This window comes from Caldisalinibacter kiritimatiensis, from assembly GCF_000387765.1.
Classification (GTDB): Bacteria; Bacillota; Clostridia; order Tissierellales; family Caldisalinibacteraceae; genus Caldisalinibacter; species Caldisalinibacter kiritimatiensis.
Map to the genome: position 1 here is coordinate 1 of NZ_ARZA01000130.1, position 52,805 is coordinate 52,805.

At 29.6% G+C, this 52,805-nt stretch carries 60 protein-coding genes, 1 riboswitch and 1 other annotated feature; of the genes, 8 read left to right on the plus strand and 52 right to left on the minus strand.

Annotation, left to right across the window (positions count from 1 at the left end):
- The coding region (locus L21TH_RS06225; protein ID WP_034429490.1) for a threonine/serine exporter family protein at positions 1-626 on the plus strand (626 nt) is incomplete at its 5' end.
- A 12-nt stretch (positions 627-638) separates the two neighbouring features.
- Positions 639-1,097: a threonine/serine exporter family protein gene (locus L21TH_RS06230; RefSeq protein WP_006312008.1), complete on the plus strand. Its 459-nt coding sequence runs from the start codon at positions 639-641 to the stop codon at positions 1,095-1,097.
- Here the strand turns inward: L21TH_RS06230 and L21TH_RS06235 are convergent.
- The 41 genes from L21TH_RS06235 to L21TH_RS06430 all read right to left on the minus strand — a co-directional run bounded on the left by L21TH_RS06235 (position 1,094) and on the right by L21TH_RS06430 (position 38,901).
- Positions 1,094-1,432 (minus strand): thioredoxin family protein, encoded by a 339-nt coding sequence (locus L21TH_RS06235; RefSeq protein ID WP_006312009.1) that lies wholly within the window; start codon positions 1,430-1,432, stop codon positions 1,094-1,096. The two genes, L21TH_RS06230 and L21TH_RS06235, sit on opposite strands and share 4 nt — an antisense overlap.
- 78 nt (positions 1,433-1,510) lie before the next feature.
- Positions 1,511-1,780 carry a metal-sensitive transcriptional regulator gene (locus tag L21TH_RS06240; protein ID WP_006312010.1) on the minus strand — a complete coding sequence of 90 codons (270 nt, stop codon included), beginning with the start codon at positions 1,778-1,780 and terminating at the stop codon, positions 1,511-1,513.
- 38 nt (positions 1,781-1,818) lie between these two features.
- A complete protein-coding gene (locus L21TH_RS06245) occupies positions 1,819-2,244 on the minus strand; it encodes a SoxR reducing system RseC family protein (RefSeq protein WP_006312011.1) in 426 nt (141 codons plus the stop codon).
- A gap of 37 nt (positions 2,245-2,281) precedes the next feature.
- Complete coding sequence (locus tag L21TH_RS06250; RefSeq protein ID WP_006312012.1) at positions 2,282-2,998, minus strand: tRNA threonylcarbamoyladenosine dehydratase; 717 nt, start codon at positions 2,996-2,998, stop codon at positions 2,282-2,284.
- A gap of 151 nt (positions 2,999-3,149) precedes the next feature.
- Positions 3,150-4,937: an aspartate--tRNA ligase gene (gene aspS / locus L21TH_RS06255; protein WP_006312013.1), complete on the minus strand. Its 1,788-nt coding sequence runs from the start codon at positions 4,935-4,937 to the stop codon at positions 3,150-3,152.
- A 5-nt stretch (positions 4,938-4,942) separates the two neighbouring features.
- Positions 4,943-6,208 carry a histidine--tRNA ligase gene (gene hisS, locus L21TH_RS06260; RefSeq protein ID WP_006312016.1) on the minus strand — a complete coding sequence of 422 codons (1,266 nt, stop codon included), beginning with the start codon at positions 6,206-6,208 and terminating at the stop codon, positions 4,943-4,945.
- Between the two features lie 58 nt (positions 6,209-6,266).
- Positions 6,267-6,476: a binding site (T-box leader), on the minus strand.
- 34 nt (positions 6,477-6,510) lie between these two features.
- Entirely contained in the window at positions 6,511-7,998 is a 1,488-nt protein-coding gene (hemZ, locus tag L21TH_RS06265) for a coproporphyrinogen dehydrogenase HemZ (RefSeq protein WP_006312018.1), read from the minus strand.
- Between the two features lie 12 nt (positions 7,999-8,010).
- Positions 8,011-8,190, minus strand: coding sequence for a hypothetical protein (locus tag L21TH_RS06270; RefSeq protein WP_006312021.1), 180 nt, complete (start codon positions 8,188-8,190; stop codon positions 8,011-8,013).
- Between the two features lie 70 nt (positions 8,191-8,260).
- A complete protein-coding gene (locus tag L21TH_RS06275) occupies positions 8,261-8,878 on the minus strand; it encodes an MBL fold metallo-hydrolase (protein ID WP_006312024.1) in 618 nt (205 codons plus the stop codon).
- A gap of 12 nt (positions 8,879-8,890) precedes the next feature.
- Positions 8,891-9,340, minus strand: coding sequence for a D-aminoacyl-tRNA deacylase (gene dtd, locus L21TH_RS06280; RefSeq protein WP_006312026.1), 450 nt, complete (start codon positions 9,338-9,340; stop codon positions 8,891-8,893).
- 14 nt (positions 9,341-9,354) lie between these two features.
- Complete coding sequence (locus L21TH_RS06285) at positions 9,355-11,514, minus strand: RelA/SpoT family protein (protein WP_006312028.1); 2,160 nt, start codon at positions 11,512-11,514, stop codon at positions 9,355-9,357.
- Between the two features lie 128 nt (positions 11,515-11,642).
- On the minus strand, positions 11,643-12,155 hold the full coding sequence (locus L21TH_RS06290; protein ID WP_006312029.1) for an adenine phosphoribosyltransferase: 513 nt from the start codon (positions 12,153-12,155) through the stop codon (positions 11,643-11,645).
- A gap of 18 nt (positions 12,156-12,173) precedes the next feature.
- Positions 12,174-14,675, minus strand: a complete 2,502-nt coding sequence (recJ, locus tag L21TH_RS06295; protein ID WP_006312030.1) for a single-stranded-DNA-specific exonuclease RecJ — start codon at positions 14,673-14,675, stop codon at positions 12,174-12,176.
- An 88-nt stretch (positions 14,676-14,763) separates the two neighbouring features.
- Positions 14,764-15,162 carry a LapA family protein gene (locus tag L21TH_RS06300; RefSeq protein WP_006312032.1) on the minus strand — a complete coding sequence of 133 codons (399 nt, stop codon included), beginning with the start codon at positions 15,160-15,162 and terminating at the stop codon, positions 14,764-14,766.
- Positions 15,163-15,180: 18 nt separating this feature from the next.
- A complete protein-coding gene (locus L21TH_RS06305) occupies positions 15,181-16,866 on the minus strand; it encodes an ABC1 kinase family protein (protein WP_006312034.1) in 1,686 nt (561 codons plus the stop codon).
- A 166-nt stretch (positions 16,867-17,032) separates the two neighbouring features.
- Positions 17,033-17,920: a protein translocase subunit SecF gene (gene secF, locus L21TH_RS14935; RefSeq protein ID WP_006312035.1), complete on the minus strand. Its 888-nt coding sequence runs from the start codon at positions 17,918-17,920 to the stop codon at positions 17,033-17,035.
- A gap of 14 nt (positions 17,921-17,934) precedes the next feature.
- The gene (gene secD, locus L21TH_RS14940) at positions 17,935-19,209 is read right to left on the minus strand and encodes a protein translocase subunit SecD (protein WP_006312036.1); all 1,275 of its coding nucleotides are present in this window, start codon (positions 19,207-19,209) and stop codon (positions 17,935-17,937) included.
- Between the two features lie 76 nt (positions 19,210-19,285).
- On the minus strand, positions 19,286-19,792 hold the full coding sequence (locus tag L21TH_RS06320; protein WP_006312037.1) for a gamma carbonic anhydrase family protein: 507 nt from the start codon (positions 19,790-19,792) through the stop codon (positions 19,286-19,288).
- 2 nt (positions 19,793-19,794) lie between these two features.
- Entirely contained in the window at positions 19,795-21,156 is a 1,362-nt protein-coding gene (scfB, locus tag L21TH_RS06325; RefSeq protein ID WP_006312039.1) for a thioether cross-link-forming SCIFF peptide maturase, read from the minus strand.
- Between the two features lie 117 nt (positions 21,157-21,273).
- The gene (scfA, locus tag L21TH_RS14035; protein WP_006312043.1) at positions 21,274-21,414 is read right to left on the minus strand and encodes a six-cysteine ranthipeptide SCIFF; all 141 of its coding nucleotides are present in this window, start codon (positions 21,412-21,414) and stop codon (positions 21,274-21,276) included.
- A 63-nt stretch (positions 21,415-21,477) separates the two neighbouring features.
- Entirely contained in the window at positions 21,478-21,864 is a 387-nt protein-coding gene (locus tag L21TH_RS06330; RefSeq protein WP_006312045.1) for a TIGR04086 family membrane protein, read from the minus strand.
- 117 nt (positions 21,865-21,981) lie between these two features.
- The gene (yajC, locus tag L21TH_RS06335; RefSeq protein ID WP_006312047.1) at positions 21,982-22,260 is read right to left on the minus strand and encodes a preprotein translocase subunit YajC; all 279 of its coding nucleotides are present in this window, start codon (positions 22,258-22,260) and stop codon (positions 21,982-21,984) included.
- A gap of 55 nt (positions 22,261-22,315) precedes the next feature.
- Positions 22,316-23,431 carry a tRNA guanosine(34) transglycosylase Tgt gene (gene tgt, locus L21TH_RS06340; protein ID WP_006312049.1) on the minus strand — a complete coding sequence of 372 codons (1,116 nt, stop codon included), beginning with the start codon at positions 23,429-23,431 and terminating at the stop codon, positions 22,316-22,318.
- A gap of 35 nt (positions 23,432-23,466) precedes the next feature.
- The gene (gene queA / locus L21TH_RS06345) at positions 23,467-24,492 is read right to left on the minus strand and encodes a tRNA preQ1(34) S-adenosylmethionine ribosyltransferase-isomerase QueA (RefSeq protein WP_006312051.1); all 1,026 of its coding nucleotides are present in this window, start codon (positions 24,490-24,492) and stop codon (positions 23,467-23,469) included.
- A 12-nt stretch (positions 24,493-24,504) separates the two neighbouring features.
- Positions 24,505-26,145, minus strand: a complete 1,641-nt coding sequence (locus L21TH_RS14945) for a SpoIID/LytB domain-containing protein (RefSeq protein ID WP_006312053.1) — start codon at positions 26,143-26,145, stop codon at positions 24,505-24,507.
- Between the two features lie 30 nt (positions 26,146-26,175).
- Positions 26,176-26,388 carry a DUF2905 domain-containing protein gene (locus L21TH_RS06355; RefSeq protein WP_006312054.1) on the minus strand — a complete coding sequence of 71 codons (213 nt, stop codon included), beginning with the start codon at positions 26,386-26,388 and terminating at the stop codon, positions 26,176-26,178.
- 10 nt (positions 26,389-26,398) lie between these two features.
- On the minus strand, positions 26,399-27,409 hold the full coding sequence (gene ruvB / locus L21TH_RS06360) for a Holliday junction branch migration DNA helicase RuvB (protein ID WP_006312055.1): 1,011 nt from the start codon (positions 27,407-27,409) through the stop codon (positions 26,399-26,401).
- An 18-nt stretch (positions 27,410-27,427) separates the two neighbouring features.
- On the minus strand, positions 27,428-28,015 hold the full coding sequence (gene ruvA, locus L21TH_RS06365; protein WP_006312056.1) for a Holliday junction branch migration protein RuvA: 588 nt from the start codon (positions 28,013-28,015) through the stop codon (positions 27,428-27,430).
- 11 nt (positions 28,016-28,026) lie between these two features.
- The gene (gene ruvC, locus L21TH_RS06370) at positions 28,027-28,521 is read right to left on the minus strand and encodes a crossover junction endodeoxyribonuclease RuvC (protein ID WP_006312058.1); all 495 of its coding nucleotides are present in this window, start codon (positions 28,519-28,521) and stop codon (positions 28,027-28,029) included.
- A 167-nt stretch (positions 28,522-28,688) separates the two neighbouring features.
- A complete protein-coding gene (locus L21TH_RS06375) occupies positions 28,689-29,273 on the minus strand; it encodes a BofC C-terminal domain-containing protein (RefSeq protein WP_006312059.1) in 585 nt (194 codons plus the stop codon).
- A gap of 53 nt (positions 29,274-29,326) precedes the next feature.
- Positions 29,327-30,061, minus strand: coding sequence for a hypothetical protein (locus L21TH_RS06380; RefSeq protein ID WP_006312060.1), 735 nt, complete (start codon positions 30,059-30,061; stop codon positions 29,327-29,329).
- A 270-nt stretch (positions 30,062-30,331) separates the two neighbouring features.
- Positions 30,332-30,595, minus strand: coding sequence for a YkoF family thiamine/hydroxymethylpyrimidine-binding protein (locus L21TH_RS06385; protein ID WP_006312061.1), 264 nt, complete (start codon positions 30,593-30,595; stop codon positions 30,332-30,334).
- Positions 30,574-31,245, minus strand: coding sequence for a class I SAM-dependent methyltransferase (locus tag L21TH_RS06390; RefSeq protein WP_006312062.1), 672 nt, complete (start codon positions 31,243-31,245; stop codon positions 30,574-30,576). Before L21TH_RS06390 ends, L21TH_RS06385 begins: the two co-directional genes overlap by 22 nt.
- A gap of 20 nt (positions 31,246-31,265) precedes the next feature.
- Positions 31,266-32,018: an ABC transporter ATP-binding protein gene (locus L21TH_RS06395; RefSeq protein WP_034429496.1), complete on the minus strand. Its 753-nt coding sequence runs from the start codon at positions 32,016-32,018 to the stop codon at positions 31,266-31,268.
- The gene (locus tag L21TH_RS06400; protein WP_006312064.1) at positions 31,999-32,979 is read right to left on the minus strand and encodes an ABC transporter substrate-binding protein; all 981 of its coding nucleotides are present in this window, start codon (positions 32,977-32,979) and stop codon (positions 31,999-32,001) included. The genes L21TH_RS06395 and L21TH_RS06400 overlap by 20 nt, the downstream gene beginning before the upstream one ends.
- Before the next feature lie 13 nt (positions 32,980-32,992).
- Positions 32,993-33,766 carry an ABC transporter permease gene (locus L21TH_RS06405; protein WP_034429498.1) on the minus strand — a complete coding sequence of 258 codons (774 nt, stop codon included), beginning with the start codon at positions 33,764-33,766 and terminating at the stop codon, positions 32,993-32,995.
- Positions 33,738-34,028, minus strand: coding sequence for a thiamine-binding protein (locus L21TH_RS06410; protein ID WP_006312066.1), 291 nt, complete (start codon positions 34,026-34,028; stop codon positions 33,738-33,740). The genes L21TH_RS06405 and L21TH_RS06410 overlap by 29 nt, the downstream gene beginning before the upstream one ends.
- Before the next feature lie 102 nt (positions 34,029-34,130).
- Positions 34,131-34,241: riboswitch (TPP riboswitch) on the minus strand.
- A 109-nt stretch (positions 34,242-34,350) separates the two neighbouring features.
- A complete protein-coding gene (locus L21TH_RS06415; RefSeq protein ID WP_006312068.1) occupies positions 34,351-35,835 on the minus strand; it encodes a methyl-accepting chemotaxis protein in 1,485 nt (494 codons plus the stop codon).
- Positions 35,836-35,945: 110 nt separating this feature from the next.
- A complete protein-coding gene (locus L21TH_RS06420; RefSeq protein ID WP_006312070.1) occupies positions 35,946-36,860 on the minus strand; it encodes a pseudouridine-5'-phosphate glycosidase in 915 nt (304 codons plus the stop codon).
- Positions 36,854-37,948: a PfkB family carbohydrate kinase gene (locus tag L21TH_RS06425; RefSeq protein ID WP_006312072.1), complete on the minus strand. Its 1,095-nt coding sequence runs from the start codon at positions 37,946-37,948 to the stop codon at positions 36,854-36,856. The genes L21TH_RS06420 and L21TH_RS06425 overlap by 7 nt, the downstream gene beginning before the upstream one ends.
- Before the next feature lie 311 nt (positions 37,949-38,259).
- Positions 38,260-38,901: a DUF4158 domain-containing protein gene (locus L21TH_RS06430; RefSeq protein ID WP_162138484.1), complete on the minus strand. Its 642-nt coding sequence runs from the start codon at positions 38,899-38,901 to the stop codon at positions 38,260-38,262.
- A gap of 326 nt (positions 38,902-39,227) precedes the next feature.
- Between L21TH_RS06430 and L21TH_RS06435 the strand changes: the two genes are divergently transcribed.
- Together L21TH_RS06435 and L21TH_RS06440 are read left to right on the plus strand one after the other, a co-directional pair.
- A complete protein-coding gene (locus L21TH_RS06435; protein WP_006312076.1) occupies positions 39,228-41,330 on the plus strand; it encodes an ATP-dependent helicase in 2,103 nt (700 codons plus the stop codon).
- Between the two features lie 146 nt (positions 41,331-41,476).
- On the plus strand, positions 41,477-41,980 hold the full coding sequence (locus L21TH_RS06440; protein ID WP_006312078.1) for an HPP family protein: 504 nt from the start codon (positions 41,477-41,479) through the stop codon (positions 41,978-41,980).
- A 291-nt stretch (positions 41,981-42,271) separates the two neighbouring features.
- Here L21TH_RS06440 and L21TH_RS06445 read toward each other — a convergent pair whose 3' ends face one another.
- From L21TH_RS06445 to cysK, 4 genes are all read right to left on the minus strand, one after another.
- Positions 42,272-42,493 (minus strand): alpha/beta-type small acid-soluble spore protein, encoded by a 222-nt coding sequence (locus tag L21TH_RS06445; protein ID WP_006312080.1) that lies wholly within the window; start codon positions 42,491-42,493, stop codon positions 42,272-42,274.
- Between the two features lie 118 nt (positions 42,494-42,611).
- Positions 42,612-43,352 (minus strand): YebC/PmpR family DNA-binding transcriptional regulator, encoded by a 741-nt coding sequence (locus L21TH_RS06450; protein ID WP_006312082.1) that lies wholly within the window; start codon positions 43,350-43,352, stop codon positions 42,612-42,614.
- Positions 43,353-43,520: 168 nt separating this feature from the next.
- Positions 43,521-44,246, minus strand: a complete 726-nt coding sequence (nadE, locus tag L21TH_RS06455) for an NAD(+) synthase (RefSeq protein WP_006312086.1) — start codon at positions 44,244-44,246, stop codon at positions 43,521-43,523.
- A gap of 78 nt (positions 44,247-44,324) precedes the next feature.
- Complete coding sequence (gene cysK, locus L21TH_RS06460; RefSeq protein WP_006312087.1) at positions 44,325-45,242, minus strand: cysteine synthase A; 918 nt, start codon at positions 45,240-45,242, stop codon at positions 44,325-44,327.
- 31 nt (positions 45,243-45,273) lie between these two features.
- Between cysK and L21TH_RS06465 the strand changes: the two genes are divergently transcribed.
- Both L21TH_RS06465 and L21TH_RS06470 read left to right on the plus strand, forming a co-directional pair.
- Positions 45,274-45,735 (plus strand): sulfite exporter TauE/SafE family protein, encoded by a 462-nt coding sequence (locus L21TH_RS06465; RefSeq protein WP_081627924.1) that lies wholly within the window; start codon positions 45,274-45,276, stop codon positions 45,733-45,735.
- Positions 45,732-46,085 (plus strand): sulfite exporter TauE/SafE family protein, encoded by a 354-nt coding sequence (locus L21TH_RS06470; RefSeq protein WP_006312089.1) that lies wholly within the window; start codon positions 45,732-45,734, stop codon positions 46,083-46,085. Before L21TH_RS06465 ends, L21TH_RS06470 begins: the two co-directional genes overlap by 4 nt.
- Before the next feature lie 63 nt (positions 46,086-46,148).
- Here the strand turns inward: L21TH_RS06470 and L21TH_RS06475 are convergent, their stop codons facing one another.
- The 3 genes from L21TH_RS06475 to L21TH_RS06485 all read right to left on the minus strand — a co-directional run bounded on the left by L21TH_RS06475 (position 46,149) and on the right by L21TH_RS06485 (position 47,816).
- Positions 46,149-46,544 carry a CoA-binding protein gene (locus L21TH_RS06475; RefSeq protein ID WP_006312090.1) on the minus strand — a complete coding sequence of 132 codons (396 nt, stop codon included), beginning with the start codon at positions 46,542-46,544 and terminating at the stop codon, positions 46,149-46,151.
- Between the two features lie 83 nt (positions 46,545-46,627).
- Positions 46,628-47,275: a YigZ family protein gene (locus L21TH_RS06480; protein ID WP_006312091.1), complete on the minus strand. Its 648-nt coding sequence runs from the start codon at positions 47,273-47,275 to the stop codon at positions 46,628-46,630.
- 115 nt (positions 47,276-47,390) lie between these two features.
- A complete protein-coding gene (locus L21TH_RS06485; RefSeq protein WP_006312093.1) occupies positions 47,391-47,816 on the minus strand; it encodes an NUDIX hydrolase in 426 nt (141 codons plus the stop codon).
- 199 nt (positions 47,817-48,015) lie between these two features.
- On the opposite strand from L21TH_RS06485, the gene L21TH_RS06490 reads away from it, so the two are divergent.
- A complete protein-coding gene (locus L21TH_RS06490) occupies positions 48,016-48,474 on the plus strand; it encodes a DUF3189 family protein (protein WP_006312095.1) in 459 nt (152 codons plus the stop codon).
- Here the strand turns inward: L21TH_RS06490 and L21TH_RS06495 are convergent.
- Both L21TH_RS06495 and hflX read right to left on the minus strand, forming a co-directional pair.
- Positions 48,463-49,119 carry a HEAT repeat domain-containing protein gene (locus L21TH_RS06495; RefSeq protein ID WP_034429499.1) on the minus strand — a complete coding sequence of 219 codons (657 nt, stop codon included), beginning with the start codon at positions 49,117-49,119 and terminating at the stop codon, positions 48,463-48,465. The genes L21TH_RS06490 and L21TH_RS06495 overlap by 12 nt on opposite strands.
- A 12-nt stretch (positions 49,120-49,131) precedes the next feature.
- On the minus strand, positions 49,132-50,418 hold the full coding sequence (gene hflX, locus L21TH_RS06500; protein WP_006312101.1) for a GTPase HflX: 1,287 nt from the start codon (positions 50,416-50,418) through the stop codon (positions 49,132-49,134).
- 288 nt (positions 50,419-50,706) lie between these two features.
- Here hflX and L21TH_RS15210 point away from each other — a divergent pair, with 288 nt between their 5' ends.
- On the plus strand, positions 50,707-51,030 hold the full coding sequence (locus tag L21TH_RS15210) for a CrcB family protein (RefSeq protein WP_423219133.1): 324 nt from the start codon (positions 50,707-50,709) through the stop codon (positions 51,028-51,030).
- A gap of 41 nt (positions 51,031-51,071) precedes the next feature.
- On the opposite strand, the gene yunB is transcribed toward L21TH_RS15210, so the two are convergent.
- A complete protein-coding gene (gene yunB / locus L21TH_RS06510) occupies positions 51,072-51,725 on the minus strand; it encodes a sporulation protein YunB (RefSeq protein WP_006312107.1) in 654 nt (217 codons plus the stop codon).
- 293 nt (positions 51,726-52,018) lie between these two features.
- Positions 52,019-52,462 (minus strand): hypothetical protein, encoded by a 444-nt coding sequence (locus tag L21TH_RS06515; protein WP_162138485.1) that lies wholly within the window; start codon positions 52,460-52,462, stop codon positions 52,019-52,021.
- Positions 52,463-52,805 lie beyond the last annotated feature (343 nt).

The window sequence follows — 52,805 nt, forward strand, 5'->3', positions numbered from 1 at the left end:
CAGAATCTTTCGTAACACCTACAGGCATATTTCTTTCAGTAGAATACCAAAATGAAGTTTTAACTTATATTAAAAGAATAAAAAGTATAAAAATAGACTTAAATAAAATTGCTTTAGTCAATGACTTTTCTAGAAAATTTGTTGAAGGAAAAATTTCTATGAATGAAGCTTTAAATCTATTAGAAGAAATTGATAATGCAGGAGATTATAAAAGCATTTTAAAATTATTTTTTGGAGGTATAGCGGGAGCTTTCTTTTGCTTAATGTTCGGTGGGTCTATGCTTGATTTTATAGCTACTTTTTTCATTAGTTCTATAGTAGTTTTAATATCAGCGCATCTTGGAAAAAGAAATGTAACTTTCTTTTTAAGTAATGTTATTGGTTCTATAGCAGCAACCATTTTAGCTATAATTTTTTCTATGACTTCTTTAAGTTTTAGTATTGATAAGATAATTATAGGTTCAATTATGCCTTTAGTTCCAGGTGTAGCAATAACAAACGCAATTAGAGATTCAATTTCAGGTGACTTTCTATCAGGTCTATCTAGGTCTCTTGAAGCTATAATTATAGCTTTAGCAATAGCATTTGGAGTTGGAGTAACTTTAAAGTTTCAATTAATTTTTTAGGAGGATGTAATAATGTATATATTAAATCAGTTAATCTACGCATTCTTATCAGCAATAGGATTTTCTATAATTTTTCATATACCAAAAGATTCAGTTATTAAATCTGGATTAGCTGGAGCTTTAGGTTGGGTTGTTTTTTTGATAACTAAAACTAATTTATCATCTCCTGTTGCAGGAGCATTTTGGGGAGCTATAACTGTAGGAATTCTAGGTGAATTATTTGCACGATTTTTCAAAAAACCAGCAACAGTGTTTATAATTCCAGGCATTGTACCATTAGTCCCAGGTGCAGGAATGTACTACACAATGTCTGCAATTACAGAAAGTAGATTTATTGATGCTGCTAATATAGGTAGTGAAACTTTATTTGTAGCTGCATCAATTGCAAGTGGTATTTTAGTTTCTTCATCTATTAGTAGAATGATTAAAAGAAATTTTAAAATAAAAAAAAATATAGAAAAAACTGCTTAACAGCAGTTTTTTATTATTATCATAATATTTAGTTTAAGCAGTTCTTTATCCATAGAACCAGTAAATCTTTTTACTTCATTTCCCTTATAAAAAAACACCATAGTTGGTAAGCTAATTATTTCAAAATTCTTAGCTAATTTCTTATTTTTATTATAATCTACCTTATAAACATCTACATTTGCTTTATAAGTGTGCTTTATATTTATTAGCGTTTTCTCTAAATCAAAGCAAGGATTCCAATTTTCAGAACAAAATAGTAATATAACTATTTTGTCAGAATCGAAAACTTGTTTTTCTATTGATTCAATTGAAATTTCAGATAACCTTTCACTCATAAAGGTCCTCCTTACAAATTACTTTTATAATTTTATATCTTTAGTAATTTATATTAATAAAAATGGACCTTTATTACTTTATTTTGTGTATTTTAACATTACATCTATTAATTCTTCAAGTACTTCGTCCTTTTCTTTATCCTCCATATAATCTTTTATGCAGTCTTTCATATGATATTCTAATATCAATCCACCTACTTTATTAAGTGCAGCCCTTGCTGCTGCTATTTGTATTAGTATATCTCCACAATATTTCTGTTCTTCTACCATTCTCTGTATTCCTTTTACCTGCCCTTCAATTCTTCTCAATCTTTTTAATATCGAATCCGTATCTTTTATTGGTTCCATAGTATGCCTCCTATCTAAAATATACTAAATACAATACATCAGTCTAAAATTCTTACCATTTCAAAGTCAATGCTATTATTTCTTTTTATTTTATTATCTACTATTCGTAAAATTACGTATGATATCCCTAATGCTACTAGTCCTGTTAATAACCCTATAGATTCATAATTATCAAATCCCAATCCTTTAAATACATATATTCCTAATGCTATTCCAACTACCATTAAAACTAAAGGTATAATATATACTAAAAAAGCTGATTTTAATATCGTCTTTGTTCTAGTTCTTACCTCTACATAATCTCCTTTTTTAGCTCCTATTGTATTATCTATATCAACTGTTAATCCAGGTACGCTACAGCTTCCACTACATGTTGAGCAACTATCTCCACATGATGTTACTCTTCTAACAATTACCGTTGCCTTATTTCCTTCTACTTTACTTACAAAACCTACTTGTTCCATTTTTATTCCTCCTCTCTTTTATAATGAACCTTATATCTTAATTTTTTTGCTTTATTAAATCCTTTATTACTTCAGACGCTATTATTAAACCCGCTACTGAAGGTACAAAAGAAATGCTACCTGGTGTCTGATTTCTTCTATCCTCTTGTTCGTCTTGTTTTTGGGGTTTGATTGGTTTTTCTTCTGAATATACAACCTTTAATTCTTTTATTCCTCTTCTTCGCAACTCTTTTCTCATAACCTTTGCTAAAGGACATACTTTAGTTTCATATATATCTGCAACCTTAAACATGGTTGGATTAAGCTTATTTCCCGTTCCCATACTACTTATTATTGGTGTATCCATTTTCTTGCATTTCTCAATTAAATCTAATTTAGACGAAACCATATCTATAGCATCTACTACATAATCATACTCACTCGAAAGTAAATCATTTGCCGTTTCGCTATTGTATAATTTATTATATGCAATTACATTTGCTTCAGGATTAATATCTAGTATCCTTTTCTTCATTACTTCGACCTTTACTTTTCCAACTGTATTCATACTTGCATGTAATTGTCTGTTTATATTTGTAATATCTACTGTATCAAAATCTATTAATATCAAAGTACCTACACCACATCTTACAAGCCCTTCAACAACATATGAGCCTACTCCACCTATACCAAAAACTGCTACTTTACTTTCTTTTAACTTTTTTAAATTATATTTTCCTATTATCATTTCTGTTCTATGGAATGGATTAAACATTATCTGCACCTCTTGCTGAATTTTTATTATTAGTATTACCCCTAGGAGGTAATACTACCCTATAGTAAATGATAGCATATATTTAACACATAATCAATATAAGGTTTTGCTAAGTTTTGGAAAAAGCAAAGGCTAAGATTAAATCTTAGCCCTACTCTTTATCTTCACTTTCAAGTTGAATGTGTAGCTCTTCTAGTTGCTTTTCAAATACATTAGTTGGCGCATCAGTTAATAGACAAGTTGCACTTTGTGTTTTAGGGAACGCAATAACGTCTCTTATATTATCACTATCTGTTAGAAGCATAATCAGTCTGTCAAAACCATAAGCTATACCACCATGTGGTGGAGTACCATATTTAAATGCTTCAAGTAAAAATCCAAATTTATCCCATGCTTCTTCCATTGTAAAACCTAATGCTTTAAACATTTTTTCTTGTAATTCAGAGTTATTAATCCTTATACTTCCTCCGCCAATCTCATCACCGTTTATAACTATATCGTAAGCCTTGGCTCTTACCTTTTCTGGTTCAGTTTCCAATAAATCTATATCTTCATCCATTGGATGAGTGAACGGATGGTGCTTAGCAACATATCTACCTTCTTCTTCATCATATTCAAATAATGGGAACTCTGTTATCCAAACCAATTTAAACTCATCTTTATTTATTACATCTAAACGCTTAGCAACTTCAATTCTTAATGCTCCAAGAGAATCAAATACTACAGAAGGTTTGTCAGCAACAATTAATAATAAATCACCTGGTTTACCTTCCATTCTTTCAATAATAGCATCTAGTTCTTCTTCCTTTAAAAACTTCGCAATAGGTGATGTAATCCCTTCTTCTGTTACTTTAATCCAAGCTAAACCCTTAGCTCCATATGTCTTAACAAACTTTTCTAATTTCTTAATATCCTTTTTAGAAATATCATCAGCATACCCATCTACATTAATTCCTCTAACTTCTCCTCCATTTTCGATAGTACCACTAAATACTTTAAACTCTGAATCTTTTACTATATCACTTATATTTCTAAGCTCAAATCCAAATCTTAAATCTGGTTTATCTGAACCGAATCTTTCCATTGCTTCTTTATATGTCATTCTTTGAATAGGCAATTCTATCTCTATTCCTTTTACTTCTTTGAATATATTATATATAAGCTTTTCGTTAATGCTTATAACATCCTCAATATCAACAAATGACATTTCTATATCTATTTGAGTAAATTCTGGCTGTCTATTAGCTCTTAAATCTTCATCTCTAAAACACTTAACTATTTGATAGTATCTATCCATTCCTGATACCATTAATAATTGTTTCATTATCTGTGGTGACTGTGGTAATGCATAGAATTTTCCTGGATTAACTCTACTCGGTACTAAATAGTCCCTAGCTCCTTCTGGAGTTGGTTTTGACAGCATAGGTGTTTCTATCTCAACAAAATTATTACTATCTAAGAAATCTCTAACTACTTTTGCTGTTTTGTGTCTAATTTTTAAGTTTTCTTGCATTCTAGGTTTTCTTAAATCTAAGTATCTATATTTTAATCTCATTGCTTCTGATACGTCATCATCGTCTTTTATATAAATAGGAGGAGTTTCTGCTTCATCTAATATTTTTAGTTCTTCAGCAAATACTTCTATCTCACCTGTTGGAAGTTCTTCATTTACTGACTGTCTTTTTTGAACTTTTCCTCTTACTGCTATTACATATTCACTTCTAATACTATCTGCTTTGTTAAATGCATCTTCAGAAACATCTTTATCAAATACAATTTGTACAATTCCTGAAGTATCTCTTAAATCGGTAAATATAAGACCACCTAAATTTCTTCTTTTTTGTACCCATCCCATAAGTATTACTTCTTCATTTTCATTTTCAATTCTAAGAGTTCCGCACATATGAGTGCGTCTTAAATTTCCCATTGATTCTGCCATTTTTACTACCTCCCCAGTTTATTTTTCAATATTTCTACTATATTGCTTAATTTAATTTCCTCTTGTTCTCCCGTCTTCATATTTTTTAAAGTTACAACATCTTTTTCTATTTCATCGTCACCTATAACAATTGTATAAGTAGCATTTATTTTGTTAGAATACTTAAACTGAGCTTTAATACTTCTATCTAAATAATCCTTATCAGCTGAAATATTATTATTTCTTAGTTTATATAGTAGTTTAAACGCTTCTTTCTCTGCTCTTTCTCCTATTGTCACAACAAATACATCCGGACCTGTCGGTTCTTCTATTTCTATACCATTATTTTCTAGGGTTAACAATAATCTTTCTATTCCCATTCCAAATCCTACAGCTGGTGTTTTAGGTCCACCTATTTCTTCAATTAAACCGTCGTATCTTCCACCACCACAAACTGTTGACTTTGCTCCTATTTCTTTAGATATAAACTCAAATGCTGTCTTAGTATAATAATCTAGTCCTCTAACAATTTTAGGGTCAACGACAAAGTCAATACCAAGTTCATTTAGATATTCTTTTACACTTTCAAAATGTACTTTACAATCATCACATAAATAATCAACCATTAATGGAGCATCTTCTAATTCTGCTTGGCAACTTTCATTTTTACAATCAAGAATTCTCATTGGATTCTTTTCATATCTACTATTACATGTTTTACATAACTTATCTAATTTATCGCTTAAATATTCTTTTAATATTTTATTATACTCTTTTCTACATTGTGGACATCCAATACTGTTTATATGAAGTTCTATATCCTTAACACCTAATTTATTATAAATAGTAGAAACTATACTTATAACTTCTGCATCTATTGCTGGACTTTCACTACCGTATACTTCTATACCAAATTGATGATGTTCTCTAAGTCTTCCTTTTTGAGGTCTTTCATATCTATACACTGGAGTTATATAAAAAATCTTTGTTGGTTGTGCTTCAGCATATAACTTATTTTCTATAAACAATCTAGCTGCAGGTGCAGTCCCTTCAGCCTTTAATGTAATGCTTCTTCCACCTCTGTCTTCAAATGTATACATTTCTTTTTGCACTACATCTGTAGTTTCTCCTACTCCTCTTTCAAATAATTCTGTGTGCTCAAATCCTGGAGTCCTTATTTCTTTATATCCAAATTTTTCACAGACTTCTCTAAATAATTCTTCTACATGCTGCCATTTATACGAATCTGATGGTACTACGTCTTTAGTCCCTCTTGGTGCTTTTGTTAACATATACTCACTCCTTTCTATAAATTAAAAACCTCTCATCTCTGTCAATATTTATACTATTGACAGGGACGAGAGGCAATATTCCCGCGGTGCCACCCTATTTGGATATAAAAATCCCACTTAGGTGTCATTAACGCTGACTAACGAGTAGACTTTCTAGTTCATCTACCTACTCCGAGGTGTCTTCGTTAAATGTTAGCACCGGATTTCCACCATCACCGGCTCTCTATAGCTAAGGGATTTAACTACTCTTCCTCATCATAGTATTAAATATTCGATTACTTTTTTACATTATAATTTAACATCTATACCCTGTCAACAGGTTTTAGAAATTTTTTCTTCCTTTCTATCATTTCCTTTACTCTTTTATTGTACTCTACAACATTTTTAACATTTGGTACCCTCTCTAATCTGTTTTCACTAGGATAATATATTTTTGATATTCCTCCAGCACCAACTGCTATTATTGTTTGTCTTTCTTCCATTATAAGTATATTATAAATACATTCTTTATTTTTTTTAGTATAACCTACATTCTCAAAGTTACCTAGTATTTGTTTTTGTCTGTAAAGATAATATGGATACATGTCCATTTTCTCAGCATATTTTTTTGTTAACTCTAACATTTCTTCAATCTTATTTTGAGCAGTTAAACTATATTTAACTAACTTACTCCTTAATTTAGAAGCCCTTTTAATTGCCATTGTATGAACAGTTAAGTTTTCAGGATTGAGTCTTAAAACTTCTTCCATTGTATGTTTAAAATTGTTTATATCTTCGTTAGGTAAACCCACTATCAAGTCCATATTTATTGTATGAAAGCCTACTTCTTTAGCAAGTCTAAACGCCTCTATAATTTCTTGAGGGCTATGATGTCTACCTATCAGTGATAATGTATCAGTACACATGGTTTGAGGGTTTATACTAATCCTGTCTATTTCATTATTTTTCAGCATAACTAGCTTATCTTTGTCTATTGTGTCTGGACGTCCTGCTTCTACGGTAAATTCTTTTATATCAGTACCAAAGCAACTATATACTTCTTTAATTATCTTATCCAAGTTCTCTTTAGGAATAGATGTAGGTGTTCCTCCACCTATATAAACAGTTTGAATCTTTTTATCTGCTAACAACTCTGCTGTTTGTTTTATTTCCATTAATAGATTCTCTGTGTATTCATCTACTAGATGTCCCCATTTTTCAAGACTATGTGATGGAAATGAGCAATATAAACATCTTGTTGGGCAGAATGGTATACTTATATATAAACTAAATTTATCTTCATCTAAAGGATATAAAAATTTTCTTTCATTTGATGCTATATCAATTATTAATTTAGACTTTTCTAAAGAAACTTTATATTGTTTAGTTAGTACATCTTTTATCTCCTCGATTTTGCAACTCTTATCTAAAAGGTCATGTACTATCTTGGTTGGTCTTATGCCTGTTAAAATACCCCATGGTGCATTTACGCTTGTTATCTGAGATAAAGCCTCATATAAACTTTGCTTAATTCCAAGCTTTATTTTTTTATTTAGATTATCTTCTTTTATATCTATATCAGATACTTTCTTGATTTCACTTTTACTAATACACTCATTATTCTTATAAACTATAGTTTCAATAAAATAATCATCGTTCTCTTGATAAAGTATATTCTCTATAAGAAGGCTTTGGTCATTTACCAAAGCCTCTTTTTTAATGAATTCAATTTTCTCATTAAAGTAAAATACTTTTATAATATTTTGTACCTCATATTTATAATCATGCCCTTTTAAGTAAACATTTATCATATCTATTTCTCCTTATCGATTTGTTTCTATGTCTTCAATAAGTTTTCTGACTTCTCTCTCAGATACTCCAAGTTCCTTCGCTATTTCAGATTTTTTTAAACCTCTTTCTTTTAGCTCCATAAAATCGTGAAAATCAACGTCCCTAAGTTCCCTACTTTTTCTTTTTCCTATAAATTCATAAATTTTATTCATTAAAACCCCTCCCAAAGATAGTTTACATTTATTTTTCCACATATCTTTAGGAGTATTCTTTCGTCTCATTTTATATAAACGGATTATTATTTTTCTCATATTCAACAGTAGTTGCTGGCCCATGACCAGGTAATATTTTTACTTTATCATCATAAACTAAAATTTTATTTTTTATTGAACTTATTATCTCTTCGAATGAACCACCTGGAAAGTCTGTTCTTCCTATAGAACCTGCAAATAGTGTATCTCCACTTAATATAATATCATCTAGTTTAATACATATACTTCCCTTCGTATGTCCTGGAGTATGTATGATTTGAGCCTTATGTTCTCCAATATTTATTATATCTCCATCCTTTAAAGTCTTATCTGGTACAATTTCAATATTTTCTATACTCATCATGCTAGACAAATTTTTATCTGCATCCTTTAGCATTTCTTCGTCTTCTTTATGTATTAAAACAGGTATACTTAGTTCTTTTTTTAGTTTAGGTAATCCACCTATATGGTCACCATGTCCATGAGTCAAAATTATATATTTAGGTTTTATTTTAAACTCTTCTAACGTTTTAACTATATTTTCTGCGTCTCCACCTGGGTCTACTATTATACCTTCTCTTGTGCTTTCACATCCTATAATATAGCAATTAGCTGCATATACGCCTAGTGGTAATCGTTCAATTATCACATGAAGCCCTCCTTAAAATACTTTTTTGCTGTCAAGTAATATAGTTACTGGACCATCGTTAACTAACTCAACATCCATATGCTCACCAAAAGCACCAGTTTCAACTTTTAGTCCATACTCCTTACACTTATCTACAAAATTTAAATATAATTTTTCAGCTATTTCAGGAGGAGCAGATTCCATAAAATTCGGTCTTCTACCTTTTCTTACATCTCCATAAAGAGTAAATTGAGATACTATTAGAAGCTCACCTTCTATATCTGCTACTGATAAATTAAGCTTGTCATTTTCATCTTCAAAAATTCTTAGATTGATAATTTTTTTTACTAAATAATCAATATCCTTATCATTATCGTCTTTTCCAACTCCAAGTAAAACTAATAGTCCTTTTTTTATTTCTCCAACTATTTCTCCATTAACTGTAACTTTAGCCTTTGAAACTCTTTGAACAACAGAACGCATACAAATCACCCCTTCTAAGTTAATACTCTGTATACATCTATTACACCCTCTATTTTTCTCATTTTTTTCATAAGATTAGTTAATTGTTCTATATCTTTGATTTCTAACGCTATACTAATTAATGCTATTTTTTCTTTGTTTGTTCTAGCATTTAAAGACGTTACAATAAGCTTAGATTCGGTTAAAACATGTGTTATTTCTGATAGTAATTTGGGTCTATCGCTAGCCTTTATTTCAATTTCAGCCAGATATGAACTTTTCTTATCTGTATTCCACTCTACTTCAATAAATCTTCCTTTACTTCCCAAATCATTTAAGTTCGGACAATCTTTACGGTGTACCGATACTCCTCTTCCCCTTGTTATATACCCTATAATTTCATCTCCAGGTACTGGATTGCAGCATTTAGCAAACCTTACTTTTATATTGTCAATCCCTTTTATATTAACGCCTTGATTAACTTTATAATCTCTTTTATTTTTATATTGAATTTGATTGACATTAACTTCTTCTTCCTTTTCTTCTTTATGACTTTCTTTATAAAGTTCCTTTAACTTTACTATAACTTGAGATAATGTTACACTACCATACCCTACTGAAGCATATAAGTCATCAATCGAATTATAGTTTAATTTCTCAGTTATTATTTTTAACCATTCATCTTTCAGTAATTCAGTTAACTTAAACCCTTGTCTCTTTACTTCTTTTTCTATTAACTCTTTACCTCTATTTATGTTTTGGTCTCTCTCTTCTTTTTTAAACCACTGTTTTATTTTGCTCTTAGCTTGACTGCTTTTCACAATTTTTAGCCAATCTCTACTTGGACCATTACTGTTTGATGACGTTAATATTTCTACTATATTTCCCGTTTTCAGTTTATAGTCTAAAGGTACTAATCTACCGTCTACTTTTGCACCAACACAATTATTCCCTACTGCAGTATGAACTCTGTATGCAAAATCTATTGGTGTTGAACCGGCAGGTAAATTGATAACATCTCCTTTAGGTGTAAACACAAAAACTTCATCGGTAAATAAATCAATTTTTAAAGACTCCATAAATTCTTTTGGGTCTTTTAATTCTTTTTGCCATTCTAACATTTGTCTAAGCCAAGCTAATTTGTTCTCAAACTCATCACTTTTATTTATTCCCTCTTTATATTTCCAATGGGCTGCTATACCATATTCAGCTGTTCTATGCATCTCCCATGTTCTGATTTGAATTTCTACAGGATCACCATTAGGTCCTATAACAGTTGTATGTAGCGATTGATACATATTAGGTTTAGGCATAGCTATATAATCCTTAAATCTTCCTGGTATTGGTTTCCACATAGTATGAACTATCCCTAAAACCCCATAGCAATCCTTGACTGTATCAACAATTACCCTAATAGCAGTTAAATCGTATATTTGTTCAAATATCTTATTTTGGTATACCATTTTTCTGTATATACTATAGAAGCTTTTTGGTCGTCCACTAATTTCATTTTCTATATCAGTTTCATTAAGTCTATTTTTCAATTTATTAATAACAAACTGAATATAAGCTTCTCTTTCTTTTCTTTTTTTATTAACTTTTTCTACTAATTCATAATACCCTTCAGGGTCTATATAACGTAATGACAAATCTTCTAACTCCCATTTTATCGCAGATATACCTAATCTGTGAGCAATTGGTGCATAAATCTCTAAAGTTTCTAACGCCTTTTCTTTCTTTTTAGATTCGGACATATACTCAAGGGTTCTAATATTATGAAGTCTATCTGCTAGTTTTATAATTATAACTCTGATATCTTTGGACATTGCTATGACCATTTTTCTTAAATTTTCTGCTTGTCTTTCTTGTTTAGATCTATATTTAAGTTTCTTTAATTTTGTTACTCCTTCTACCATGTTTGCGATTTCTAAACCAAATTCTTCCAAAAGCTTTTCAAATGTCAACTCTGTATCTTCTAATACATCATGAAGTAATCCTGCTGCAATAGTTGCTATATCCATGTTTAAATCAGCTAGAATCATAGCAACATTATAAGGATGTACGAAAAACCTCTCTCCTGAATTTCTAACCTGACCTTCATGTGCTCTTTCAGCAAAATTATATGCTTTAATAATCATCTGTAAATTTCCACTAGGATTATATTGTTCAATTCTTGTTATAAGGTTCTCTAACAATTTTATCACCTGCTCACACTTAAAAATTGTGTCTAAAAATATATAATTATAGTATATCACAATCCAATTTAATAAAAAACACTTAATAAGCATAATGGTTGGTTTTTCAACCAACCATTGATACTTAATTAGTATTTAACTAATGACTTAACATTATAATCCTCAAGTAGTTTTCTACCATTTAAGAATTCTAATTCGATAAAAAAGCCTATTCCTACTACTTCTCCACCTAATTCTTCTATCATTTTTACAGTAGAATGTACTGTTCCTCCAGTAGCTAACAAGTCATCTATAACTAATACCTTTTGCCCTGGTTTAATTGCATCTTTATGTATTTCTAATGTATCAGTTCCATACTCTAATTCATACTCAAAGCTAATAGTCTCTGCAGGTAGCTTCCCTGGTTTTCTTACAGGCACAAATCCAACACCTAGCTCATAAGCAAGTGGGGCTCCGATTAAAAATCCTCTTGCTTCTGGACCTACTACCATATCTACTTCTTCATTTCTAAAGGCCTCTGCTAGCTGATATATACACTCACGAAATGCATCTTTATCTTGAAGTACTGTTGTAATATCTTTAAAACTAATTCCTTCTTTTGGGAAACCTTCAATTACTCTAATTTTGCTTTTTAAGTCCATAATAATCCTCCTTTAATTCTATAAGTTTGCATATTGGTCCTTTATTGTAACCATTAATTTTTTTATTTCGTTAATAGACTTGTAAACATAAACATTATTAATATCTATTTTCTCATTAGGCTTTTCATTTAATTTTATGTAATAAAAGCCTGACTTTAGCTTATAATCAATTAAGTTACTTTCTTTTAATATATCTAGTGAAAATCTTAATATAAACTTATTTATACTTATACTATATTTATCCTTTACAAACTCAATGTATTTATCAATTTCTATCTTGAATACTTTTTGTTTTGCATTAATAATTGTTTTATATATAATTCTTAAAATATCGACTGATGGTATGATTTTTTCTAAAGCTTCTATATTATACTCTAAATCTGTATTATCAAACAAGTAAATCATACCGTCATTGTTATTTTCTTCAATATATCTATAATAAGAAGATGTAAATCCTAAATCATAAAATATAATTCTTTCATATTTATCTAAGTTAATCTCATTTAAGATTGGATTTATGACTATATTATTTGTTTTATCTGTATTGTCTAAATTAAAGGAAACAGATGTCTTTTTTATTAATTCTCGACCTGTAGTTTGCAATATCTTAAGTAACTTTAATACATTTAAATGATTATTTACTATTATTAAAGTTTTATAATCATTTTCTAGTTGCTTAACAATATCCTTAGAAGTCGTCTTATTAGATAAAAATGTAGATATATTGTCAACATTTATCTCGTTATCACATTCATTGTATAATATTCTTTTTAGAGAACAGTAATATTTATCAATAAAATTGACATTGTCATTATCAAGCTCTACTATTGAATTAATAGCTATTTGTACATTATTTTCATTGAAATAATCATTAATTTCTAATGCTCCAACTATATCTATAGAGTCATTTACATCAATTTCATCATAATAGTGTCCCATATTAAAACCTATACAATCTATTTCTACTCCATCAACCTCTATTTTTAGTTTTAAATGCTTATTATCATTTCCAACTTTTCTTATATTTTTTACTTTAGCTTCTTTTAGTAAAAATTGAGGTTTAGGATTGTCTATGCCAAATGGCTCTAATATTTCTAGCTCTTTTATTGTTTGCACAGATAAATGCTCGACATTCACTATACTATCAGTCACTATTTCAGGTATCAAATCCTCTTCATCTAATAATTCATTTGCTATTTCATTAATTTTAGCTCTAAAGTCTTCTATCTTTTCACGCTCTAGTGTCAATCCCGCTGCTTGTTTATGTCCTCCAAAATTAATAAATAATTCTTTACATCCACACAATGCATCATATATATTAAAGGTTGATATACTTCTTGCTGAACCTTTACCTTTGCCATCTTCAATAGTTATAACTACTGAAGGTCTGTGATACTTCTCAGTTATCCTAGAACTAACAATGCCTATAACACCGGGATGCCATCCTTCAGATGCTATCACTAAAACTCTTTCTTTATCTAAGTCTATATTGTTCTCTATATATTCTTCTGCTTCCTTTAAAATTTCCCTTTCAATATCTTGTCTCTTTTTATTTTCCTCATCAAGCATTTTTGCTAGTTTAGTAGCTTCTTGTTTGTCATGGGTAGTTAAAAGCTCTACTGCATATTTAGCTAATCCTATTCTTCCCATTGCATTTATTCTTGGACCTATTACAAAGCCTATATGTCCACTTGAAATTTCCTTTTCCTTTAATCCTGTGATTTCTATTAATGACTGTATACCACAGTTATTACATTTTTTTATAAATTTCAATCCATTCTTAACGATAATTCTATTCTCATCTGTTAATGACACAACATCAGCTACAGTGCCAATAGCAACTATAGGTAATAATTCTTGGTAATCAATTTCTACAGATAACTTATTTGCCAACGCTTGAACAAACTTAAACGCTACTCCTACCCCAGCCAACTTATCAAATGGGTATTCACAATTTATTCTATTTGGATTTACCACAGCAGTTGCCTTTGGTAGCTCACTTCCACATTGATGGTGGTCTGTAATAATAATTTCCATACCTAATTGATTACAGTATTCTACTTCAGCAATAGAAGTTATACCACAATCTACAGTAATAATCAAATGTCCTTTATTACTATGTATAAAGTCAAATGCATTCTTATTTAAACCATATCCCTCAGTTAATCTATCAGGAATATAGTAATCTACAGAAACTCCAATAGACTCAAAAAAATTTTTCAACAATGAAGTACTAGTAACACCGTCTACATCATAATCTCCATAAATCCATATGTTTTCTTTTTCCTCAATAGCTCTTATAACTCTTTTAACAGCTATATCCATGTCTTTTAATAAAAAAGGATTATAAAGCTTACTTATATCAGGATATAAAAACCTTTCGATAGCTTCAACACTGTCTATACCCCTATTAATTAATATTTTAGCTGTTAATTCTGAAATGCCAATTTTTTCAATTAACTCTTTAGTTTTATTATAATCATTATTGTAGACAGTAATTATTTTATCAAAGTCTAGCATTAAATCCACCTACTACCTTAAAAAGTGCATATATATATTATAGCGAATAGATTTTAAGTGTTCAACAAATAAATTTGTACATTTACTTTTACTCAACTGATTCGCTTTTTGCCTTTTCTTTATTACCATTTATTCTATTTTCTATATCTTCTTTACCACTTTTTATCATTTTTTCTTCAATACTTTTGTTTACTTCTAATTCTTTATTTAGCTCTAATATTCTAGTTTCTAATTCTTCATTTGTTTTACTCATCTCTTTAATTTTCTTATCTTGGTCTTTTAATTTTAGTTTTAATTTTACTTGTCTTACCACTCCCATAATAGAAACGATAAATGCTCCTAGAGCTGCTGATACAAAGATAACAATAGCTTGAGAAACTTCTACACTAGCAAATAAAAAATCTACTGAAACTACTTCACCATTCTGTAAAGCAAAAACAGCTATTATTATAGCAAAAACTAAAGAAAATATAAATCCTATTTGCATTTTTAATCACTCCTTTTTTTACTTTTTATCCTTTAACCAGTTCATTAAAATCGATATTACTAAGATTACTCCTAGTATACCAGCTGCAGAAAAGCCAATAAGGCCAACAGCTGAAATTCCAACTATAGTTGGGCCCACATCTGCTTGAATAATTAAAGATGAGCCTATAACTATTGAAGCAACTAATAAACTCAAAGATAATTTATTAGTCATTATATTTATTTGATTTTTAATTTTATCTAATTCTTCTATGTCTATTAAAATCTTCAATTGATTTTTTTCTACTTTTTGTAAAATATGATTAGTTCTTTTAGGAATACTTTTAAACTCTTTAAAACTTTGTGCTGAATAATTTTTTATTTCCTTTACTAAGCCTTTAGGATTAAGTTTTTCCTTTGATAATTCAACAAATATATCCTTTGATATCATTGACATATTAAACTTAGGATTTAATTTCCTACCAGTTCCTTCAATAGTCACAATTGCTCTTATTAAAAGTATTAATTGAGTAGGTAATCTCAGACTATGTCTATAAGCTACAGATAATATTTCTGTAAAAGCATCCCCAAAGTTAATCTTATTTATTGGAACATTAAAGTAATAATTTATAATATAATAAAGGTCCCTTTTTAATTTAACTAAATCTGTCTCACTAGTGACAGCATCCATTTCACAAAGACTTTCTACTATGCTATCGATATTTCTTTTATGTCCAGACTCTAATAATGTCACAATAAAGTCTAACGTTACTTTATCTATATACCCAACTATACCAAAATCTATAAAGCTAATTTTATTTTCATTAATTATCATAATATTCCCTGGATGGGGGTCTGCATGAAATAAACCGTGCTTAATAATTTGTTTCATAAACGCCTTTGCTCCTATTTGAGCTAACTTTTCCATATCGTAACCAGCTTGACGAATCTTATTTGTATCACTAACTTTAATACCATTTATTTTTTCCATAACTAAAACTTTTTTTGTAGTATATTCCCAATATATTTTAGGAACTAAAACGTTTGTATCATTCTTAAAATTTTCTCTAAATGCATCACAATTTTGCGCTTCATATGTATAATCTAATTCTTTTTTTATCGTATATGAAAATTCATTAACTATATCAACAGCTTTAAATGGACTATTATATGCAAAGTGTTCGTCTATTAACTTACCTATATTAAATAATATATCAATATCAGACTCAATGTTTTTTCTTATATTTGGTCTTTGTATCTTAACTACAACTTCTTCTCCATTTTTAAGAACCCCACTGTAAACCTGACCAATTGATGCCGCTGCTAAAGGTGTTTCTTCGAATTCTTTAAATACTTCATCTATCTTTAAACCTAATTGCTCATAAAAGATTTTCTTTGCTAAATCTAAATCGTATTCTTTAACTTTATCTTGTAGTAATGAAAGCTCGTTTACAATATCAGCTGGCAATAAGTCATATCTAGTACTCATTATTTGCCCAAATTTTATAAAAGTAGGTCCAAGTTCTTCTATAGCCATTCTTATACGTTCTGCTCTAGTGTATTTTTTCTTTAAGGTTATTGATTCTCTTAAAAAAAATCTACGGAAGTACCCTACTACATCCATTTTTTCTGATAAAGCATTAAAACCGTATTTCGCAAAGATAACTGCTATTTGCCTATACCTTTGAATATTTTTATATCTCTTCCCCAACCCCTTAACCTTCATTTTACCACTCCTTAATAGCAGCAATGTTATTTAATCTGTCGCTTTAAGTATACTACAACATCAATTATTTTGGTAATATTTTTACAATTCAGTTTTAATATTCTTTGTTATAATATTGCACAAATACCATAATATAATGCAAAAGCGACCCCTATGGTCGCTTAGTTTATACTCTATTTGGGTTATAATAATTTCTTTCTGAGGTTCTAGATACTAATAAGTACCAAACAGGACTTGCAATAAAAATAGAAGAATATGTTCCCGCTAATACTCCTACTATTAAAGGTAATGCAAAGTCTTTTATTGCTTCAACACCTAAAACATATAGAGTAACAATAGCTAACAATGTTGTAAAAGATGTGTTTATAGACCTAACGATTGTTTGAGATATACTTTTGTTAATAATATCTTCGTATTTTTCTTTTCTCATTTTCTTTATATTTTCTCTTATTCTATCAAATACAACAATTGTATCGTTAATAGAATATCCTACTATCGTTAACATCGCTGCAACAAAAGAACTATTTACAGGGATTCTTAATATAGCATATACTGCTAAAGCTATAAGTACATCGTGAACTAAAGCTATTATAGCTGAAATTCCAAATTTAAACTCAAATCTGAAAGTAATATATGCTAGTATTAATATAGTTGCAATAGTAACAGATATTAATGCTTTACGCTTAATTTCATTACCAATCTTAGGACTAAATTGGTTCTGATTTCTCAAATCCTCATCTTCAAGATTATATTTATCTTTAAATTGTTTGAAAATCTCCATTCTAGTTGCATTATTAAGGTCTTTAGTTGTTCTTATAATTATTTCTTTATTGTCTTCACCTGCGTGTAGTATACTAGCATTTTCATCATATTTATCTATAATATCTCTTGCTTCATTTACATCTATTTCCTTGCCTATATTTATCTGAATTAAAGTACCTCCAGTAAAATCTATACCTAAATTAAGACCTTTAACCATTGTCATCCCTAGACCTATAATTATTATAGCAAGTGAAATCATAAAGAATATATTTCTTCTTTTAATTATGCTCATCTATAATCCCCCTTCTAAGCACCGTACAGTTTCGTGTTTTTTGTTATATTCATCCCTATTACTAGCTTCAACATATATCGTGTTATAAATATTGCTGTTACCATTGAAGCTACTAAACCAATCAATAGAGTTACAGCAAATCCTCTTATCGGACCAGTACCTGCTACAAATAATACAATACCTGCGATTAAAGTAGTAATGTTAGCATCTAAAACAGTCACAAGTGCTTTTTTAAATCCTGAGTCAACAGATGCCCTTAAAGTTTTGCCTACTCTGATTTCTTCTTTTATTCTTTCAAAAATAACAACATTAGCATCAACAGCCATACCTATCGAAAGAATAAGACCCGCAATACCTGGTAGTGTAAGTCTTGCATCTAAATATATCATTGTTCCTAACACAATTAATATATAAACCGTAAGAGCGATATCAGCTATAACCCCTGGTATTCTATAATAAATTATCATAAATAGGAAAATTAATGCTAATCCTATCCCAGCTGCATATACACTTTTATTTAAAGATTCAAGTCCTAAGGTCGGTCCTACTACTGATGTTTCTACTTCTTTCATTTCAACTGGCAATGCACCTGCTCTTATTAGATTAGCAAGGTTACTAGCCTCTTCTAATGTAAATTCACCCACAATTACCGCCTTACCATTAGTTATTGGCCCATCATTTGGATTTACTGCTGGACTTGATATAACCTGCTCATCAAGAACTATATAAATTATTCTTTCCATTGCATCTTGCTTCGTTATTAACCTTTTTGTAGTATCAGCAAACTTTTTTGTACCCTCTTTATCGAATTCTAATGATACAACAGGTACTTGCTTTCCTAATGAATTTTGTTGAAAAGCAACTTCAGATTTTCTTACATTCTTACCTGTTACGACAACATTCCCTTCTGGGTCTATAAACTGTAATTGTGCTGTTTTACCTATCATTTCAATAGCTTGTTGAGGATTTTCTAATCCAGCTAACTCTATTCTTATTCTCTTTTTACCTTCAATTGTAATATTAGGCTCAGTAACTCCTAATCCATTAACTCTTTGTTCTATAATAGCTCTTGTTTGCTCCATTAGTTTTTCTAGTTCAGCTCCTGTAGCATCAGTCTGTGCCTCAAGAACAACGTATACTCCCCCTGCTAAGTCCAGTCCAAGCTTTAACTCTTCTTTAACAGGTACAACTTCATATTTTCCTAAATCAATTCCATAAATTGCTGAATAAGAGAATACTCCAACTACTAGAAGTATCGCAAGAAATATAATTGTATGTTTTGCTTTCATTTGTCATTCCCCCTTCGAATGTTCATAAAATAATTATATACTTCTGTAATTTATAAGTCAATTTCCCAATCTTTTGTTATTTTCTTTTATGCTTTTCTGAATATTTTACATAATTAATTGCTGATTCTTTTAGTTGCTTAATTTCTTCTTCAGTTAACTTTCGCACAACTTTAGCCGGAGAACCTAATACTAAAGTACCAGATGGTATTCTTTTACCAGGTGTCACAATACTCCCTGCTCCTATAAGTACATTGTCTTCTATTATAGCTCCATCTAATACTATTGCTCCCATCCCTACTAATACATTATTACCAATTTTGCATGCATGTATAATAGCTTTATGACCTACTGTTACATAATCTCCTATATCTGTTGTATATTCTTTTGATATATGGACCACACTACTGTCTTGAATGTTTGTGTACTTTCCTACGTTTATGGTGTTTCCATCACCCCTTAGTACACAATTGTACCAAACACTTGATTTTTCTCCTATATTAACTCTGCCAATAATCTCAGCACTATCAGCAATAAAGCAGCTTTCATGAATATTAGGCTTTATACCTTCATATTCTATTATCATCTTTATCCCTCCTGGTTAAGGTTTGCTGCTATTGACAATGCACATTCTATTCTTTTTTTCTCCATCTCACAACCTATTTTATCAGGTTTCTTAATATCCCCATTATTGTGATATGCATTAGCATGGCAACCTCCACTGCAATAAAATCTTGCCCAACAGTCCTTACAACCCTCTTTTGTAAATATATTGGCACTTTTAAATTTATCTCTTAATTCAGTATTTTGAATTCCGTTCCAGATATCACCCATTTTAAACTCTTCTTCACCAACAAATTGATGGCATGGATATAAATCTCCTTCTGGTGTTACCGCTACATACTCTGAACCAGCACCACAACCGGCAACCCTCTTAATAATACATGGACCTTGATTTAAGTCTGTCATAAAATGGAAAAACTGAAACCCTTTACCTTCTTTATGATATCTAATATACTCTTTGGATAGTTTTTCATATTCTTCTAAAATTATACCTAAATGTTCTTCTCTTATAGCATAATCAAACTTAGGGTCAGTAACTACAGGCTCTACTGATACAATATCAAATCCTAAATCCCTTATATAAAGAACATCTTTACTAAAGTCTAGATTTTTACTTGTAAATGTACCTCTTACGTAATATAGTTTGTCCCCTCTTTCATCAACTAATTTTTTGAATTTAGGTACAATTATATCATGACTACCTCCACCGTTTATTGTTTTTCTCATGTTATCATTAACTTCTTTTCTACCGTCTAAACTTAATACAACATTGTCCATATGTTCGTTTATAAACTTAATATTTTCATCATTTAATAGTACACCATTAGTAGTTATAGTAAATCTAAAATTTTTATTGTGTTTCTTTTCCAATTCTCTACCGTAGTATACTAATTCTTTTACAACATCAAAATTCATTAATGGTTCTCCACCAAAGAAATCGACTTCTAAATTTCTTCTATTGCCTGAGTTTTCAACTAAAAACTCTAAAGCCTTCTTCCCAACTTCAAGAGGCATAAGTAATCTTTCACCTTGAAAATCACCTTGTGAAGCAAAACAATATTCACATTTCAAGTTACAATCATGTGCAACATGTAAGCACATTGCTTTAATTACATTCTGACTATTATATTCAAAATCTTTCGGATATTTATCTTCACTAAATAATAGTTCATTTTCTTCTAAAATTTTAATTTCAGAATATGCTTCTTTAATATCATCTTCGTTGTACTTATCTTTTAATTTATCAATTACACTTTCTATATCATTGTCTTCATATAGTGAAACTATATCCCATACTAAATCGTCAACTACATGTACAGAACCACTGTTTATATCAAGTACTATCTTTTTGTTGTTCATCTCAAATCTATGTATTTTACTACTCATATTCCCGACCTCCTAAAATTATACTAAATTATTCTATTTATAATTTAATTAATAAAAATTCTATTTGTCTTATGCATTAAAAAAAAGTAGTGGTTTCCCACTACCTTCTATGTACTTTTAGTTGTTTTCACAAACTTGGTTTCCTACTGTACAAGAAGTTTTACAAGCTGACTGGCAAGATGTTTGGCATTCTCCACATCCACCTGTAGCTATAGTTTTCATTAAACTGCGTCCACTAATAGTTTTTATATGTTTCATACTATACCTCCTTGATATTTTTTCTGATTAAATTATAACACAAACTTACTCTTTAATAAAGATTTATTTTATGTTTATGCCTATCATACCTCCAACTACACCTGTTATAATAGATATTGCAACTTTCACCAAAAGATAAACATTATATTGCACATTACCTGATATCAACCTTCTAATTGCTATTAAAATTGCAATGTAAGCAAGTCCTACTATGGCTCCATTTAACCATCCTTTTTTATAAACTTTAAAGGCTACATATATAGAACCTATTGCAATACTCAATATCATTATTATTGAATCTACTGTTGGTATTACGCTTTCTGTTATATTTGTATAGGTTAATATTAAAGCAAATACAATAAATGATACTAGTGTAATTATAAAACTTAAAATTACTCCTTTAATTAAGGTCAAAGCATAATTATCTTTCTTACTATTTTTATATCTCAAAAACTCCACCCCCATGCATCCTTAGTAAAATTTATGCATTTATAATTTTTTTATTACATAAAAAAAGCTCCTGAACTTAATATTCAGAAGCTTTTTATGTACCTTATCATTTTTATGTTATTTTTCTTCACTTTCATTCTTTAGATTTCCTACTGCCCACTTACTTATAGTGAATTTTGTTTTATCAGCACCTACTTCAATTGTAATAATATCGTCTTTTATTTTGGTGATTTTACCATGTATTCCACCAATAGTAACAATTTCATCTCCTACTTTTAAGTTATTTCTCATTTCCCTAATCTTCTTATCCTTCTTTTGCTGTGGTCTAATTACTATAAAGTAAAAGATTACCAAAAATAAAATAGGTATTAATAATCCTGCATAACCTTGTTGCACCTTTATATCCCCCCCTTCATAAATTTATAATTCAACATATATTCAAAAACTCCTTTTAAATATAGCCGTATTTTCTATAAAATTCATTTTTATATTCTAGTAATCTATCTTCTTTAATAGCTTCTCTAATGTTTTCCATTAATTTTAATAAGAAATATAAATTGTGTATTGTTGCTAGTCTTGCACCTAAAATTTCATTAGCTTTAAATAAATGTCTTAAATAAGCTCTAGAATAGTTTTGGCAAGTATAGCAATCACATTCAGGATCTAATTTATTAAAATCCTTTTTATATTTAGCATTTTTTATTACTACTCTACCTTGACTAGTTAGGAATGTTCCATTTCTAGCCATTCTTGTTGGTAAAACACAATCTGCCATATCTATACCCCTTACTACAGCCTCAAATAAGTAATCAGGGCTTCCTACTCCCATTAAATATCTTGGTTTATTTTTAGGTAATAAAGGTACTGTGTAATCAAGAACTTCATACATTAATTCTGCAGGTTCACCGACACTTAGACCCCCTACTGCATAACCAGGGAAGTCTAGTTCTAGGAGGTCCTTAGCACTCTGTTCCCTTAAATCTTTATACATACCTCCCTGTACAATCCCGAACAAAGCCTGCTTTTCTGGGTTCTTATGAGCCTTTATACATCTTTTAGCCCATCTTGTAGTTCTTTCTAATGAATTTTTAACATATTCTCTATCACTAGGATATGGTGCGCATTCATCAAATGCCATTATAATATCTGAACCTAGTGAATTTTGTATTTCAATAGATTTTTCTGGACTAATGAAATGTTTAGAACCATCAATGTGGGATCTAAATTCTACTCCTTCTTCTGTTATATTTCTCAAATGTCCTAAACTAAATACTTGAAAACCTCCGCTATCTGTAAGAATTGGTCCATCCCAATTCATAAATTTATGTAATCCACCTGCTTCTTTAATCAACTCATGTCCTGGTCTTAAATAAAGATGATAAGTATTACTTAATATAATCTGTGCACCAATATCCTTCAATTCTTCTGGAGTCATGGTTTTTACAGTCGCTTTAGTACCTACAGGCATAAATATTGGAGTTTCTATTACACCATGAGGTGTATGCAATTTACCTAGTCTAGCATTACATTCTTTTGATTCTTTTATTAGTTCATATTTTATAGCCATTTCATACCTCCTTGTCATTAGTACATGTGTTTTCTTTATTTTATAAACATAGCATCTCCAAAGCTGAAAAATCTATATCTTTCTTCTATCGCTTCATTATAAGCATTGAGTACATTTTCCTTACCTGCCAATGCACTCACTAACATTACCAAAGTTGACTCAGGTAAATGAAAATTAGTTATAAGTTTATCAACAATTTTGAATTTATAACCAGGATATATAAATATATCAGTCCATCCTTTCTTAGCCGAAACCTTGCCATCGCCAGCTGCCACAGACTCCAATGTTCTAGTAGACGTTGTGCCTACTGCTATGACACTACCTCCATTTTCTCTTGTTTCATTTATTAATTTAGCAGCCTCTTCGCTAATTTCATAATATTCTGAGTGCATATCATGTTCTTCTATATTTTCTACCTTCACAGGTCTAAATGTGCCTAATCCTACGTGTAAGGTAATATATGCAATGTTGACTCCCTTTTTCTTTATTTTATCTAGTAGTTCATTAGTAAAATGTAGTCCCGCAGTAGGTGCAGCTGCTGAACCTTCTTTTTTTGAATATACTGTTTGATATCTTTCTTTATCTTCTAATTTTTCTTTTATATATGGAGGAAGTGGCATTTCCCCTAATCTATCTAGTACCTCTTCAAAAATTCCATCATACTCAAATTTAACAATTCTAGCACCACCCTCAACTATATCTATCACTTTTGCTTTCAATAATCCATCACCAAAAACTATTTTTGTACCTATTTTAGCTTTTCTTCCTGGTTTAACTAAAGTTTCCCACTTATCGCCTTCTAATCTATTTAGTAATAAAAACTCTACTTTTCCACCTGTTTTTTCTCTTTTTCCAAATAATCTAGCTGGTATTACTCTTGTATCATTTAATACTAAACAATCTCCCTCATTAAGATAATCAATAATATCTGCAAAAACTTTATGCTCAATTGCACCAGTATTTTTATCTAATACCATTAACCTTGAAGATTCTCGGTTTTTTAGTGGATGTTGTGCTATAAGTTCTTCTGGTAGGTCAAAATAAAAATCTCTAGTTTTCATTTGCATCATCCTTTACTCAACTTTTGTTCCTGTGTAATAGTATTCTAATATTTGTTTATAATTATAGCCTAGTTCAGCCATTCTTTTAGCTCCCCATTGACTCATACCCAAGCCATGGCCCCATCCTTTACCTTTTAATACATAAGTTTTTGGAATAACAGGGATTTTTCGTTCATTTATTCCATTAGTAATAACAAACTCTTTATCAAAATTTTTACTTAAAATAGTAGTTCCATCACCTGTAATTACTGAAGTTTTTCTAAGTGCAGTTTTAACAGTGTTAGAATCATATCCATCCATTATATAAACATCTGAATCTGTGCTTACATTAAACTGTGTACTCTTTACTTTACTTGTACCAAATATGTATCTTACTTTTTCTTTTTCTAATATCTCTATATCATCTGTGCCTTCTATTTTAAGCTCTAGTACTCTGCCGTGCTCTGAATAATTTATTGGTTCAAAGGCTACTACTTCACCAACATTAATTTCACTTTCCTTTAATTCATTTTGTATTTCATCTTTCTTTAATACAAGTTCCCATTCAGCATTTGGCGAATTTAATGAAAACTCATCTTTTACTCCTCTTAAATACGGTACATGCGAAGTCCATATATTTTCACTATTTTCAGTATGTCCTCCACTTGATGAATGATAATATGCATAGATAGGTTTACCCATATATTTTATAAGTTTATTTCTTGTTTCTTTTACAGCCTTATTAGTTTTACTGTGCTCCCAATCATATCCTCCATAAACTTGACAATCTTGAGTATCACATAAATCATATCCTAGGTCACTATGTTTATTTAAGTTAACAATAGTGTAGTTTCTAGCAGCTACAGCTTGAGCTTTAAGTGCCTCTAAAGGCCAATCATATGACATCTCTCTAGGCACTACACCATAAAGATAATGATTCAATTTTACATAGTTTATAACAATTAATTTATTTTCATGTACATTAAAAGTTAAATAGTCCCTATAGTTGTTATCTTCCACACCAATTATTGCTTCTTTATTTAACTCTTTAGCCTTCAAATATATATTTTCCTTAACATTAAACATTAAAATGATATTTTCTTTTTCATCCTGTATGACTACTCTTTTATCATTATTACTAACCAAAGTAATACCTTCATCAATATCCTTTAACCTTTTTATATCCTTTTCTGCTAATTCTTCTGATGGATATTGACCAATCCATATTTTAAAGCCATTTTTATAGACTGGATATGCTTGTACACTTAAATTTTTTATTTTTTCTATCTCCTTTATGGTTTCGCTATATGTATCAAATGTTTTTGAAAGCTCAATATGATATGGCCCTATTTCAGGTTTAATCTCATTTTCGTTATCTTTGTTTATAAATATGTATTCTTCATTCTGAATATCATAATAACCATCAAGTCTTACTGTGTAACATTTATCGTTTAAAGTAAATAAGTTTTTAAACTCATTATCAAATTGACCTATCTCTATACCATTAACACTTGTTATTTTGACTTGATTGTCAGATTTTAATGGTCTTTTAAGTCCTATCCTAATGTATTTATCATTATTATCGCTACTAAATACTAAACTATATAAATTAATCAGTAATAAAATTATAATTGAAACAGAAGTAAGTTTTTTTATAACATTTCTCTTTTTCAATACTACACTCCCTTTCGTGTAGATATAGTATTATCTTCTAAAAAATAAATTAAGAATTAATGTAAATAAAATACTTAAAATTATGGAACTCACAATGGGAAAGAAAAAGGTTACATTTCCCTTTTGTATCAATAAATCTCCTGGTAACTTTCCAAATCCCAACTTTTGTGCTAAAAGTATAGCACCACCAATAAGTAATAAAACAATGCCTATTGATACTAAAATTCTACCTATTTGTTCCATATACACCACCTTATTTATTTTCTTTTATTATTCCAAAATGGTCGTATGCAGCTTTTGTCACAGTTCTACCTCTAGGTGTTCTATTGAGAAAACCTATTTGCAATAAGTAAGGCTCATAGACATCTTCTAGAGTATTTCTTTCTTCCCCAATTGATGCAGCTAACGTATCTAGTCCTACAGGGCCGCCATCAAATTTATTAATAATTGTGAGTATTAATTTTTTATCCACTGAATCTAATCCTTTATCATCAACTTCTAATAAATCTAATGCCTTTTTAGCTACGTCTTGATCAATATTTCCATTCTCTACTACTTGTGCATAGTCCCTAACTCGTTTTAACAATCTATTTGCAATACGAGGTGTACCTCTAGACCTCTTAGCTATCTCTAAAGCACCATTTTCGTCTATTTTCACATTTAATATGTTTGCAGACCTCATTACTATACTCTTTAAACTAATCACGTCATAAAAATCTAGTTTACAAAGCACACCAAATCTATCTCTTAATGGAGAGGTAAGCAATCCCGCTCTAGTTGTAGCCCCTATCAAGGTGAATCTTGGCAAATCAAGTCTTATAGATCTAGCATTTGGACCTTTACCTATAATTATATCCAGTGCATAGTCCTCCATAGCAGGATATAATATTTCCTCTACACTCCTATTTAATCTATGTATTTCATCTATAAACAATACGTCATTTTCACCTAAATTAGTTAATATAGCTGCCAAATCTCCTGGTCTATCTATAGCTGGACCTGAGGTTATTCTTATACTAACCCCCATCTCATTTGCTATAATATTAGCCATAGTCGTCTTTCCAAGTCCAGGAGGACCATATAAAAGTACATGGTCTAATGATTCCTTTCTACCTTTAGCTGCTTGAATAAATATTTTTAGCTTTTCTTTTACTTTATCTTGCCCTATATAATCTTCTATCGATTTTGGTCTTAAACTATTTTCTATTTCATTGTCCTCTTCACGTAGCTGTCCTGTTACTATTCTATTCTCCATTTCTTCCATAGTTTTCATTCCCTTTCTCTATTTTTTAGAAAGTTCTTTTAATGCAATTTTAATTATTTCTTCTGTTTTCAGATTTTCTTTATTAATTTTAGCTAATACATTATTACATTCATTTCTAGTATAACCTAATGAAAGTAATGCTCCAATAACTTCATCAATATTGTTTGTATTTTCAATAACTCTATTTTCTTCGATAACTATATTATTATCAATTTTATCCTTCAATTCAAGAATAATTCTTTTAGCAGTTTTTTTACCTATTCCTGGAGCTTTAGACAGTGCTTTAATATCATCGTTTATTATTGCTAACTTAATATTATTTGTGCTTAACGTAGATAATATTGCTAATGCTACCTTAGGTCCTATACCTGAAACAGACATAAGTAATCTAAACATATCAACTTCATCTTTGGATATAAATCCATATAAAGTTATAGCATCTTCTCTAACATTCAAATAAGTATATATTGTCGATTCTTCAACATTGTCTTCCATACTCATTATAGAGTTTTTTGAAGTATATATCAAATAACCTATTCCATTATTCTCAATAACTATATAATCTACACCCTTTTCAGTCACTCTTCCCTTTATATACTTGTACACTTTATCACCTCTTATCTAATTTTAAACATATCTTTAAAACCGCCTGAATGAGCATGACATATAGCAACTGCTAACCCATCTGCTACATCATCTGGCTTAGGTATTTCTTTTAAATTAAGTAAAATCTTTACCATTTCTTGAACTTGTTTTTTTTCAGCTCTACCATATCCAACAACACCTTGCTTTACTTGAAGTGGAGTATATTCAAATACATCAACTCCATAATTAACAGCAGCTAGTAGATGGACACCTCTTGCCTGTCCAACATCTATGGCAGTTTTTACGTTTTTGTTGAAAAATAATTCTTCTATTGCCACTGCATCTGGTTTATGTAAGGTAAATAATTCCATATATTCATCATATAATATTTTTAATCTTTTAGGAAAAGGCGTTTTAGGGCTTGTAGTAACAGCTCCATATTCTATTACTTTAAATTTATTACCTGTATATTCAATAACCCCATATCCTGAAATTGCAACCCCCGGGTCAATTCCAATTATCTTCATTTAATCAGCTCCTCTATACAAACATATATTCGCTATTTTATCACTAAACTCCTTTTAAGACAACTTTTTTGATTCTCCATAAGCTCTTTATACCATAAAATAAAGCTAGGCTATTTTAATTTTAGCAGCCTAGCTTTATTTTACCAATAAGTCAAACATCTCATTTATTAACTTATAAAATTTTCTAGCACATCAGTTATTTTATCTTCACTATCAACTATAATCCCTTTCTTTAATTTCTCTTGGTCTATTTTCTTCAACGTAGTAATTGACACATTAATAATTTTGTACGGTTTTCTCTCTCCATTTTTATTTATTTTAAAAATCGCTATTTTTTCATCTTTAACTCCTATAATATAGTGATTCGGACATAAATGTTCTTTTTCAATTTTTATTACAACTCTATCGTGAGAAAACAAAGCTACTTTCCATTCTTGGTTTATACTATGAATATAATTTTTAAATTCTTCTTCGTCCATGTTAATCATTTTTATATCTGGATTTTTTACTTCTGATTTATAGTGATTGCATTTTAAGTAATGTGTTATATACTCTATGTCAGTATTTGGTCCTATATAAACATCATCTTTTGCATTAATTTCAATTTCATTATCTTTTTCTTCACTACCTATTATTTCATTAGGTGGTTTTTCATTTTTCTGAACATCTATTACAAAGTAACCAATCATAAAGCTAAAAAACGCAACTATCAAACAAGTTATTGCTAATGATAATATTGATACTTTTTTCATAAATATCCCTCCCGGACTATCTAGAGGGATATTTTTTCCAATATTATATTAAATTATACATATCTCTTTAATACTTTATCATTTATAGCATACCAGCATGCTTCTTTATATATCTTCTTTAAGTTCTTTATTAACACTGACACTACAGATTTATACACTTTATCTAGTTCATCTTTTTTAAGCTTATAGCATTCTTCTTTTATACTAAAATCATAAGGATTAAAATCCATTTTCAGCTGTTTATCAATGTATTTATCTATATTTTTCAACTTATTCTTTATTACTTTGTCAGAAAATGTATACACTAAATCCTCTAAATATTTATTATTTCTCTCTAACGCATCTATCTCTCTACCTACTTTTAATTGTATATCTCGCACTTCTTTATCAGTACAATTAAAATGAAATAAATATTCACTTTTATATATAAACTCTAATCCATGTTTTTTAATAGTTTTTTCTTCTAATCTATTAACCCACTTCGCATTTGAAAAACCATACTTATAACCCTCGAGATAAAAACACAGTTCTAACCTATTAACGTCTTCATGCAAAAGCAGACTGATATTGTGTGCAATTACATCAGCATTCTCTCTATTTTTAAAAACATATTTTAATCTTCTTTTAATTTTTTTAGTAGTTATGTATTTGGGATATATATTGCTTATATTCTCTTCTAAATCGTATAACGCTAAAAGCACATATATTGAATTAACGTCGCTATTAAACAAGAAATTATTTTTTAAGCCTTCATATATATCCCACAACTTTAAAGAAGCAGTGGCCATCAGAAGTCCCTCCCTCTAGCAATTATTGCCAATCGGTAGAAGGGTTATAACATAAGTTATTCATAATTTGTTAGAAATACGGTGACAATTAAATATATTATCAAATTTTTTTCGAGTTGCATAGAGCAAATTTGAAATTTATTAATTTTTTCTTACAAAAAACGTGTTTTTTTATAGTTAGGTTTACTTATTTTGTTAAAGTTTAGTGTTTTTTGTATTTAAGAATAAAAAAATCCTGTGTTTAGATTAATCTAAACACAGGATTTTTTTCTAAACTTCACAACCACAAATATTTGATATCTTAACATCCATAGTAAATTTACATTGATTGTCCATTGTATTATATATTTCAGTAATTAATTTTAATATTTTCTCTTTATTTCCTCGTATGGTTGTTGATAAAATACCTATATCATATTCTAATTCATATGACTTAATTATATCTAGTACTTTATTTACATCATCAATATAGTTATCGCTTATAATAGGGGTAAAAGTAATCTGACAAGAAGCTATTTTTTCCATAGAACGCATATAAACCCTCCTCTTTCCATATTAGATAAATCCTTTTCTTTTTCCATACTTATATCTTTTTCATCTATATTTGGAGGTATAAATAAACATTCTGCCGTATCTACTAAATAATTACTTTTTAGCTTCTTAAGTTCATCTAGGGTTTTAAATTGTGCATATTTAAAAATACTATTCTTTTGAAATTCCTCTGATAAATAAAGCTCACCCCAAGCACTCTTTTTATTTATGGTACCAATTAAAACCTGTCCATCCTTCTTTACTACTCTAAAAATTTCTTCTATTGCTTTTTCAGGCTCTTTTATAAACTCAAATGCTGCCATTGAAAATACAGCGTCAAAACTTTCATCATCAAATTTAATATTATATACATCCATATTATAAAATTCTATATCTAAATTATTTTCTTTTGCCTTATTTTTAGCTATATCTAACATTTCATCAGAAATATCTATTCCTACAACTTCACAGCCCATTTTGGCTAGTTCAATGCTATAATTACCAGTTCCACATCCTACATCTAATACTTTCATACCTTTACGAGGACTAAAAAGTTCAAATGCACATTCTTTTTCTACCTTATCTACAAATTTCCCTAACTTACTTTCATACCAAGCATCATAGGAGTTAGCTTCATTATCAAACACAGCCATATTAACACCCTCTTTTTAGTTTATAAAATGTTTAAGACATGTCTTTTAAGGTCGTTAAATTCTTTTGAGGTAAGAATTTCTTGAGTACGCGGCTTTGGTAAATCTATTCTTATCTCTTTTTTTATTGTAGCAGGTCTATCAGATAGGATATATATCCTATCTGATAGAAATATAGCTTCTTCAATATCGTGAGTTATAAATAATATAGATGCTTTTAATTTTTCTAAAACTTCTAATAGCCAATACTGCATTTTAGTTTTTGTTATTGCATCTAGTCCACCAAAGGGTTCATCTAGAAGTATTACATCCTTCGAAAACATATAAGTTCTCATCAATGCTGCTCTTTGCCTCATTCCGCCAGATAGTTGAAATGGATATTTATACTCAAATCCTGATAAACCAAAAACCTCAAAATAATCTTTAACTTTTTTCCTTGCTTCATTTTTACTATGTCCTTTTATAATTAATGGAATTGATACGTTATCTATAATTTTTTTCCAGGGCAATAATAAGTCTTTTTGATACATATAACTCACTCTACCAGTTATACCAGTATATTTTTCATCATCTATAAATACATCTCCTGAATCTGGCTTTATTAAACCTGCTATCATATTAAAAATAGTACTTTTTCCACAACCACTTGGTCCAATAACAGAAACGAACTCATTTTCTTGTAAAGTTATAGATACGTTGTTTACAACTAACATATTATTGAATTTCTTAATGAGGCTTTGAGCCAAAAGTTTTGTACTATTTTGGTAAGTACTCATTTGTATATGCCTCTTTCGCATCTAATTTTTTATTAATTAATCCTCTCTCATACATCCAATTTGCATAATTTCTCCATATTTTTTCTTTCATTTCCCCCCATCTTTTTGCATCTGCTTTATATTCATTTGCTAAATATTTCTGACTTGCTACAGCTATTTCCTTGTCTATTTCTGGAGCATATTTTAAAAGTGAATTTACAGCATCCTCTGGATTATCTATAGCATATTCATACCCTTTTGTCGTTGCTCTTAAAAATCTTTTTGCTAATTCAGGAGCATTTTGTAATAATTCTTCGTTTGCAATTATAACTGGTGTATAAAAATCTAGATTAGGGTCAACGTCTTGTAGTCTTATAAAGTTTATAGGAAAGTCTTTAAGTTCGGAAGCTACACCATCCCAACCATAGTAAATCCAAGTAAAGTCTACGTGCTCCTTTACACTAGTAAAGAAGTCTAGTGCTCCTATATCTACCATTTCTAATTTTGAAAAGTCTGCATTATATTTTTCCATTAATGCTTTTAACATTGCCTCTTCAACAGGTGAGCCCCATCCTCCATATTTTTTTCCTTCAAAATCTTTTGGTGTCTTTATGCCTTTTTCAACTGGCGATGCAAATCCTGATGTATTATGTTGTATAATTGCTGCTATTGCCTTTACAGGCAGCGGATTATCGGATGTTCTAGCATAGGTTACCTGCTCTTGATAACTTATTCCAAATTCTCCTTGTCCTGCTGCTATTAAATCAGCACTTCCTCCTTCTGAAGGCTGTATGATTTCTACATTTAATCCTTCTTCTTCATAGTATCCCTTATCTAAAGCTACATATAATCCTGTATGATTAGTATTAGGCACCCAATCTAACAAAACAGTAACATCCTTTTTTTCCTCCGTTTTAATACATCCTGATAATGGAACTAATGTTAATAAAGCAATTAATAAAAGTGAAACAATCTTTTTCATGGTATATTACCTCCTATTCATTTTCTTTTAATTCCTTTGACCAAGGCATAAGTAAATTTTGAATGATACATATAAACTTAAAGAAAATCATGCTTAAAACAACTATAATTAAAATGACAGCAAAAAATTTATCGTAGGCATATGAATGTTTTATACGCATCATATAAATACCAAGACCTGCTTTTCCTCCCATCCATTCTCCTATTATGGCACCCATTATACTGTAAGTTGCTGCTATTCTAAGTCCTGAAAAAAAGCTTACTAAAGATGCAGGAAATTTTACAAGTCTAAAAATATGAAGTTTACTTGCACCCATTGATTTTAATAAATTAAGTAAATCCTTATCTACAGATTCCAATCCATGAAGCAAACTTACTAACACAGGAAAAAAGCACACTAATATAACAACTATAACCTTGGGGAGTTTACCAAATCCGAACCACATTGCAAACAAAGGTGCTAAAGCTATTAAGGGAACAGTTTGAGATACAATTACTATAGGATATATAGCTTTTTTTATTAAAGGTACATTGTCCATTAATATTGATAATACTATGGCTAATCCCACAGCTATCGTAAAACCTAAAAAAGCTTCCTGCAATGTTATCATAATATGATTCATAATATTAGGTAGTATTTCTACAAACGTTATCAGTATATCTGTAGGAGAAGGCAAAGTGAATCTGTCTACTATTCCATTGTCTACTGTAAATTGCCATACTAACAAAATCAGTGAGAAAAAAATTATAGGTACTAACTTATTTTCTATATTTTCCAACCTTTTCATCCATAGTCACACCTTCTGGTTTATAATCTATTTTAACCACTGACAATACCCTTGATGCACCTTCTTTTATGCATATTTTCTGTGCTTCTTTAACTATATCTATAAGTTCTTCAAATTCTCCTTCCATAGTTGTTTCCATAGGTCCTACCTCATATTTTACCCCACATGAATCAATATACTCTATAACCTTATCTACAACTTCATATAATCTTTCGTCTTTTACTCTAGGCAATACCTGTAAGCTTATATTGACTGTAGGCATCTTAGCAAACCTCCTTTCATAAAAAAACCTTTATCCCAAACTAGGATAAAGGTTGATTGCAAATTGATTTAAAGCATATACCACTATACAAATGCATAGCAACACTTAAGTCAAACTGCTCCCTTCGCTAGTATTACCTAGTTCAGGTTATGTGGGTCGGTACAATAACAGTCCCCTCTCAGCCGGATTCATCCAGCTCCCCAGCGTATATTCTGTTGTAGGTACATTGTATTACACAAAATTGTATTTGTCAACTATTGTTAATTAATTATTATCAAAATTACTAAGGCTATAATATCCATCGTGGCCTTTCATATTGCTTTTATAAATATTTTTTTAATTTGTTAGAAGTATTAATTAATTCTACTACTATTTCTTTAGCCCTACTAGAATGACTAACATGTTCATTGGTCATAGCTGTTGCCTGTTGAGCATTAGCCATGGTCTCTTCAGATACAGCTGATAAATTTGAAATAGCTTCGTTAATTTTTTCATTTGCCTCTAAAATATCACTAATTCTATCATTTACAGTCGAAATCCCATCCCTTACATAAACAGTCTTTCTATTTATCTTCTCAAGAGTTTGTTCAGTTTTAAATATTAAATTAGTTTGTTCGTCATTTAAAATTTTTAGGTTATTAACTGCTTGAACACTTTTATCACTTTCATCTATTAACTCTTTAATAATATCTGAAATATTGTTAGCTGATTCTTTAGTCTGGTCTGCTAAATTTTTAATTTCGTTAGCAACAACTGCAAAGCCTCTGCCTAGCTCCCCTACACGAGCTGACTCTATTGCTGCATTAAGTGCTAATAAATTCGTTTCTTCAGTTATATTAGTAATAACTTCTATTATGTTTTCAATAGAAGCAGTCTTTTGTCTTAATTGTGTTATTATGTTTTGTACATTACTATATTCTTCATTTACCGATTTGTTCTTATCTGATAATTGGTTTGCTACTTCTAGTCCTTTATTAACAACATCTGCAGTTTCTACTGCTGATTTGTCTATTTCCTTTGATACATTTAACGTTTCTGTGATTTTATCCTGTATTTGATTTGCAAAAAGAGCTTGATTTTGTATATCTTCTGATGTAGTAGTTGAACCTTGAGCAATTTCTTCTACTGCTTGTCCAACACCCTTAGAAGATGTATCTATTTTATCTACTATGTCTCCTATCTCAGACGTATAATTTTGTAAAACCTTTACTACTTCAGTAATATCATCAATAGCCTGCTTTTGAATGTCACGTACTTCTACTATTTCATTGAAATTTTTACTTGTTTCTACTCTAAGTTTATTCGTAATAGAAACTACTAAATTTATAACAAATATAAACATAATTATAGTTCCCATTTGCAGTGTGTAATTTGATGTAGCCTCATGACTAACCTGTCCATTAAAAACGCTATAACCAATTTTAAATATATTTAATAAAAAAGCACTAATACTTACTCCATAAACAAACTTCTTATCTGCATATAAGCTATAAACTGTGATCATTGGAAATATAAACACGAAAGTCAAAATAAACTTACTAGTTAAATATAACCATGCATATACTATAAAGAAACCTGTTACTGTTATGTACTTAATCCACTTACTTTTATTATTCTTTTTATAAAAAATATTAGATATTAATGTTGCCAAAATTAAAATACCTGATAATGTAGAAACTTCTAATAAACTCCTCCCACCTTTTAAATACTCACTAAGAACTCCAACAAAAACGATAAATGTTATTAACCAACTAGCTATTACAACTGAAAAGTTTGCTTTTTTCATAAAATCAAGTTCTTTTTTCAAGTTCCCACCCCTATCTGTATTTTGTTGTGTCATTAAGATTATTCTACATTTTTCTGCATATTCCTCTGTTTTTATTGTAAATTAATTGTTAAAAGAAATATGTTTTACCCTTAATATTTTGATAATTCTGCAGCTAATTTTGCTCCAACTTTAGCATTATTATATACAAGCCCTATATTTGACTCTAGACTTTTACCTGAAGTTATAGATTTAATTTTATCTAAAAGAAATGGAGTAGTTTCCTTTCCTTTTATACCTAACTTCATAGATTCCTTAAGTGCATCTTCTATTGCATTATTTATAATATCATAATCCATTTGATATTCCTCTGGAATTGGATTGCCTATAACTAATCCACCTTTTAAGTCCAAATCCCATTTTGTTTTAATTGCTGTGGCTAATTCTTTAACAGAATCAACTTTGTAGTCGACTTTAAATCCACTTTTTCTAGTATAAAAGGCTGGAAACTCATCTGTTTTATAGCCAATCACAGGTACCCCATGGGTCTCTAGATACTCTAAAGTAAGTCCTATATCTAGAATTGACTTTGCTCCAGCACATACAACTGCAACATTAGTATTAGCAAGCTCCATCAAATCCGCTGATATATCAAAGGTTTCTTGTGCATTTCTATGTACACCACCTATTCCTCCAGTTACAAAAACTTTTATTCCTGCTATAGCTGAAATAATCATTGTAGCTGCTACTGTAGTAGCTCCATTTATTTTTTTGGCTATAATAAATGGTAAATCCCTTCTACTTGCTTTTGCTATATTATCTGAAGTTGCCATAAATTCAAGTTCTTCTGCATTTAAGCCAATCTTAAGTTTTCCATCTATTATTCCTATAGTTGCAGGTACAGCACCATTTCTTCTTACAATTTCCTCTACCTTTTTTGCAGTTTCTACATTTTGAGGATAAGGCATACCATGAGAAATAATAGTTGATTCTAAGGCTACTACCGGTCTTCCTTCATCTAATGCTTTTTTCACCTCTGGTTTTATATCTAAATATTTTTTTAGCATGTTTTATCAACTCCTTTTAATTCATTTATTTTTTCTACTGACATATTAGGATTTATTGTATTTTCATGGGATAATGCTAAAAGCGATGCAAATATTCCATATTTAGCACTTTTCTGTACATCGAATTTATGAATATAAGAGTACACTAAGGCTGCCATAAATGCATCACCAGCTCCAGTTGCATTTATAACATTTATTTTAGGTGGTCTTATAATTCCTAAACATCCTTCATCAGCATAGTAGACTCCTTCTTTACCTAATGTAATAAACACTCTCTTTACTCCACGCTCTAAGAAATATACTGAAGCTTTTTTAGCATCATTTATGTTTTCTATTTTGATATCTGATAATATTTCAGCTTCTAATCTATTTGGTTTTATAGTGTGGAATTTACCAATCATATCTTTAACCTTCTTTGCCTTTGTTGTAGATACAGTATCCAAGAAAAATACCTTATCGCCAAAATTTGTTATTAAATATTCTATGGTATCCTTTGGGATATTAGTATCAATTATCACTACTTCTGAATTCTTTATAAGATGTGACTTCTCTGTAATATAATTTGAATTTAGCTTTTGAAATATATCCATATCAGATATCGCTACCCTCATGTCGCCTGTTTCATCTAAAATTGATAAATAGGTTGAGGTTTGTTTATCATTTAAGATTAACATATTATCCATATCTATTCCTGCCAGTCTACACTCTTCTATAATCTTCTTCCCATATACATCATCACCAACAACAGATAGTAGTTTCACAGGTACACCTAATTTCACCAAATTTTCTGCTATATTCCTTCCAACACCTCCAAGTGATAGCCTTACTTTCCCTGGATTTGAATCCTTCATTACCAGTTTATTTCTGGTAAATCCTTGAATGTCTATGTTAGTACCCCCTATTACTGTTACATACCTTTCTTCTTTTAAAATATAGCCTTTACCTTTAATATAACCTTTCTTTATCAAATTACCTATATGTACAGCTACTGATGAGCGTGCTATTCCTAAAGTATCAGCTATTTCCTGTTGTGATATCATTGGATTTTTTCTAATTAACTCAAATATTTCCTTCTCACGATTCGTCAAACGCACCACCAACTTTTGTTTAATTTTTAAACCTTTGTTTATTCTATTTTAGCTCAATTTAATAAAATAATCAAACTTTTATTTTAATTATGGGGTACCACCAACATCTCCGACAAAACTCACACTAAGACAATATTTGGAAACGTAAACGCTATTTTGTTCACGTTAAGAAATGAAAATTGAACAGAGATATATAGTATAATTCTCTGCTCAATTTTCTATTATGTTTGTTGTAATCATCAAAGCTTTGCATTAAGGACGTTACAAATTCAACGGTCTTAAATTTGTTGAATCAGGAATATTTCTACTATTTAAGTGATATTCTCCAAGCAAATTAATAAGCTCCAGGCTAAGGGCGATATATGTTTTAATAAGTCCTCATTTACACCAGTCATTTCTTTTAGATGTCCTACTGCTTTTTGTAAGAATGAATGTGGTTCATACTTAGACCCTAGTCTATAAAGCTGACGGATTCTATTTCTATGAAGTCTTTTAATATTTAAATCTAATCTCAGTTTTCTTATTTCATTGAGCTTATCAATTGTTTCTATAAAAGTTCTAGGAGAAGGAAATCCATTATCAGAACGGAGCCATCCTAGTTTTGTTACAGCTTCTTCATCTTCTCCATTTATAAGAATATTCATTAGTAACTTTTGTTGTTTTGAAAGGCTATTGTTAATTATTTCAAAGATATGCTCTTCAGCTTTGATACGAGCTTGGTTTACTGCTTTTTCTAGAACTGTTATACCAGGTAGTATTATATTTTTCTTTCTCAATTTACTTATAGCAATTTTCATCAGATTAATAGCATTATCATTTTCTAATGCATGGGGGAATATTTCTCCTTGAAGACTTAAAAAGTCTTTATCGGTAAAATTGCGATATCTATAGATATCCATAGACATCTCTAATCTCTTGTAAATGTTCGCATCTAGTATTTTCTCTTTTAGCACAGTTGTTACAAGTATAGAAGAAAAACCATTCACATCAATATTATTTCATAACTTAACGTATAAGTACATTAATGGCAAATGGTTACTTGTTAAACTAGAAGAAAATGCATAAAATCGCTAAATGGAAACTCTAGGTTAATTAACCTAGAGTTTCTTATTGTGCATTCATACTGGGTGCCCATATAAAGTAGAGAAATAAAGGTTCATTTCTCTACAATGCAGCTTAAAACCGAATTATTCTCTTCATTCTCTACAAAATTAAAATTAAGTATTTTTATTATATATGTTAAAATAGATTGTAAGCTTTTATGCTTAGGAGGATGGAAATGTATAAAAACTTTTTTGAAAAATTGGATAAAAAACTAAATATAAAACTTAACGAACAACAAAGACAAGCTGTATTACACAAAGATGGTCCAGCTCTAGTTTTAGCTGTTCCTGGTGCTGGTAAGACTACAGTATTAATATGTAGAACAGCAAATTTGATTCTTAATCATAATGTAAATCCAAACAACATATTATCACTTACTTTTAGTAGAGCTTCAGCTATTGATATGAAAAATAGATTCAAAACACTTTTTGGAGACTTAATTTCACAAAACATTCATTTTTCTACTATTCATAGTTTTGCCTATAAAGTTATACGTGAATATGCTCAAAGTAAAAGAGTAAGATATACTCTTATTGAAGGAAAAAATTCAAAGGTAAATAAGAATCAACTTCTTAAGCATATTTATATGGAAATAAACAATAAACGTATTAATGATGACAAGCTTGAGGATTTATTAAATGCTATAGGTTACATAAAAAATATGATGATAGATATAAACGATGATGAATTTAAGAAATCTTATAACATTGGAATCGAAAACTTCAAGAAAATATTTATTGAATATGAAAATTATAAAAATCAAAATAATCTCATAGACTTCGATGATATGCTTACTCTTTCTTATAATATATTGAGAAATAATCCTTCTATTCTTAACAGATATAAAAATAAATATAAATACATTCAAATAGATGAGGGACAAGATACATCTAAAATACAAAACTCTATTATTTCTTTATTAGCATCACCTCTTAATAACATATTTGTAGTGGCAGATGATGACCAAAGCATTTATGGGTTTAGAGGAGCATATCCTGAAGCATTAATAAATTTTAACGAAATATATCCTAATTCTAAAACTTTTTTCATGGAAGAAAATTTCCGCTCAACTAAAAACATAGTTACTGTTAGTAATAACTTCATTAAAACCAACACTATACGTTACAATAAAAATTTATATACTAATAATCCAAGTTTAAGACCTATATCTATTGTTAAACTTAAAGATGAATATGACCAGTTAGATTATTTAGTCAAAGAATTGAAGGGCTCAGCTGATTTATCTGAAACAGCAATTCTTTACAGAAACAACATAACTTCTATATCATTGGTAGATAAATTATCAAGACATAATATACCATTCTATTTAAGAGATACTAAACTTAACTTCTTTAAACACTGGGTTATACAAGACATGATTTGCTTTTTCAAATTAATTTTAAATAACTGTGATATAGCTTCATTTGAGAAAATCTATTATAAGATGAAAGGATATATATCAAAGGCAGCTATAAATTACATTAAACAAAAGGATTGTGATAAATCTGTCTTTGATATATTGTTAGAATATCCTGAGTTTAAACCATTTCAAAGAAATAATATTGTGGAACTTGCATCAGATTTTAAGCGTTTAACAAAGAAAAATCCTCATAGAATAATCCAGCTAATAGAAGATGATTTAGAATACAGTAAGTATTTAGACGACCATTGTATTAAACTTGGTCATTCACTAACTACTGCTAAAAATGTTTTATCAACTTTGAAGATGCTTGCTCTAGAAACAAATACAATAACAGAGTTTTTATCAAGGTTAAAAGCTTTATACAATTTATTAGATAATAGAGCTTATGCTCATAGAAATGATAGTGTGTTTTTATCTACCCTACATTCATCTAAAGGTCTAGAATTTAAAAATGTATATATAGTTGATTTAATAGATGGTGATATACCTATTTCTAGTAGCATCGACTTATATGAACGAGGAAATGTAAAGTATATTGAAGAAGAAAGAAGACTATTCTATGTTGGAATGACAAGAGCAAAGGAAAACTTAAAGCTATTGACAATAAAATTAAAAAATAATGAATTTGTTCAACAGTCGAGATTTTTAGATGAGCTAGAAGCAATAATTAAAGGTCCAAATAAAACTTCTGATAAAAAAATAGGTATAGGTTCAACTGTTATACATAAAAAGTTTGGTAAAGGAAGAATTAAAGCAATTCAAGATAATATAGCTACAATTAGTTTTGAAAGCTCTGGCATAAAACACTTATCGTTAAACTTTTGTATTCAAAATGGAATAATGAACACTTTATAATTAATTTAAGGATAGGGATTCTTCCCTATCCTTAAATTTTGTAGTTTTGAAGTTATTTTAGTTTTATTATATAATGAATTTTATGTGGAACTCCTTAACTTAGTTCACTTTTCGTTAATTATATTAAGCAATGGAGGGTAATTATAATGGAATTATTCGACAAAAAAGCCAAAGAAAGTATAGGTAGATATGTATTACAATGTGCACTAGCTACAGCTTCAATTTTAGTTACTTTAATATTTATTAATTTATTTACTTATACAACAATTATTGCAAGTCTTGGAGCTACAACATTTATAGTCTTTACTATGCCTAGTAGCTACCCAGCTAGACCTCGCAGTCTAACTGGCGGTTATTTAACTGGAATTGTTATAGGAGCTATGATGCATTTGATTGCAAATTTACTATTAACGAATTTTTTCCCTAATTATGAACACATTATCTTTACAATATTTGGTGCTTTATCTGTTGGCTTATCTATATTTATAATGGTAGTTACAGACGCAGAGCATCCACCAGCAGCTGGTTTAGCCCTTGGCCTTGTGCTTAGTGACTGGACATATATGACTTTATTCTTCGTTTTTTCTGCAGTTTTAATTATGCTAGGGCTAAAGAAATTATTGAAACCATATTTATTGGATTTAAGATAATATACCTATAAAAATTATGATATCATTTTTTAAATATATACAAAAAACGTTGCAAAAGCACTCATAATCATTAATGCAGCAATTGTAATAGCTACTATCTTCTTAAGCTTATTTGTCATTTAACTTCTCTCCTTTTCTTTATTTTCTTATTTAATATTTTAGCAAATATTTATTATAAGTAAATACTAAATCATTAACTATTGTTTTTTATTTTGTTGTCATTTATGATAACATCTGTTATGAGTTGATTGATATATAAAAAGAAGGTCAAAATGACCTTCTTTTTATATATCAATACCTTTTATTTCTGTCTATTAACTCTTTTTCACCCATTTCTACTAGCTTACGTGTCATGTTACCACCTACATATCCTCCAAATAAGCCATTTTGCCTTGATGTCATATTCCCGTTATAGTCAGGAGTATTTGTGATTCCTAATTCATTTGCAATCTCATATTTCATTTCATCAAGTGCTATTTTAGCATTGGGATTAAGTGGTCTTCTTCTAGTCAATTTTCACACCTCTTTTTATAAAGTTATTATTATTTTATGTATAATCATACATTACATACTAGATAATATTGTTAAAATTTAAATCCCCTATATGATTTAACATACAGGGGATTTTTGCTTACTCCATGCCCTCTGGCATATCCCAGTTGTGATATACCTCTTGAACATCGTCATTATCTTCAAGGGCATCTATTAGTTTAGACATGTTCTTTATATCATCTTCACTAGTTAGTTTTGTTGTTGTTTGAGGAATAAATGAAACCTCTGCTGTAGAAAATTTATAACCTGCTTCTTTTAAGTTATCCCTAACTTCTGGAAAATCTTCAGGAGCTGTAGTTATTTCAAAATATTCTTCTTCAGTACTAAAATCCTCTGCTCCAGCTTCTATAGCTTGCATCATTAATTCTTCTTCATCTATATCATCTATCTTATCTATAATTAACACACCTTTTCTATCAAACATAAATGATACACAACCACTCGCTCCAAGATTTCCACCATGTTTCGAGAAGTAGTGTCTTACGTCTGCTGCAGTACGATTCTTATTATCTGTTAAACATTGTACCATAACTGCAACTCCAGATGGTCCATATCCTTCATACATTATTTCTTCATAATTTGCTCCATCAGTTTCTCCTGCTCCTCTTTTTACAGCTCTATCTATGTTATCATTTGGCATATTGGCAGCTTTTGCTTTTTCAATAGCAGTTTTTAAGGCAGGGTTGTATTCAGGATCAGCTCCACCTTCTTTTGCAGCAACAGTTATCGCTCTCGCAAGCTTAGTGAAGATTTTAGCCCTTTTAGCATCTTGTCTACCTTTTCTATGCTTAATGTTAGCCCATTTTGAATGTCCTGCCATTCTTAAATCCTCCTTTTATTTATAAATTAATAAATTGCTTAAATCTTTTTATCTAAGTAGATTACAGCTTTATAGTAACTTAATCACATAAAAGTACCAAACTTAATTTTATCATATTAATCTTAAAAATAAAAGCTATATTCCAAAAGTAAAAGTAGGGTCTAACCCCTACTCTCCTCTTTTAAACATAAGTGGCATTCTTCTTTTGTGCTCACTAGCTTTATTCATTCTTTCGATTTTTTCCTTTACTTCTGACTCTGCTTCACCACTTTTTATGTAATTATCTAATTCCTTATAACTAAAGCCCATTTCATCTTCATCTGTTTGATTTTCCCATAGTCCAGCAGACGGTGGTTTATTAATAATTATTTCTGGTATATTTAGATACTTTGCTAATTCTCTAACCTCATATTTAACAAAATCGGCAATTGGTAATAAATCTACACCACTATCTCCAAACTTTGTAAAATATCCAATTGTTAATTCACTTTTGTTCCCAGTTCCACAAACTAAATATCTATTTTTTTGTGCATGATAATATAATGTAGTCATTCTCAATCTTGGCTTAATGTTAGAAGTAGCTAATCTGTTTGAACCATCATCGTTAACTGCTTCTATAAACTTATCAAATACATCAGTTAAATCAACCTTTTTTACATCTAAATCTAACGCTTCAACTACTAGTCTAGCATGTTCTTCGTCTTGTTCATTACTATGGGCTGGCATAATTATACCTAATGAATTGTTAGGAAAAGCTTTCTTAGCTAATCCAGCTACTACTGCTGAATCAATTCCTCCACTTAAACCAAATACAAGACCATTACATCCTGCTTCTTCAACTTTTTCTTTTAGCCAATCGACAAGTTCATTACATACTTTCTTCACGTTCTCCATTTCGTTTTCCCTCCAGTTAATATTCATACAGCATGATAGCAAAATAATAACATAGAAATTTGTTGAAATCAAATGAAATTAGTCAAATATTCCCGTACTCAAGTATCTTTCACCACTATCAGGAGCTATAACTACTATTCTCTTACCTTTACCTAATTTCTTTGCCTTCTTTATTGCAGCATATATAGCAGCTCCTGATGATATTCCTACTAAAACACCTTCTTTTCTTGCTACCTTCCTCATAATTTCCATAGCATCTTCACTTCTCACTTTTTCTATACTATCTATCAGTTCAGTATTTAATACTTTAGGTATAAACCCAGCTCCTATCCCTTGAATCTTATGTACTCTAGGCTCTCCACCTGATAATACAGGTGATTTATAAGGTTCTACTGCTACTATCTCTACTTCAGGCATTTCTTTTTTAATAACTTCAGCTATTCCAGTAATCGTACCTCCAGTACCTACACCTGCTATGATAACATCTAGTTTTTTATCCATTTGTTTTAGAATTTCTTTTGCTGTAGTTTTTATATGTGCTTTAGGATTATTAGGATTATCAAACTGCTGAAGCATAAAGTAATTTGGATTTTTTTCAACTAGTTCCTTTGCTTTTTCAATTGCTCCTTTCATTCCTTTTTCACCTGGTGTTAATACTATTTCAGCTCCATAAGCCTTCATTAAATTTCTTCTTTCAACACTCATTAAATCAGGCATTACTATTTTTACTTTATACCCTTTTGCTGCTCCTATCATTGAAATACCTATTCCAGTATTACCACTTGTAGGCTCTACAATGACAGAATCTTTTTTTAGTTTACCTTCCTCTTCTGCTTTTTCTATCATATGTAATGCTATTCTATCTTTAACACTACTTCCTGGATTAAAAGACTCTAATTTTACATATATATCAGAAACTTCACTTTCTACAACTTTATTTAATTTTAACATCGGAGTGTTTCCAACAAGCTCTGTAATATTTTTTACTACTTTCATTACATTCACCTCATATTATTGTTTTTTTAGTATGTTAATAGGTTTTACTAATCATGTCAAGTATATATACATCTTTTTAGGAAAAAGTATATTTATATACTATCTTTTAATGCAACAAGGTGATGAGATGAAAATAACTAAAAATAATATTAAGCTTGCTGCTATCGGTTTAACTACTGGAATTGTAAATGGTCTGTTTGGGTCAGGCGGTGGAACTATTATAGTACCTGCTCTCATATTTATTATTGGATTAGAAGAACATAAAGCCCATGCTACTGCTATATCTATAATATTACCATTAACACTAGTCAGTACTATCATTTATTTTAGACGTGGAATACTGAGATTAGATATTGCATTACCTGTAATTCTTGGTGGAGTTATAGGTGGATTTGTTGGAGCTAAAATATTAAACAGAATACCAAATAATATACTTCGTAAAATATTTGGTATATTTATGATTATTGCAGCTATTAAGTTGGTGATGAAATGATACTTTTTTTAATTGGCATCCTTTCAGGTATTATAGGTGGTATGGGAATAGGTGGCGGTACTATTCTTATTCCAGCATTAATCTTTTTTGCATCTTTAAAACAACATCAAGCCCAAGGTATAAACCTTATAACCTTTATTCCTATGGCTATAGTTGCTTTAATTACACATTTTGCAAATAAAAATATTGAGATAAGGTTATCAATAATAATCATATGCTTTGGACTTGTTGGAGCATTTATAGGGTCAACAATAGCAGTTAGTACAAAACCAGATATACTTAGAAAGTTGTTTGCAATCTTTTTGTTTTTAATGGGGTTATATGAAATATATAAAAAACCTGTAAAATAACATATTAAATAGCCAAATATTATCTATTAAATAAAAAAGGGACGAGCAAGTCATCCCTTATATTTACTCATCTAAAGCTACTAATACACAATCATGGAATACTATTTTCATTCCTAATTCTTCGGATTTATCTATAGTTTCACCATCAACTGTTCCAGGCTGGAACCATAAGTATTCAATCCCTAGTTCATTAGCTTCATCCACATATTTTGAGCTTATTGCTGGAGGTACTACAAAATCTACGACTTCAGGCTTTACCGGTAAGTCCTTTAATGAGTCATAGCATTTTTCTCCCTCGATTTCTTCGTATTTAGGGTTTATTGCATATACCTCATATCCATTATCCTTTAGCTTTTTCCAAATCTTATATCCATATTTTTCCTTGTTTTGCGTAACTCCAAGTACAGCCCAAACTTTCTTTTCCATCATTTCTTGCTTATTTTTTTCTATAATATCCATCGTTTATCACCTCTCTAAGCTTTATTATTTATATACCCCTATATAGTATATTATAACAGAATCGTCAAATAAAATCATATTCATTACTTTATTATCTTTCCATCTATTACAGAGTAATATGCTTGACCGTTTTCTTCAATCTCTGCTGTAGCACTTGTTATTTCTGTCACTACTTTTTTTAGCTGTTCAACTCTTTCAGTTTCACATAATATAAATAAATTTACAGCATCATCATATGTAACCTCATCAATTATATAGCCCCTACCTAATAATTCATTCTCAACTTTTCCATATAAAGTATAATCAATTCTTATTTTTATTTTTTTATAAAGTACCTTTTCAGCAATTTTGGCAGCTTCTAATCCTATTTTAGCTCCTTTAATATATGCTCTTACTAATCCACCTGCACCTAATTTTACTCCACCAAAGTATCTAGTAACCACCACTGCTACATTTCGTAAATCTTCTTTCTTTATTACTTCAAGAACTGGAATTCCAGCTGTACCACTCGGTTCACCATCATCACTATAACGTTGTATATTGCTATTTTCACCATATACATAAGCATACACATTGTGAGTTGCATCTCTATGCTTTGTTCTTATTTCTTCAATGAATTTTATTGCTTCTTCTTCACTAGAGATAGGTTTAGCATAGCCTATAAATCTAGATTTATTAATTATGACTTCATCACTACCATATTCATGTATTGTTCTATATCTGTCCTTCATCTTCACTCTCTCCTTATTATAATATACTAGTATTAGTATACCATCATTAACTACTAGAACAAAGATGTTCTTTAATAAAAGATAAAAGGAGTGGTTGCCCACTCCAATGTAATCCTTATACCATAATCTCTTCTTCTCTAAATGCTAAATACTTCTTATAAGAAAGGTTAACTAATGATTTATCTTGACTATATGTAATTTTGTTCAGTGCCTCCTCTATAGTGAAAAATCCCCCATCTTGAAATTCTTCATTTATTTCATACTTATCATCTTTAGATTCCATTATGTACCATGTTATCTCATTACAAACTGGTCTTTGTCTTGAAATAGAAAAAAATTCGTAACTAGTTTCTCCTGCTGTTGACACAATCTCTGTGTCAAGTCCAGTTTCCTCCTTAACTCTGTTAAGGGCAGTCTGCATCGCAAGAGAACCGTTACGAATTCTTCCTTTTGGTAGAACCCATTCTCCCTTTTCATTTTTTAATAAAAAAACCTTATCACTGTGAAAAACAATACCTCCAGCACAATTTCTAAACAGCACTGCTATACACCCCTTCCCATTTCTTATTCTTATAATACACTAAATTTTCAGAAATTTCAATGCTTTGCCTTGAATTAATGTATTTTATTTCCTAAAACTTAATATTCCAAAAATATCATTTTTTATTATGGATTTATTATAATATTTCATTTATCAAAAGGGAAAATTAAAATTATCAACCAATTTTTGAGGTGATTAAATGCATATAATCTACCATTGTGTAGGAGGCACTCATTCATCTGCTATTGCTGCAGCGATACATTTAGGAATATTACCTAAAAATGAAAAACCTAATAAAAAACAAATACTTGATATCCCGTATTTTGACACTTTAACCAAATCATATCACGGTAAAATAATTTTTAGAGGTACAGATAAAAATCAAAACAAAGTTTATACATTAAGTAGACAATTTGCACCTGATTTAGTTATACCTGCGGTAAAAGATGCATGGAAAATTGCAGGAGCAAATTGTAATGAGCTATTACTGGTTGACACTATGCCTGCAGTTAATATATGGATGAAAATAGGTGGTTTCAGTTCTAGAAGATTAAATCTTGTGTCCTTTGGGAGACCTATAGTGACTAAAGGAACTCAAATAGCTTTTTTTGATATAGTAAAAATAGTAGATAATACAATTAATAAGTTATCGCACTAATTTCTTTTTTATTTCTTCAATTGTATTTTCAGCAGCTCTTTTTACATACTCCTTCTCGCTATAATTATTTAGTAATCTTTTAATTTTTTCTATAGTATTTTCGTCTCCTATGTCTTTAAGAGCCTTAACTGCATACTGACGTACTTGTGGATTTTTATCATCAAGTGCTTCTTCTAACCATTTTTTACCTTCCACTGCTTTTAGCTTTCCTAATGCAGAACATACCAATCTTCTACGATTCACACTATTACTTTTAAGTTCCATCCTTAAATAAGGTAAAAGTCTAATATCTTTTAATTCACCTATGAGCCATATAAGTATCATTCTATCCTCTGTATTTTTAAATTTTGTGTATCTTCTCATTATCTGTTTTATAAGCTTTTCCTTATCACTATCATTCATACCATTTATATATTTCAATCTTTCTTCTTTATTCATACTAATAACATTTATTAACAAATCATTTTCTATATTAGAATTTAAATCAATTTTAGCTTTTATTATTTGCTTTTCTACTTCATTTTTATCCATTCTTCTTATAGCAGATATTGTTTCTATACTCTTACCTTCTTTATATAAAAGATATGTGATATGATGTTCCTCTAAATTTCTTATGTTTTCCCAGGTCAGTTGCTCCTTTTTCATAACCATCCCTTTCTAGTCCACTATGTACTCACTATACTTTTTATAGTCAATTTCATTTAAAATAGTTTCTATAAGTGTACCATTATCTCTATACTCAAATTTCACAACTTTTGTATTATCAAACAAATAAGATGAAATTTTACTATTATCATAGGGTATAAGTAATTTTACATCATAGAACTTATCAGGTATATTTTCTTCTATCATTTTAAATAGTAAATCAATATTCTTTCCTTCTTTTGCAGAAATATATACTTTAGTTCCATCAATTTTGTAGTGTATTTCATCGATATGTCCTTTATCTACCTTATTAAATACAGTTATAATAGGCTTATTTAAAACTTCTAAGTCCTTTAGTATTTCCAAGGTAGTTTTTACTTGAATGTCTAAATCTTCATTAGTTATATCCACTACATGTAATATCAAATCAGCATATTTTACTTCTTCTAATGTTCCTTTAAATGCTTCAATCAAATGTGTTGGTAATTTGCTTACAAAGCCAACGGTATCTGTTATAAGAAAGTTTTGTCCATTAGGTAGTGTCCCTCGTCTAAGAGTAGTATCTAATGTTGCAAATAACATATCATAAGCAAAAACTTCTTTTTCTTTTGTATAAGTTTCATCTTTACTTATAAGAGTATTTAAAAGTGTAGATTTACCTGCATTAGTGTATCCTACAAGTGCCACAATAGGTAATGATGAACCTTGTCTCTTCTTTCTTTTCGTTTCTCTAACTTCTTCTAATCCCTGTAGTTGCTTTTCTATCTCTGATATCCTTTTTAAAATATGTCTTCTATCTATCTCAAGTTTCTTTTCACCAGGCCCTCTTGTACCAATTCCTCCACCTGTTCTAGATAATTGATTTCCTAATCCAATAAGTCTTGGTAATCGATACTTAAGTTGAGCCAATTCAACTTGCAATTTACCTTCTTTAGATGTAGCACGTTTTGCGAATATGTCTAATATTAAATTTGTTCTATCTATTATTTTTCTATCTATAACTTCCTCAAGATTTCTAAGCTGAGCTCCTGATAACTCATCATTAAATACAACAGTATCTACATCAAGTTCGTCACAATACCTTGCTATCTCAGTAGCTTTACCTTTGCCTATATATAATCTAGGGTCTATACTATCTCTTTTCTGTATTATACATTCAACAACTTCTGTTTCAGCTGCTAAAGCTAATTCTTTTAACTCTTCTATTGAACTTTTTATATTAAAATCATTTATTTTTTTCGTATCTACTCCTACTAATAATACTCGTTCTTTCTTATTATTCTTTATATCTGTTAACATTACTTCACCTCTAAATTCTTATTTATATATTTTTATTATATCATTATATCTTTTATTTACTAGGTTTTATTCAGTAAAATACAACATTTAGCCTTTTTTATTTTAATCTACTTTATGTTATAATCTTTTCAGATTCCAAACTTGTCAATTAATTTTTAAACTGAGGAAGTTAATTCCTCAGTTTACATAATAACTTGACTACCTTCATATTAATACTTCCAAAAGAAAGGTCTGATACATATGATTAATATTCTTTATGTAGGTATTGGTGGTTTTATTGGAGCTTCAATGAGGTATTTAATTGGTAATTGGGCTCTTAAATCTTTTGGTGATTCGTTTCCATATGGTACTTTAATTGCCAATGTATTTGCTAGCATACTAATTGGTCTCATATTAGAAGGAAGCACTAATGCATGGAATCTATCACCAACAACAAAGCTCTTACTTACAACAGGACTACTAGGAGGTCTTAGTACTTTCTCCACTTTTAGCTATCAAACTGTAACACTTTTAAATAATAGTTTTATATTAGGTAGTCTTAATATCATAACAAATTTATTCTTATCACTATTAGGAGTAGTTCTTGGTAAATATATAATAAATATATTTTAAAAAATACAAGCTATTGTACAAGTTACAATAGCTTGTATTTTTTAATCTATAATGTTCATAAACTCATCTTCAGGTACACGTATATAATTATCAGGTACATCTCCAACTATAACTGTCTCTGCTATTGGTATATTAGTTGCTATTCTTACTGTATCTGAAGCTAATGGAACAATTACTTTAACATCCGTTACAACTACTAAATATATTTTATGCCTTGTTTGGTTTATACCTGATTCTTCGAACTCTGTTGCAAAGTCAACTGTTACAGTACCTTTGGGAACAATTTTAATTTTTATCTTAGGACCCCATTGAGCTAATAATTGACTTTTTAATGCATTTCCTAAAGGAACCTTAATTTCCTTTGTAGCTATTTGCATTATATTATTTTGAACCTCTAAAGCTACATCAGAAGCAATACTATTCATTAATACTGTATTTGCCTGCATCATAGTAACCTTACCCTCGCTGTCATATTTTACAAATATTAAGTCTTTATATTTTACCTCATCCTTAAGTTTTGCCTTTACTGCATCGTTTATAGCTTGAGTTGCTATCACTCTAGCTTTTACTTCTGAAATCGCGAGAACAGTAGGTTTTAAGTTTCTATCAACTATAATAAATCCATAAGTTAAAAACACTAAAAGTGTCACTATAATAATAAAAGTTCTTTTCTTCTTATTACGACCTCGACTCAAAAAATACACCCCTCCTACATTATATGCAAGAGAGGTGATTTTGTTCATGTGACATTTTTGCTATTATAAACTATACTATTAATATTTTGTTCATTAGTAAACCATAGTCCTGTACCTGTATTTCCAGTGTCTTCGAATCGCTCAAGCTCTCACTATTTTCTTTTTTGTTTTATGAGATATTTTATTATGTATTGCTTTAGTATAATATTATAACTCTGTCTAGTTTTATATAAATGCCCTTTCTAACACTCCACCACATTTTGCTTCATCCTTATTTGTACTATTAAACACATCTACTTTATTTCCGTCAACTTTTTACCTACAATAATTTTAAACAATTCTATTGACTTTTCCTTATTCAATTGAATATATTTACTTTTACTCTCAATAACAAGTTCTATTTTATCTTTATTTGGACTTATCCATAGGTGATAAGTTAATCTATCTGATTGAGATTCTTCGTTGAAATTTTCAAAATAAAATTTGTAATCAGGAAAACGTACCATCTGCACCATTACATTCTCCCAATTGATTATATCAAGAATATCTTTGACATTTTGAATCTCACTTTTATCATCTATTTCATTAATTGGTTTATAAACATTGGTTTCAGTAATTCTTTTTTCTACTACTATTCTATCCGCCCGAATAATATCTTCATTTGAGCAACCAGATGTTTCAATTAACAAAATTATAAATAACACAATAAAAACTTTACGAGTTTTCAACCTTATCAACTTTTTCTTTAAATCTTTTTCTATATTTGCTAAGTGCTTTACTTAAAGCTCTTTAAATCTACACTAACTTAATATCTATCAAATAAAGATTTAGGTCTTTCTCCCTCTTTTAATTTACCTTCAATAACTATTTCTAAATAAAGTTCTCCTTCATTATCTTTCTTAAAAGTACCTAAATATTTTTCCCCTGTCTCATTAAATCTGTTATATGCTTAAGATTGATTTGACCTATTGTGAACACTCCAATATATACCTAATTCTGTATAACTATGTCTCCAAAGCCATTCATAATCTTTTATATGTTTAATAACAAATTAAGCTTTAATTTTATATACCATCAATA

What these genes read in the sequence shown, in the direction of transcription:
- nadE (WP_006312086.1), bottom strand. Translation starts at nt 44,246, where the DNA reads ATGGAGAACGTGAAGAAAGTATGTAATGAACTTGTCGATTGGCTAAAA.
- scfB (WP_006312039.1), bottom strand. Translation starts at nt 21,156, where the DNA reads ATGAGTAGTAAAATACATAGATTTGAGATGAACAACAAAAAGATAGTA.
- L21TH_RS06400 (WP_006312064.1), bottom strand. Translation starts at nt 32,979, where the DNA reads ATGAAAAAGATTGTTTCACTTTTATTAATTGCTTTATTAACATTAGTT.
- L21TH_RS15210 (WP_423219133.1), top strand. Translation starts at nt 50,707, where the DNA reads ATGAGGTATTTAATTGGTAATTGGGCTCTTAAATCTTTTGGTGATTCG.
- recJ (WP_006312030.1), bottom strand. Translation starts at nt 14,675, where the DNA reads ATGCTAGACTTTGATAAAATAATTACTGTCTACAATAATGATTATAAT.
- L21TH_RS06470 (WP_006312089.1), top strand. Translation starts at nt 45,732, where the DNA reads ATGATACTTTTTTTAATTGGCATCCTTTCAGGTATTATAGGTGGTATG.
- L21TH_RS06245 (WP_006312011.1), bottom strand. Translation starts at nt 2,244, where the DNA reads ATGGAACAAGTAGGTTTTGTAAGTAAAGTAGAAGGAAATAAGGCAACG.
- ruvB (WP_006312055.1), bottom strand. Translation starts at nt 27,409, where the DNA reads ATGGAAGAAATGGAGAATAGAATAGTAACAGGACAGCTACGTGAAGAG.
- scfA (WP_006312043.1), bottom strand. Translation starts at nt 21,414, where the DNA reads ATGAAACATATAAAAACTATTAGTGGACGCAGTTTAATGAAAACTATA.
- aspS (WP_006312013.1), bottom strand. Translation starts at nt 4,937, where the DNA reads ATGGCAGAATCAATGGGAAATTTAAGACGCACTCATATGTGCGGAACT.
- L21TH_RS06380 (WP_006312060.1), bottom strand. Translation starts at nt 30,061, where the DNA reads ATGGCCACTGCTTCTTTAAAGTTGTGGGATATATATGAAGGCTTAAAA.
- L21TH_RS06270 (WP_006312021.1), bottom strand. Translation starts at nt 8,190, where the DNA reads ATGAATAAAATTTATGAATTTATAGGAAAAAGAAAAAGTAGGGAACTT.
- L21TH_RS06465 (WP_081627924.1), top strand. Translation starts at nt 45,274, where the DNA reads ATGTTAATAGGTTTTACTAATCATGTCAAGTATATATACATCTTTTTA.
- dtd (WP_006312026.1), bottom strand. Translation starts at nt 9,340, where the DNA reads ATGCGTTCTGTTGTTCAAAGAGTTTCAAAGGCTAAAGTTACAGTTAAT.
- L21TH_RS06250 (WP_006312012.1), bottom strand. Translation starts at nt 2,998, where the DNA reads ATGTTTAATCCATTCCATAGAACAGAAATGATAATAGGAAAATATAAT.
- L21TH_RS06300 (WP_006312032.1), bottom strand. Translation starts at nt 15,162, where the DNA reads ATGCAAATAGGATTTATATTTTCTTTAGTTTTTGCTATAATAATAGCT.
- L21TH_RS06405 (WP_034429498.1), bottom strand. Translation starts at nt 33,766, where the DNA reads ATGAAAAGGTTGGAAAATATAGAAAATAAGTTAGTACCTATAATTTTT.
- L21TH_RS06395 (WP_034429496.1), bottom strand. Translation starts at nt 32,018, where the DNA reads ATGAGTACTTACCAAAATAGTACAAAACTTTTGGCTCAAAGCCTCATT.
- L21TH_RS06435 (WP_006312076.1), top strand. Translation starts at nt 39,228, where the DNA reads ATGTATAAAAACTTTTTTGAAAAATTGGATAAAAAACTAAATATAAAA.
- hemZ (WP_006312018.1), bottom strand. Translation starts at nt 7,998, where the DNA reads ATGATAAATGTTTACTTAAAAGGGCATGATTATAAATATGAGGTACAA.
- L21TH_RS06440 (WP_006312078.1), top strand. Translation starts at nt 41,477, where the DNA reads ATGGAATTATTCGACAAAAAAGCCAAAGAAAGTATAGGTAGATATGTA.
- L21TH_RS06420 (WP_006312070.1), bottom strand. Translation starts at nt 36,860, where the DNA reads ATGCTAAAAAAATATTTAGATATAAAACCAGAGGTGAAAAAAGCATTA.
- queA (WP_006312051.1), bottom strand. Translation starts at nt 24,492, where the DNA reads ATGAAAACTAGAGATTTTTATTTTGACCTACCAGAAGAACTTATAGCA.
- L21TH_RS06480 (WP_006312091.1), bottom strand. Translation starts at nt 47,275, where the DNA reads ATGAAGGACAGATATAGAACAATACATGAATATGGTAGTGATGAAGTC.
- L21TH_RS06320 (WP_006312037.1), bottom strand. Translation starts at nt 19,792, where the DNA reads ATGATAATAGAATATGAAGGTATAAAGCCTAATATTCATGAAAGCTGC.
- L21TH_RS06475 (WP_006312090.1), bottom strand. Translation starts at nt 46,544, where the DNA reads ATGGATATTATAGAAAAAAATAAGCAAGAAATGATGGAAAAGAAAGTT.
- L21TH_RS06490 (WP_006312095.1), top strand. Translation starts at nt 48,016, where the DNA reads ATGCATATAATCTACCATTGTGTAGGAGGCACTCATTCATCTGCTATT.
- hisS (WP_006312016.1), bottom strand. Translation starts at nt 6,208, where the DNA reads ATGTTAACAAAAGCACCAAGAGGGACTAAAGACGTAGTACCATCAGAT.
- L21TH_RS06410 (WP_006312066.1), bottom strand. Translation starts at nt 34,028, where the DNA reads ATGCCTACAGTCAATATAAGCTTACAGGTATTGCCTAGAGTAAAAGAC.
- L21TH_RS06495 (WP_034429499.1), bottom strand. Translation starts at nt 49,119, where the DNA reads ATGAAAAAGGAGCAACTGACCTGGGAAAACATAAGAAATTTAGAGGAA.
- L21TH_RS06235 (WP_006312009.1), bottom strand. Translation starts at nt 1,432, where the DNA reads ATGAGTGAAAGGTTATCTGAAATTTCAATTGAATCAATAGAAAAACAA.
- L21TH_RS06305 (WP_006312034.1), bottom strand. Translation starts at nt 16,866, where the DNA reads ATGAAGGTTAAGGGGTTGGGGAAGAGATATAAAAATATTCAAAGGTAT.
- L21TH_RS06355 (WP_006312054.1), bottom strand. Translation starts at nt 26,388, where the DNA reads ATGGAACAAATAGGTAGAATTTTAGTATCAATAGGCATTGTTTTATTA.
- L21TH_RS06375 (WP_006312059.1), bottom strand. Translation starts at nt 29,273, where the DNA reads ATGAAAAAAGTATCAATATTATCATTAGCAATAACTTGTTTGATAGTT.
- secF (WP_006312035.1), bottom strand. Translation starts at nt 17,920, where the DNA reads ATGAGCATAATTAAAAGAAGAAATATATTCTTTATGATTTCACTTGCT.
- hflX (WP_006312101.1), bottom strand. Translation starts at nt 50,418, where the DNA reads ATGTTAACAGATATAAAGAATAATAAGAAAGAACGAGTATTATTAGTA.
- L21TH_RS06230 (WP_006312008.1), top strand. Translation starts at nt 639, where the DNA reads ATGTATATATTAAATCAGTTAATCTACGCATTCTTATCAGCAATAGGA.
- ruvC (WP_006312058.1), bottom strand. Translation starts at nt 28,521, where the DNA reads ATGAAGATAATTGGAATTGACCCGGGGGTTGCAATTTCAGGATATGGG.
- cysK (WP_006312087.1), bottom strand. Translation starts at nt 45,242, where the DNA reads ATGAAAGTAGTAAAAAATATTACAGAGCTTGTTGGAAACACTCCGATG.
- tgt (WP_006312049.1), bottom strand. Translation starts at nt 23,431, where the DNA reads ATGGCTATAAAATATGAACTAATAAAAGAATCAAAAGAATGTAATGCT.
- L21TH_RS06290 (WP_006312029.1), bottom strand. Translation starts at nt 12,155, where the DNA reads ATGGACTTAAAAAGCAAAATTAGAGTAATTGAAGGTTTCCCAAAAGAA.
- L21TH_RS06390 (WP_006312062.1), bottom strand. Translation starts at nt 31,245, where the DNA reads ATGGCTGTGTTTGATAATGAAGCTAACTCCTATGATGCTTGGTATGAA.
- L21TH_RS06240 (WP_006312010.1), bottom strand. Translation starts at nt 1,780, where the DNA reads ATGGAACCAATAAAAGATACGGATTCGATATTAAAAAGATTGAGAAGA.
- L21TH_RS06385 (WP_006312061.1), bottom strand. Translation starts at nt 30,595, where the DNA reads ATGCGTTCTATGGAAAAAATAGCTTCTTGTCAGATTACTTTTACCCCT.
- L21TH_RS06450 (WP_006312082.1), bottom strand. Translation starts at nt 43,352, where the DNA reads ATGGCAGGACATTCAAAATGGGCTAACATTAAGCATAGAAAAGGTAGA.
- secD (WP_006312036.1), bottom strand. Translation starts at nt 19,209, where the DNA reads ATGAAAGCAAAACATACAATTATATTTCTTGCGATACTTCTAGTAGTT.